45 protein-coding genes, 1 tRNA gene, 3 pseudogenes and 1 riboswitch (1 of these 50 only partly in view) are annotated in these 57,492 nt (G+C 70.2%); of the genes and pseudogenes, 28 read left to right on the top strand and 21 right to left on the bottom strand.

Annotation, left to right across the window (positions count from 1 at the left end; translation table 11 throughout):
* From ACFXDJ_RS03730 to ACFXDJ_RS03705, 6 genes and pseudogenes are all read left to right on the top strand, one after another.
* On the top strand, window positions 1–1,881 hold the 3' portion of the coding sequence (locus tag ACFXDJ_RS03730) for a hypothetical protein (protein ID WP_384847683.1). The gene continues 144 nt to the left of window position 1, outside the view; 1,881 of the gene's 2,025 nt are visible here — the last part of the coding sequence; its start codon lies off the left edge, out of view; the stop codon is at window positions 1,879–1,881.
* 14 nt (window positions 1,882–1,895) lie between these two features.
* Entirely contained in the window at window positions 1,896–2,618 is a 723-nt protein-coding gene (locus ACFXDJ_RS03725) for a hypothetical protein (RefSeq protein WP_350914222.1), read from the top strand.
* Complete coding sequence (locus ACFXDJ_RS03720; RefSeq protein ID WP_384663756.1) at window positions 2,615–2,887, top strand: DNA-binding protein; 273 nt, start codon at window positions 2,615–2,617, stop codon at window positions 2,885–2,887. The genes ACFXDJ_RS03725 and ACFXDJ_RS03720 overlap by 4 nt, the downstream gene beginning before the upstream one ends.
* 76 nt (window positions 2,888–2,963) lie before the next feature.
* Complete coding sequence (locus tag ACFXDJ_RS03715) at window positions 2,964–4,004, top strand: hypothetical protein (RefSeq protein ID WP_384663754.1); 1,041 nt, start codon at window positions 2,964–2,966, stop codon at window positions 4,002–4,004.
* A 379-nt stretch (window positions 4,005–4,383) separates the two neighbouring features.
* Window positions 4,384–4,848, top strand: a pseudogene (locus ACFXDJ_RS03710) (IS5 family transposase); the annotation flags it as partial.
* Between the two features lie 1,081 nt (window positions 4,849–5,929).
* The gene (locus tag ACFXDJ_RS03705) at window positions 5,930–7,225 is read left to right on the top strand and encodes a DUF6602 domain-containing protein (RefSeq protein WP_384654556.1); all 1,296 of its coding nucleotides are present in this window, start codon (window positions 5,930–5,932) and stop codon (window positions 7,223–7,225) included.
* Window positions 7,226–7,506: 281 nt separating this feature from the next.
* Here ACFXDJ_RS03705 and ACFXDJ_RS03700 read toward each other — a convergent pair whose 3' ends face one another.
* The 7 genes and pseudogenes from ACFXDJ_RS03700 to ACFXDJ_RS03670 form a co-directional block, all read right to left on the bottom strand.
* Entirely contained in the window at window positions 7,507–8,064 is a 558-nt protein-coding gene (locus ACFXDJ_RS03700; RefSeq protein WP_384654559.1) for a hypothetical protein, read from the bottom strand.
* A 105-nt stretch (window positions 8,065–8,169) separates the two neighbouring features.
* Window positions 8,170–9,222 (bottom strand): serine hydrolase domain-containing protein, encoded by a 1,053-nt coding sequence (locus ACFXDJ_RS03695; protein ID WP_384654562.1) that lies wholly within the window; start codon window positions 9,220–9,222, stop codon window positions 8,170–8,172.
* An 87-nt stretch (window positions 9,223–9,309) separates the two neighbouring features.
* Window positions 9,310–10,407, bottom strand: coding sequence for a glycosyltransferase family 4 protein (locus ACFXDJ_RS03690; protein WP_384654564.1), 1,098 nt, complete (start codon window positions 10,405–10,407; stop codon window positions 9,310–9,312).
* Window positions 10,404–10,940, bottom strand: a pseudogene (locus ACFXDJ_RS03685) (deoxycytidine triphosphate deaminase). The gene ACFXDJ_RS03690 and the pseudogene ACFXDJ_RS03685 overlap by 4 nt, the downstream one beginning before the upstream one ends.
* The gene (gene dcd, locus ACFXDJ_RS03680) at window positions 10,937–11,473 is read right to left on the bottom strand and encodes a dCTP deaminase (RefSeq protein ID WP_384654567.1); all 537 of its coding nucleotides are present in this window, start codon (window positions 11,471–11,473) and stop codon (window positions 10,937–10,939) included. The pseudogene ACFXDJ_RS03685 and the gene dcd overlap by 4 nt, the downstream one beginning before the upstream one ends.
* On the bottom strand, window positions 11,470–12,699 hold the full coding sequence (locus ACFXDJ_RS03675) for a metallophosphoesterase (RefSeq protein ID WP_384654569.1): 1,230 nt from the start codon (window positions 12,697–12,699) through the stop codon (window positions 11,470–11,472). Before ACFXDJ_RS03675 ends, dcd begins: the two co-directional genes overlap by 4 nt.
* On the bottom strand, window positions 12,696–13,976 hold the full coding sequence (locus tag ACFXDJ_RS03670) for a UDP-N-acetylglucosamine 1-carboxyvinyltransferase (RefSeq protein WP_384654601.1): 1,281 nt from the start codon (window positions 13,974–13,976) through the stop codon (window positions 12,696–12,698). Before ACFXDJ_RS03670 ends, ACFXDJ_RS03675 begins: the two co-directional genes overlap by 4 nt.
* Before the next feature lie 214 nt (window positions 13,977–14,190).
* Here ACFXDJ_RS03670 and ACFXDJ_RS03665 point away from each other — a divergent pair, with 214 nt between their 5' ends.
* Together ACFXDJ_RS03665 and ACFXDJ_RS03660 are read left to right on the top strand one after the other, a co-directional pair.
* A complete protein-coding gene (locus ACFXDJ_RS03665) occupies window positions 14,191–15,468 on the top strand; it encodes a helix-turn-helix domain-containing protein (RefSeq protein ID WP_384654572.1) in 1,278 nt (425 codons plus the stop codon).
* Window positions 15,465–16,019, top strand: coding sequence for a flavoprotein (locus ACFXDJ_RS03660; RefSeq protein ID WP_384654574.1), 555 nt, complete (start codon window positions 15,465–15,467; stop codon window positions 16,017–16,019). Before ACFXDJ_RS03665 ends, ACFXDJ_RS03660 begins: the two co-directional genes overlap by 4 nt.
* 50 nt (window positions 16,020–16,069) lie before the next feature.
* On the opposite strand, the gene ACFXDJ_RS03655 is transcribed toward ACFXDJ_RS03660, so the two are convergent.
* The 3 genes from ACFXDJ_RS03655 to ACFXDJ_RS03645 form a co-directional block, all read right to left on the bottom strand.
* Window positions 16,070–16,450: a hypothetical protein gene (locus ACFXDJ_RS03655; protein WP_384654577.1), complete on the bottom strand. Its 381-nt coding sequence runs from the start codon at window positions 16,448–16,450 to the stop codon at window positions 16,070–16,072.
* A 356-nt stretch (window positions 16,451–16,806) separates the two neighbouring features.
* Entirely contained in the window at window positions 16,807–18,507 is a 1,701-nt protein-coding gene (locus ACFXDJ_RS03650) for a relaxase/mobilization nuclease domain-containing protein (RefSeq protein ID WP_384847680.1), read from the bottom strand.
* On the bottom strand, window positions 18,504–18,974 hold the full coding sequence (locus ACFXDJ_RS03645; RefSeq protein WP_384654585.1) for a plasmid mobilization relaxosome protein MobC: 471 nt from the start codon (window positions 18,972–18,974) through the stop codon (window positions 18,504–18,506). The genes ACFXDJ_RS03650 and ACFXDJ_RS03645 overlap by 4 nt, the downstream gene beginning before the upstream one ends.
* 1,548 nt (window positions 18,975–20,522) lie before the next feature.
* Between ACFXDJ_RS03645 and ACFXDJ_RS03640 the strand changes: the two genes are divergently transcribed.
* Window positions 20,523–20,780, top strand: coding sequence for a helix-turn-helix transcriptional regulator (locus tag ACFXDJ_RS03640; RefSeq protein ID WP_384654587.1), 258 nt, complete (start codon window positions 20,523–20,525; stop codon window positions 20,778–20,780).
* A complete protein-coding gene (locus tag ACFXDJ_RS03635) occupies window positions 20,777–22,318 on the top strand; it encodes a tyrosine-type recombinase/integrase (protein ID WP_384847677.1) in 1,542 nt (513 codons plus the stop codon). Before ACFXDJ_RS03640 ends, ACFXDJ_RS03635 begins: the two co-directional genes overlap by 4 nt.
* 51 nt (window positions 22,319–22,369) lie before the next feature.
* Here ACFXDJ_RS03635 and ACFXDJ_RS03630 read toward each other — a convergent pair.
* Together ACFXDJ_RS03630 and ACFXDJ_RS03625 are read right to left on the bottom strand one after the other, a co-directional pair.
* Window positions 22,370–22,459, bottom strand: a tRNA-Ser gene (locus ACFXDJ_RS03630).
* 164 nt (window positions 22,460–22,623) lie between these two features.
* Window positions 22,624–23,253: a hypothetical protein gene (locus ACFXDJ_RS03625; RefSeq protein ID WP_384654592.1), complete on the bottom strand. Its 630-nt coding sequence runs from the start codon at window positions 23,251–23,253 to the stop codon at window positions 22,624–22,626.
* A gap of 793 nt (window positions 23,254–24,046) precedes the next feature.
* Here ACFXDJ_RS03625 and ACFXDJ_RS03620 point away from each other — a divergent pair.
* The 6 genes from ACFXDJ_RS03620 to pcaB all read left to right on the top strand — a co-directional run bounded on the left by ACFXDJ_RS03620 (window position 24,047) and on the right by pcaB (window position 32,976).
* Window positions 24,047–25,810: a M3 family metallopeptidase gene (locus ACFXDJ_RS03620; protein WP_384654594.1), complete on the top strand. Its 1,764-nt coding sequence runs from the start codon at window positions 24,047–24,049 to the stop codon at window positions 25,808–25,810.
* A gap of 378 nt (window positions 25,811–26,188) precedes the next feature.
* Complete coding sequence (locus tag ACFXDJ_RS03615) at window positions 26,189–27,337, top strand: HesA/MoeB/ThiF family protein (protein WP_384654596.1); 1,149 nt, start codon at window positions 26,189–26,191, stop codon at window positions 27,335–27,337.
* 8 nt (window positions 27,338–27,345) lie between these two features.
* Entirely contained in the window at window positions 27,346–28,233 is an 888-nt protein-coding gene (locus ACFXDJ_RS03610; protein WP_384847674.1) for an isocitrate lyase/phosphoenolpyruvate mutase family protein, read from the top strand.
* A gap of 44 nt (window positions 28,234–28,277) precedes the next feature.
* Window positions 28,278–29,540 carry an MFS transporter gene (locus ACFXDJ_RS03605; RefSeq protein ID WP_384656167.1) on the top strand — a complete coding sequence of 421 codons (1,263 nt, stop codon included), beginning with the start codon at window positions 28,278–28,280 and terminating at the stop codon, window positions 29,538–29,540.
* Complete coding sequence (locus ACFXDJ_RS03600; protein WP_384656170.1) at window positions 29,537–31,579, top strand: FAD/NAD(P)-binding protein; 2,043 nt, start codon at window positions 29,537–29,539, stop codon at window positions 31,577–31,579. Before ACFXDJ_RS03605 ends, ACFXDJ_RS03600 begins: the two co-directional genes overlap by 4 nt.
* Window positions 31,576–32,976, top strand: coding sequence for a 3-carboxy-cis,cis-muconate cycloisomerase (gene pcaB / locus ACFXDJ_RS03595; protein ID WP_384656172.1), 1,401 nt, complete (start codon window positions 31,576–31,578; stop codon window positions 32,974–32,976). The genes ACFXDJ_RS03600 and pcaB overlap by 4 nt, the downstream gene beginning before the upstream one ends.
* A 34-nt stretch (window positions 32,977–33,010) precedes the next feature.
* Here pcaB and ACFXDJ_RS03590 read toward each other — a convergent pair whose 3' ends face one another.
* Complete coding sequence (locus ACFXDJ_RS03590; protein WP_384656174.1) at window positions 33,011–34,150, bottom strand: PucR family transcriptional regulator; 1,140 nt, start codon at window positions 34,148–34,150, stop codon at window positions 33,011–33,013.
* A gap of 86 nt (window positions 34,151–34,236) precedes the next feature.
* Here ACFXDJ_RS03590 and ACFXDJ_RS03585 point away from each other — a divergent pair, with 86 nt between their 5' ends.
* Window positions 34,237–35,292 (top strand): ferredoxin reductase, encoded by a 1,056-nt coding sequence (locus tag ACFXDJ_RS03585; protein WP_384656177.1) that lies wholly within the window; start codon window positions 34,237–34,239, stop codon window positions 35,290–35,292.
* A 7-nt stretch (window positions 35,293–35,299) separates the two neighbouring features.
* Entirely contained in the window at window positions 35,300–36,418 is a 1,119-nt protein-coding gene (locus ACFXDJ_RS03580; protein WP_384656180.1) for a fatty acid desaturase family protein, read from the top strand.
* 54 nt (window positions 36,419–36,472) lie between these two features.
* Here ACFXDJ_RS03580 and ACFXDJ_RS03575 read toward each other — a convergent pair whose 3' ends face one another.
* Window positions 36,473–37,873: a short-chain fatty acyl-CoA regulator family protein gene (locus ACFXDJ_RS03575; protein WP_384656181.1), complete on the bottom strand. Its 1,401-nt coding sequence runs from the start codon at window positions 37,871–37,873 to the stop codon at window positions 36,473–36,475.
* A 396-nt stretch (window positions 37,874–38,269) separates the two neighbouring features.
* On the opposite strand from ACFXDJ_RS03575, the gene aceA reads away from it, so the two are divergent.
* From aceA to ACFXDJ_RS03550, 5 genes and pseudogenes are all read left to right on the top strand, one after another.
* The gene (aceA, locus tag ACFXDJ_RS03570) at window positions 38,270–39,562 is read left to right on the top strand and encodes an isocitrate lyase (protein ID WP_384656184.1); all 1,293 of its coding nucleotides are present in this window, start codon (window positions 38,270–38,272) and stop codon (window positions 39,560–39,562) included.
* A gap of 159 nt (window positions 39,563–39,721) precedes the next feature.
* Window positions 39,722–39,871 (top strand): annotated as a pseudogene (locus ACFXDJ_RS03565) (hypothetical protein); the annotation flags it as partial.
* 14 nt (window positions 39,872–39,885) lie between these two features.
* Complete coding sequence (locus ACFXDJ_RS03560; protein WP_384656187.1) at window positions 39,886–40,770, top strand: 3-hydroxybutyryl-CoA dehydrogenase; 885 nt, start codon at window positions 39,886–39,888, stop codon at window positions 40,768–40,770.
* Window positions 40,771–40,919: 149 nt separating this feature from the next.
* Window positions 40,920–41,146, top strand: a riboswitch (cobalamin riboswitch).
* A 154-nt stretch (window positions 41,147–41,300) separates the two neighbouring features.
* Complete coding sequence (gene metE, locus ACFXDJ_RS03555) at window positions 41,301–43,637, top strand: 5-methyltetrahydropteroyltriglutamate--homocysteine S-methyltransferase (protein ID WP_384656189.1); 2,337 nt, start codon at window positions 41,301–41,303, stop codon at window positions 43,635–43,637.
* Between the two features lie 330 nt (window positions 43,638–43,967).
* Complete coding sequence (locus tag ACFXDJ_RS03550; RefSeq protein WP_384656191.1) at window positions 43,968–44,618, top strand: hypothetical protein; 651 nt, start codon at window positions 43,968–43,970, stop codon at window positions 44,616–44,618.
* Between the two features lie 230 nt (window positions 44,619–44,848).
* On the opposite strand, the gene ACFXDJ_RS03545 is transcribed toward ACFXDJ_RS03550, so the two are convergent.
* Entirely contained in the window at window positions 44,849–46,249 is a 1,401-nt protein-coding gene (locus ACFXDJ_RS03545) for a S8 family serine peptidase (RefSeq protein WP_384656194.1), read from the bottom strand.
* Window positions 46,250–46,698: 449 nt separating this feature from the next.
* Here ACFXDJ_RS03545 and ACFXDJ_RS03540 point away from each other — a divergent pair, with 449 nt between their 5' ends.
* Window positions 46,699–48,741 carry a M4 family metallopeptidase gene (locus tag ACFXDJ_RS03540; protein ID WP_384847671.1) on the top strand — a complete coding sequence of 681 codons (2,043 nt, stop codon included), beginning with the start codon at window positions 46,699–46,701 and terminating at the stop codon, window positions 48,739–48,741.
* Between the two features lie 82 nt (window positions 48,742–48,823).
* On the opposite strand, the gene ACFXDJ_RS03535 is transcribed toward ACFXDJ_RS03540, so the two are convergent.
* Window positions 48,824–49,150 (bottom strand): ArsR/SmtB family transcription factor, encoded by a 327-nt coding sequence (locus ACFXDJ_RS03535; RefSeq protein WP_384664055.1) that lies wholly within the window; start codon window positions 49,148–49,150, stop codon window positions 48,824–48,826.
* A gap of 116 nt (window positions 49,151–49,266) precedes the next feature.
* Here ACFXDJ_RS03535 and ACFXDJ_RS03530 point away from each other — a divergent pair, with 116 nt between their 5' ends.
* Window positions 49,267–50,262, top strand: a complete 996-nt coding sequence (locus ACFXDJ_RS03530; RefSeq protein ID WP_384847668.1) for a zinc-binding alcohol dehydrogenase family protein — start codon at window positions 49,267–49,269, stop codon at window positions 50,260–50,262.
* Between the two features lie 13 nt (window positions 50,263–50,275).
* Here ACFXDJ_RS03530 and ACFXDJ_RS03525 read toward each other — a convergent pair whose 3' ends face one another.
* Complete coding sequence (locus tag ACFXDJ_RS03525; RefSeq protein WP_384847665.1) at window positions 50,276–51,007, bottom strand: DUF4232 domain-containing protein; 732 nt, start codon at window positions 51,005–51,007, stop codon at window positions 50,276–50,278.
* A gap of 177 nt (window positions 51,008–51,184) precedes the next feature.
* Here ACFXDJ_RS03525 and ACFXDJ_RS03520 point away from each other — a divergent pair, with 177 nt between their 5' ends.
* The 3 genes from ACFXDJ_RS03520 (at window position 51,185) to ACFXDJ_RS03510 (ending at window position 53,794) form a co-directional block, all read left to right on the top strand.
* A complete protein-coding gene (locus tag ACFXDJ_RS03520; RefSeq protein ID WP_384663667.1) occupies window positions 51,185–51,814 on the top strand; it encodes a 2'-5' RNA ligase family protein in 630 nt (209 codons plus the stop codon).
* A gap of 97 nt (window positions 51,815–51,911) precedes the next feature.
* Window positions 51,912–53,144 carry an FAD-dependent oxidoreductase gene (locus ACFXDJ_RS03515; protein WP_384663665.1) on the top strand — a complete coding sequence of 411 codons (1,233 nt, stop codon included), beginning with the start codon at window positions 51,912–51,914 and terminating at the stop codon, window positions 53,142–53,144.
* A gap of 65 nt (window positions 53,145–53,209) precedes the next feature.
* Complete coding sequence (locus ACFXDJ_RS03510; RefSeq protein WP_384663663.1) at window positions 53,210–53,794, top strand: DinB family protein; 585 nt, start codon at window positions 53,210–53,212, stop codon at window positions 53,792–53,794.
* Between the two features lie 43 nt (window positions 53,795–53,837).
* Here the strand turns inward: ACFXDJ_RS03510 and ACFXDJ_RS03505 are convergent, their stop codons facing one another.
* From ACFXDJ_RS03505 to dhaK, 4 genes are all read right to left on the bottom strand, one after another.
* Complete coding sequence (locus ACFXDJ_RS03505) at window positions 53,838–54,953, bottom strand: PP2C family protein-serine/threonine phosphatase (RefSeq protein WP_384847662.1); 1,116 nt, start codon at window positions 54,951–54,953, stop codon at window positions 53,838–53,840.
* Window positions 54,954–55,123: 170 nt separating this feature from the next.
* On the bottom strand, window positions 55,124–55,552 hold the full coding sequence (locus ACFXDJ_RS03500; protein ID WP_384663277.1) for a PTS-dependent dihydroxyacetone kinase phosphotransferase subunit DhaM: 429 nt from the start codon (window positions 55,550–55,552) through the stop codon (window positions 55,124–55,126).
* Entirely contained in the window at window positions 55,549–56,154 is a 606-nt protein-coding gene (dhaL, locus tag ACFXDJ_RS03495) for a dihydroxyacetone kinase subunit DhaL (RefSeq protein WP_384663279.1), read from the bottom strand. Before dhaL ends, ACFXDJ_RS03500 begins: the two co-directional genes overlap by 4 nt.
* A gap of 52 nt (window positions 56,155–56,206) precedes the next feature.
* A complete protein-coding gene (dhaK, locus tag ACFXDJ_RS03490; RefSeq protein ID WP_384663280.1) occupies window positions 56,207–57,211 on the bottom strand; it encodes a dihydroxyacetone kinase subunit DhaK in 1,005 nt (334 codons plus the stop codon).
* Between the last annotated feature and the right edge of the window lie 281 nt (window positions 57,212–57,492).

The following is a 57,492-nucleotide window of genomic DNA, read 5'->3' as shown; positions in this document are numbered from 1 at the left end:
GCACCTTCGGTGGAGGGCGGCGCGGTTCCGGGGCCGATGCGGCAAGGCCCCGTACGGACGAAACACGTGCAGGCTGCGCGGCGGTGCTTCGTGGCGCCGCCCGGCTTCGAGGAAGCCCTCGCGGTGCGCGAATCCGGCATCGTGGTGCTCGTCGGCGAGGCCGGGACGGGGCGGGAGACACACGCGCTCAACCTGCTCGCGCACGGCCACGAGGCCCCCGTGCTTGTCCAGGTCGACGGAACGGCCAACCTCTCCCGGTGGTCGCCGCGCGCCCAGGGCGTGGACGGATACCTGGTGACGGAGCTCGCGGATCCCTTCGCGCTCCGGGCGTGGGACCTGGCCCGCCTCGAAGGGCTCCTGACCGAGGCGGGCGCCCGCCTCGTCATCGTCCTGGTGGAGGCCCCCGGCCTGGTGGGCGCACTGGAGGACCAGCTCGGCGTGCCGGTCCTGCGCCACCGGCCGCCGGATCCCCGGAAGGTCTTCACCACCCACCTCGCGGACGGCTGCCCCGACGAGGCAGTACCCGCCCGGTTGCTGCGGGCCCTGGAACCCGGCGATCTCGACGAGCTGTTGCCCGACGGCCTGCCGCCACGCCACGCCGCACAGGCCGCGGCCACCCTGCGGCGCCTGGGGGCGGCGGGCGGCCCGGCCCCGGGGGAGCTCATGCGCATCCTGGCCGGCGCCGAGGGTCCCGAGATCCTGGCCCGGGCCCAGCGCGATCCCGCCCTCCTGGCCTGTCTGCTCTCCCTCGGCGTCTACGGAGGACTGCACCGTGCCGTGATGATGGAACGGGCGCGAGAACTGCTGCGGCTGGCGGGCCCGGACAGGATGCGGGGTCCCAGCTCCTACGGTCATCCGGGCGAGGAGCCTCCGACGAGGCCGCCAGCCGAAGTCCTGCGGATCCTCGGAGCCCATCGTGTGAGCCGCGCCGATGACGAGGCCACCGACAGGGTGTCCTTCTTCTGGCCCGCCGTGAGCGGGGCCGTGTGGGACAGCCTGTGCCGGGACCGTGCGGACCTCGTGCCGGTGGTACACGCCTGGCTCGCCGACCCCGGCCCGGAGGAGGACCAGATCGAGCGGGCCGGCCGGGCCGTCGCCGCTCTGGCGGAGGCCACGAGCGGCAAGTCCCTGGAACTGCTGCCCGCGCTGGCCTCCACTCCGGTCTTCCCCGCCCCGCGGGTGGCTGGGCGATGCCTGGCGACACGTTTCCGGGACCGGGAGGTGGCACAGACGGCGGCCGACCTGCTGGACCTGTGGAGCGTCACGCCCGAAGCCTCCTTGAAGCACGCTGTGGCGTACGCCTGCCAGGAGCCCGAGGGGCTCGGGGACGAGCAGGCGTTGCGACTGCTGGAACAGCTCGTCGAGACCCTGGGCGCCGGGCCGGACGACCTCTCCGTCTTCGAGGCTGCCAAGGGGGCACTCGTACGACGCTTCGAAAGAGGCGACCACACCACCAGGGTGACCGTCCTGCACCGGATGCGGGACTGGGCGCGGACCGACGGCACGGCCGGCCTGCTGACCGCCTGTGCCTTTCCCGTCATGGCCCGCACCGACTCCCTGTGGTGGAGCGGACGGGCTCTGGCCCGCGCCGGCTCGGCGGCGGTCGCCGTCCACCTCGTCGGACACTCCCTGAACGAGTCGGTCGCCTTCTCCGGCATGGGAGATGCCCTGCTCACCTGGTGCGCCGGGGCGGTCGGCGCCAAGGGCCGGTCCCGGGCGGTCGCCCGGCTCCTCGACGGGCTGGTGACCGCTCGGGAGCCCGGCGTCCTCCGCTGGCTCCTGGCCGTGGAAAGAGGCCCGGACGCGATGCCCGGCAAGGCACCCGCCGCCCGCGCGCTGAAGACCTGGCGAGACAACACCCCGGCCTCGCAGGCCGGTTGAACAGGAGGCGACCCATGACTTTCTTTTCTCGCCCCGGCATCCTCACCACCGTCGAGCGCCGGTGCGCCGGAAACGAACCGACGCCCCCGCTGCGTTTGTTCGACGGCACAGAACCGGCGGGCGTACCCCTTTCCCTGGACCGGGCCCGTGTATTGCTCTACGACCGCACCGCGTGCTCCCTGGCACGGGCTTCCCTGTGGCACCAAGTCGCGGAGCGCTTCCGGACCGGAGGGCCCGACTGGCGGGAGGCGGTGGTGTGGCTGGGGCTCCCGGGACTGCGCGGCAACGCATCCCGGATCACCCGGTCCCGCCGTGCCGACCGCGAGGACGTCGAGGCGGAGCTCGTCACTTGCTACCTCGAAGAACTGGCGAAGCTGGACCCGCGGGACCCGGAACCCGGGAGTGCGGTGCTGCGGTCGGCCTGCTCCCGCGCCTGGGAGGTCTGGCGCGACACGCACCGCGAGAACGCGGTGGAGGACGTGGAACGCGCGGGCGGTACTCCCCCCGGCGCGGGCAGGGACGACGTCTGGCGGGCGGACTACGACCCGGCCCCGCGCCGTTCGGGGCTCTCCGCGAGCCTGCGGATCTCCGTACCCGCGCACCGTGTCGAAGGCGTACGGATCGGCGCTCTCGCCAGTGCATGGGGCGTGGCCGGTACGGCCACGAGCGTCGGGTACTCCGGACGGGGCCGCCAGGTCGCCGCCCTCTCCCTGCGCCGGGTCGGGAGGGAGGGATGAGCGGCTGCCACGACACACCCCTCACCTTCCGCGAGATCTTCGACCTGCCGGTGAGCGTCGACCTGCGCACGGCGGCCCGGGCGTTCGGTATATGCATGGGCACCGCCTACCGGTTGGTCGCCCGAGACGAGTTCCCCTGTCCCACGGTGTCCGTCGGCCGCCGCCACCGGGTGCGGACCGTGGAGCTGCTGGCCGCGCTGGGCATCGAGGAGCGTCCCGTCTTCGCCGACGAGGTCGCCGACGGCGTGGCACTCACGCTCTTCGACTGATTCCTCTCCCGCCCTGCCGGCGGTCGAGGCCGCCGGCAGGGCCCCACTCCCGGACCGCCACCGAAAGGAAACCACCATGCCCACCTGCCTCGTCATCGACGGGACCGCGACCACCGCCTACTCCGCCACCCCCTGCCTCCCGGAGGAGCGGCACCGGTCCGCCGTCCTCCACGAGGAGATCGTGCGCCCGGTGTGCGAACAGCTCGGCCTCACCCTGTTGAGGGCGGGCAGCCTCGCCGAGGCCGGCCTGCCCCTGGACCAGCTGCTGCACCTGCTCACTGAGGCGGACGTCGTCGTCGCGGACCTCGGCGGTTCCGACCCGGACCTGGCCTTTGCCCTCGGCGCGCGCCACGCCCTCGGCCGGCGCACCGTCCACGTCACCCAGGACGCCGAGTGCCGTCCCACCCCCCGGACGGTGCTCCGCCTGGCCTTCCTGTCCCATCCGGACGGCACAGCGACTGCCCGGAAGCAACTGCTGGATGTGCTGGCGGCGGACCCGGTGCGGACGGACGGCCCGATCGAGACGGGCTCCGCGACCGGAGCGGAAAGCGGCCCCGACGACAACCTCCCCGGCCTGTTCGATCTGATCGTGGAGGCCGAGGCCCAGATGGAGGCGCTCGCCGACGACATGGCCGACGTGGAAGCGGCCATGTCGGACCTCGCTGAGCTCATGATGCTCCTCGGGGAGGAAATGACCCGGGTCAACCACTCCGGGGCCACGGCGAACAAGATGATGGCCGTGGTGAACCGCCTGGCCAAGGCCATCGAGGGACCGACCGGAGAACTGGAGGCTGCGGCGGACCGCTTTGCCGAACGCATGCGCACCTCCTGCACCGCCTTCCAGGTGTTCCTGGACTGGCTGGCCACCACTCCTCGCGCCGAATGGTCGGAGGACGCGGAGGGAGTGCTGGAGCAAATCGCCCTGACGGACTGGGGCGCCGAGATCGAATCGGCTTCTGTCCAGGAGGGCATGGCCATGATCAACATGATCGGTGCCGCCAGTCGCCTCATGCGCCGCCCTGTACGCAGGATCACATCGGCCTTCCGGAAAATGCTCCACAGCATCGCCATGATGAAGGAACTGCAGTCCAAGGCAGTGGAGTTGCGCCGCTCCTGAATAGTGCCCCGCCGCGGCGGGGCCCCTGGAGTTGTCGAACTCGCCAACCATCACGGCGCTGTCCGACGTCGAACCGAAAGGGTCGGGTGCGCTTCCCCCCTCCTGCTCAACACCATGCGGCAGGTGGTGGGTTCGCTCGCCCTGTCGACCCTGGGTAACGGTCTTCGGCACCTTGAGCCGCAACGGGGGAGGCGGAGACCCTGGTCTCCGCCTCCCCCGCCCGGGTGGCCCCGTGCGGCAGGCCGACTCTCCCGGGCCGGCCAACTTCCCTCCCCACTGGGGCGGCCAGACCCTCGTCGCCGTCGTCGCGGCCGAACTGTGGTCGCCGGCCGCCGGTCGTGCCGTTGTTCCCGGTTCCGGTTCCGGCGTCGAAGCTGCTGGCGGGCGGCCTCGGGTGCCGGACCGGCAGGCTCTGTGCGGGATCCTGTTCGTGCTCCATGCCGGGATCCAGTGGGAGTACCTGCCGCAGGAGCTCGGCTTCGGCTCGGGGATGACGTGCTGGCGGCGGTTTGCCGCGTGGAGCGAGGCCGGTGTGTGGGACCGGCTCCGCCTGGTCCTGCTGAAGAAGCTGCTGTCGGCCAGGCAGCTCGACTGGTCGCGGGCGGGGAAACGACTCAAGCCATGTCCGGGCCGCTCGACGCGGCCCAGAAGCGGGCCCAGCCCGGTCGACCGAGTACGGCCGGGCAGCAAGCACCACGTCCTCGTCGACGGACAGGGCATCCCGCTCGCCGTGTCGCTGACCGGCGGAAACCGCAACGACGTCACCCAGCTGATGCCCCTGATCGCCAAGGTTCCCTCCGTCGCGGGTCTGGTCGGCCGGCCCAGGCGATGGCCGACGGTGCTGGCGGACGCCTGGGCCGGGGCGCTCCCGGTGGTAGACGAGCCGCGCCCTTGGCACTGAGGCCAGTACGGTCAAGGCGTGACTGCGGCCGGATCTCCGAAGCACGGCTCATGAGTTCCGAGAACCAGTCCGCCCGGGTGTCTCCTCTGTACCGGCTTTCCCTCGTGGGGCCCCAGCCGGAATGTTGAGTCTCGACTCCCTGAGAGTCCGTCACGGCTGTCGATCCGACCAGGGCCTTCGTCAGGAGCACTCCACGTGTTCTTCCCGCGAGGGCTGGGAGCCCTTGGTCCTCAGGACCCGTTCCCCTTACGACACGAACAGCGATATCGGCCACACCAGCTCGTAGTTGCTCAGATCCACGATCACTGCGTCATCACCCAATCGCACGTACGGCGGGGTGGGCTTCGGATCATGCTGCCTGCCACCCAGCGCCCTGACCTCATGCGAGGTCTCCTATGGCACGCGAGTGGCACGCCGACCCCAAGAGGTCTAGACAACGAAGAAAGGCCCAGGTCGCTTACCTGGGCCCTCTCGCAAGAGCGGATGACGAGAATCGAACTCGCTTTATAAGCTTGGGAATCTACTGCGCGGAACGCACCCACATGAGTCCTGACCTGCGTAAACGCACCCTACTGGGCACCTTCCGGGGTCCGTTCCTGGATCCGTCCTGACCGCTGTTGACCGCCCTTAAGGGCACGGTTGGGGCACGCCTTTGCTGTTGGTGCCCGGCAGGCGGTGTAAGTCGCCCGGATCGTCCTCGAGTTGTTGCCGAGGGTAGACCGCAGATACCCGAGATTGCGCCCGCGAGCGGCCAGTCGGACGAGGCGGGGGTGATCTCCGTGATCAGTCCCTCGACAGGCTTCTTGATGTCGTTGCAGATGGGGCGGACGGTCTCGACAACCTGGGCTCGGGTTCTTGCCTCAACCATGGCTTGGTTCAACGAGCCGGCCGGGTGGATCCGGCGGAGCGGACCCTGACGCGGTCGTGTGCCGGTGGTTTATCTTGGTGAGTCACTGGCTACAAACGAATTCCTTCGTTAATGCTCTCGGGCGCATAAATCGGGTCAACTTGTAGATGAGGTCTAGTGATTCGCACAGTTTCCGACCTTCTGTCGGCCATTATCCGAGACGAGCTCCCTAAGCTTGACGATGCCCCTGTAAAGCATGCTCCGACAATTGGAGACATGTATGAAGGGTTGTCTTCGGATGTGTTGAATCGAGCCCTTCCGGACGGATTGGGGTTGCGAGTGGTATCCGGATTTGCTCGCGATGGCCGCAGTCGCGTATCTGGTCAACTTGATTGCATGGTGGTTCGTGGTGAGGGGGAGAGGCTACCGTATACAGACTCTTACGTGTGGCACGTTAAAGATATTATTGCCGTCGTCGAAGTTAAGAAGAACCTCTACTCGGCCGAGCTTCGCGATGCGTTTGCCCAACTTAATGCAGTTAGCGATATCGAGCAAGCCTACTATCAGGGTGATGACGAGGTGACGGACGAGCCAGATCGAAATATGGCCCCGTCGGTCAGAACGTTTGCAGAGATGACTGGGAAGTTGGCGTGGGATGGGGAGAGGGCTGTCGCGCTCTCTTACGAGGAGGATGCTCTACTGCAAACCCTTCTTATGGAGCAGATTTCTTCGGTTCGAGTAATCCTTGGGATGCATGGCTTCAAGAGCGAGCGGGCGTTTCGAAAGTCGATGGCGAGCTACCTGGAGCAGAATGCCGGGAATGCTGGATTCGGTCCGGTGAATTTCCCTCAGTTGGTCGTTTCGGGTGGATACTCCCTTGTTAAGGCCAATGGTCGACCGTTCATGACGCCTCCGATCGATGGATGGTGGCCGTTTTATTTCTCGACGCCGGAAAATCCGCTCAGGCTGTTGCTGGAGTTCATTTGGACACGACTGGATGAGGTGTATGGACTCGGGGGCAGTGTTTGGGGAGAGGATCTTGAGACTGAGATCGCCAGGACTCTGCTGACCTGTCGTGCTGCCCGCATCGATGGAAGAGGTGTCTGGCAAGTTCAAGTGATTGACGCTGATAGCAAGGCGCTTGATGCTGCTTCGGCGACGGAGCAGTGGAGCCCGAATTTTATCGGAGAGGAGGAATTTGTTCTGCTTACGCGGCTGTGTCAAGGAGGGGAGGTTCGTTCTGATGACCCCGAGATGATCGAATGGCTAAAGTCGCGAGGTGTATCGTTTGGTGATGTACGCAACCGCCTGCTGGAAACCCGCCTTGTCGCTTCGTCTGGAAAAGATCTGAAGCTAATCGCAAAGAAATGCCAGCTGGCCATTCTTCCAACAGGTGAATGTGTCGCTGCGGAGAATAGTACTGGCCGATTGGATCGTTGGATTTCTCGCCGGATTGAGAATTTACGTAACTGAGCTCCCGGATGCTTTCCTTGTTGCTTCTCGGGTCATGTCATAGCTCACCGTGTTTGCGTCGACGACTCATCTATCGGTGGCCGGATATGGGCAGATTGTCCGCTAGCCCTCTACGGATAGGGCCACGTTTCCTGCTCTGTGAGCAGCGGTATTGATTGACGGTGCGGATGGCTCCGCGTAGACGAACAGCACGACTTTGGGGGCAGGCCGCGTGAGGCTCGCCCTCTGAGATGGTGTGAGGCAAGATCATCGGGTTACGTAGATATGGCGGCCGGACTGGGTTACACCCCGAGACGGGCTGCTCGCTCGCGCAGTTCTTGGGCCTCCTGGACTCCGCTGTACCTCCGCAGTCGGACGCGTATGTCTTGGAGGGCAGCCTGGACCTTGACGGATCGGATGCCGTCGGAGCAGTCGAGTAAGTCGCGCCAATTGGCCATGGCGCCGTCGACGTCGCCTTGGCGTAGGCGTACGCCGCCGAGGTCGGCGAGGACGATGGTGCGGGTGCGGGTGCGGGTGCGGGTGCGGTGGCGGTCGGGGCCATGGATGTCCAGGGCGAGGTGGAGGTGTTCTTCGGCGGCGTCGAGGTCGACGAGGCGGGAGAGGATCATGCCGGACTCGTGGGCCCAGCGGCCGGGGGCGTAGTGCGCGGCCCAGGAGTCTCCGCCCGCGGCTGTCGGCTTGCCGATGGCTGCCTCGGACATGGCAAGGTGCTTGGTGGCCATGCGGCGGTCGTCGTCCTGGGCGGCGGCGCGCGGGCTGTCGAGGTTGCGGCCGTACTCCACGCAGGCTTCGCCGAGCCGTACGGCCTCGGCCCGGTAGCCGAGGTCGACGCACTGCACCGTGAAGCCGCGGAGCGCGGTCGCCGACAGCTCCGGGTCGCCGGCTTCGGCGGCCAGGCGGAAGCTCCGCCAGGCGAGGGATCGAGCTGGCCGCCTTCGACCCGCCTACCTCTTCTGCGGATCGTTTGTGTCGAAGGCGGTTGCCCGGAAGGCGTTGCGGACAGCCGTCAGGGGCTCGCGGTCGCGGTTGAGGCGGAGCTTGTTGGTTAGAAGGACGGCCCAGCGGTTCTGGGCCGGGCTGATCCACATGCCTGTGCCTGTGAAGCCGTAGTGGACCCAGATGTCCTGGGTGGGGTCGGTGCCGGGGGCGCGGTGCCAGAAGAGGCCGCGGGCGGGGGTGAGGTCGCCGGTGTGGAGGCGGAGGGAGTCCTTGATCCAGGTGGGACCGAAGGCGGCCTGGGTGGGGGCGAGCATGTGGCGGAGGAAGAGGGCGAGGTCGTCGAGGACGGAGAAGGTGCCGGCGATGCCGCAGACGCCGCCGAGGAGACGGGCGGAGAAGTCGTGGGCGGTGCCCTTGAGGTGGGTGCCGGTGGTGTCGTCGTACTCGGTGGGGGCGCAGCGGGCCGCCTCGGCGTCGGGGAGGGGGCCGAAGCGGGTCCCGGTCATGCCCAGTGGGCGCCAGATCCGGTCGGTGGCGAGCTGGTTCAGGGGTTGGCCGGCGAGGTGCTCGGCGAGGTAGCCGAGGATGAGGGCGGCTCGGTCGGTGTACTCGACGGCCTCGCCGGGCGGGCGGTGGAGGGCCTCGTGGAGGACCCCGTCGCGGATGTCCTGGGGGTCGGTGCCGTAGAGGTTCTTGAGGTTGGCACGCAGGGGCAGCCCGGCGGTGTGGGTGAGCAGGTGATGGGTCGTGGCCTCGGCCAGGGGGTGACCCACGACTTCGTCCCAGAAGGCGCCGAGGGGGGCGTGGAGCTGCAGTTTCCCCTCTTCCACGAGGGTGCCGATCGTTGACCAGACGGCAAGGACCTTGGTGAGGCTGGCCACGTCGAAGACGGTGTCCAGCCGCATCGGCTCGTCCGGCCGGGTGGGGTCGAGGAGGCCGACGGCTCCGCTGGCCTGGATGCCGTCGGCGTCCCCGACCGCCCACACCGCGCCGGGGTAGACCTCGTCGCGTACGCCGGTCTGGAGGAGGTCTTCGATCCGGTCGGTGGTGTGGGTCATGGTCTCCCGATCGTCGTGGGTCGCGGGTGGTCCACTGGCCAGGTTAGTGACGCGGCGAGGGCAGTGCCCGCTGCGCCACAGGCGGGGTCAGGCGAGCCGTCGGCCGAGGTCGGAGATGGCTGCGACGGTGGTGCTGAGAGGGAAGCGGGCGGCGTTGGTGCGGCCGGATGCCCGGAGCATCTCCAGGAGGCCGGGGGTCGTGCGCAGGCGGTGGAGATCGTGGGCTGCGGTGGTGGCGTTGGTGAAGTCGGTGGCCAGGCCGCTGCCGGAGAGGGCTTCGCTGAGTCCGGGGACCGGTTGGTAGAGGACAGGGAGTCCGCAGGCCTGGGCTTCGAGCGCGACGAGCCCCATGGCCTCCAGGGTGGTGGAGGGTACGGCAAGGACGTCGTGGTCGGCGAAGACCTTCCAGAGCTGTTGCCGGCGGAACCAGCCGAGGTAGCGGACGTGGACGCCATGCTGGCGGATGACCGGCGTGAGGTCGTGGAACTGGGCGCGCGGGGCGGCGATGCTCAGTTCGACCGAGGGGGTGGCCGAGATGGCTTGCAGGAGGGGTTCGAGCCCCTTCTCGGAGCTGAGGCGCCCGGCGAAGAGCACTCGCAGATGGCTGGCGGGGCGCCGGGCGGGTCGGGGTGGTGGGCTGGTGAGGAGGTGGTCGGGGACGCCCCAGGGGATCTTCTCGATCTTGCGCCTGTCCGTCTTGGGAGTGAGCTTGAGGAGGCGGTCGGCCATGGCACCGGTGGGGACGACGATCGCGTCGGCTTCGGAGGCGGCCTCGCGCAGGACGCGGAGCTGGGTGCTGTGGTTCTCGGCATACAGCAGGTCGGTTCCGTGGACGAACGCGATCCGCGGGTGGGCGGGCAGCGCCCGCAGGAGAGCGGGGGTGGCGCCGAAGGCGAGGTGGTGCAGGTGCAGGATGCCGATCTGACGTGGGTCGATGGCTGTCGCCATGGCGTGGCGCAGGTTCGTGATGTACCGGCTGAAGGCGGGTCCGGTGATGGACTTGCCCGAAGCGTGGAGGAGGTCGAGGCCGGCGGGCGTGCGGGGTCGGGGACCGTCGGGAGCGAGCATGAAGGCACGGGCGGGGATGGCGGGTTGTGCGCCGGTGTAGAGGTCGAGGAAGAGTTCGACGCTGCCGCCGGGGCTGGGGTACAGCAGGTCGAGGGCGGTGGCGACGAGGGCATTCATCGACGGCCTCCGGGGTTCTCCTCGTAGAGGCGTGACGTCTCGATGCCTTCGCTGGTGCGGTACTTGAGGCCGTGTTGCTGGTAGCTGGCGGGGGAGCCGTGGGCGCGGAGGAAGACGAGCTTGCCGAAGGTCATGCCGGGCCGGACGCGTACGGGGCGGGTGGCTCGGATCTCTAGGGTCCAGCGGATCGCGTGGCCCTGGTGCCCGAGCGGCGCGGAGACGTGGACTCAGATGCCGAGGGATCCGGTAGTCCGGTCGCCGTTGAGGAGCTGGGCGTAGGTCTCGGAGCCTGTGCGCTCCAGGGTGTGGCCGAGGTAGAGGTGGCCGGGCTCCAGGACGTATCCGTCGTCGGGGAGGGCAAGCTCGCGGAAGGCGGTGGGAGCGGCGGCGTCGAGGTCCCCCTCGCAGACGCGGAGGGTGCTTCCCAGTCGCCAGTCGTACGCGTTGGGGGAGAGGCGCCTCGGGTCGTACGGGTCGATGGCGAGGTGGCCCGCGGCGTGGGCCGCGGCGATGGCACGTCCGGTCAGGATCACGACGCCGCCTCCGACGCGTCGAGGTCGCGCCAGTAGGCGGAGGACTGGGGACCGGAGGCCGCCTGGTACTTGCCCGCGTACAAGTCCACCGCGCCTTCGGAGACGAAGAACATGATCTGCCCGATCCTCATCCCGGCGTAGACACGGACGGGGCGGGTCGGGGTGAGCATCAGCGTCCACTGGCCGTGGAACCCGATGTCCCCGATCGGTGCGGTGATCTCGACGAAAAGGCCGAGGCGGCCCACGGAGGAACGGCCGAACAGCAGCGGGACGAAGCAGTCGGAGCCCACCTCCTCCTGGGTGTGCCCCAGGTAGAGCTCGCCGGGCTGCAGCGTGTAACCGTCGTCACCGATCTGGATGCGGCGCGTGGGATTGGGGCGATGGGAGTCCAGGACCTCCTCCGTGTACGTGAGAAGGAGCGGTCCGAGGCGGACGTTGTAGCTGTTCGGGTTGACCTGGGTGGGCAGGAACGGATTGATGCGCAACCGCCCGTCCTGCGACGCGGACGTGATCTCGGGGCCGGTCAGGATCACTGGTCGTCTCCGTTCGTCAGCATGCTCCGGATCGCCGAACCGAGGCCGAGGCCGGCGGGGTGGGTGCGGCCGCCGAGGCAGATGTCGGCCAGGTAGTCGGTGGTCAGCACGCTCGTCAGCCCGGCCGGAAGGGGGTCGGGAGAGGTGACGAGTGGGCCGACCCGTTCGGCGAGGTGCCCGATGAGGGCCTCGGGATCGTGGCGGTGGGCCGGCGCGACGCGGGCCTCGACCAGGGTGTTCGCGAACGGCTCGATGGTCAGCAGGTCACCCGTGGTCAGGACCTCGCCGAGCAGGGTCGTGCGAACGGTGGTCTCGTTCAGGACGACCGCCGCCCTGCCCAGTCCGCTGCGGAGCCGGTCGGCGACGGCCTGGAGGAGGGCCCGGCGATCGAGCTGGTGGTTCCGGTAGGGCTTCGCGATCCGTCCGAGGGGTTCTGCCAGCTGGGCCTCGACCGTGGCCATGCGGTCCCGCAAGGAGGCCAGCTCAAGCGGCAGGTCCGGTGCTACGGCCTCGGCGGAGTCTGGGAACAGGGCCGTACGTCCGACCCAGCCGGCGGAACCGGGCGCCGCGATGGCGTAGCCGACGGCGAGTTCGCGGCCCTTGAGGACGACCGTGTTGCCGACGCGGGCAGGGCCCGTGTGCCGGCTGTGGCAGTGGCCCGCGAAGATGACGTCCAGGAAGGGGCAGGCTTCGGCGAGCTTGAGGTCTTCCTCGAAGCCGGAGTGGCTGAGGAGCACCCAGGAGTCGACCTCGTGGTGGTGCGCGAGCATCAGTTCGCGCAGCGCTTGCACCGGGTCGGTTGCCCGGTGTCCGGACCCCTGGCCGACGGGGATCGAGTCGAACGCCTGGAGACCGATCACCCCGGTGACGGCTGTACGCCGACCTGCGACCTCCACGATGCGCAGGCGCTGGAAGAGGGAGTTGCCGCTCGCAGTGTCGACCGTGTTCGCGCACACGGTCCGCCGGTGGAGCACCGGCTCGAAGTAGTGCGGCCAGCCGTGGTTTCCCGGCGCGATGACGTCGTACAGGCTGAGCAGGATTTCCCGTTCCAGGGCGCCCTGGCCAAGTGGGTAGTAGCCGGTGCCCTCGAAGAAGTCACCGCAGTCGACCAGGAGATTGTCCGCTCGCGACTGGTGAAGGTGGCCGAGCAGCAGGTCGCCCGCGCCGAGGGCGGAGTGGACGTCGGTGGTGGCCATGATCTGGCGCACCGAACGGCTCGCGGTCATGGGGTGACCTCACAGATGTCGGCGCCGAGGTGGAGGAGCTTGCCGGGCAGGTCGGCGTGGCCTCGGCGGAGCTGGTCGACGCCGCCGAGGGTGGTGACCCCGCGGGCGGTCAGAGCGGCCACCATCAGGGCGGATCCGGTGCGGATGTCCGTGGCCTCGACACCGGCGCCGGTCAGGTGCTGCGGCCCGGTCAGCCGGCACTCGGTGGGCGAGATCTCCTCGATCTTGGCGCCGAGCCTGGCCAGCTGAGGAAGCAGGTTGCCGTGGCGGCCCGGGTTGATCGAATCGGCGAACAGGTGCGTGCCGGGCTGGCTCAGGGCGAGGGCCATCAGCGGGGGCTCGAAGTCCGCGTCCAGGCCGCCCGGCGACAGGGTGGCGATGGCCCGCAAGGGCTGACCTGTCGGCCGGGCGTTTCCGCCGTCAACGAGGAGGGCCTCGTCTCGGACCGAGGTAGGGATGCCCAGACGCTGGAGCGCGGCCTGCAACGGCACGAGGTCGCGCCCGCGGATGCCCTCGATCCGAGCGTTGCCCCCGGTGGCGGCCACGGCACAGGCCAGGGTCCCCGCCTCGATCTTGTCGCCCGGTACGCGCCAGGCGGGGAGCTCGGCGGGGATCGCTCCTGCCCTGAAGTCGAGGACCTGCTCACTGACCCGGGCCTCCCAACCCGGCGAGCCGAGGGCGTCCAGCACAGCGAGGACTTCCGGCGACAGGTTCGGCAGACCTAGGCGCAAGGCCCGGCCGGAGACGACCGCACGGAGCACGGCGGCGATCGTCGCGCCGCGCGACCGGAAGGGCAGTTCGAGGGAGACCACGCCGGTACGCCGTTCACCGGCCTCGACGATGTAACCGGAGTCCTGGACGGTCACGCGGTCGCCGAACGCCTCGTAGACCTTGAAGTGCAGGTCCATCCCGCGCTCCCCGATCCGGCAGCCACCGGGCCAGGGCAGCCGGGCGCTGCCCTGTACGGCGAGAAGGGCGGGCACCAGGTAGTAGGAGGCCCGGATACCCGCGGCACGGCCCAGATCGGGAGCAGTGGGTGCGGTCTCCGGTGCCATGACCAGCAGGCTGCCCTGCTGCCCGACGGCCTGAGCGACATGCCAGCCGGCTCCCTGGAGCAGTGCCAGCATGGACTGGACGTCGGCGCTGGCCGGGACGTTGTCCAGCTGAACCGTCCGTCGCACGGCCGCCGCTGCGGCCAGCATCGGCAGGGCGGCGTTCTTGGAACCGTCGACGCTGACGGAGCCGGACAGCGGGCTCCCAGGGCGTACGGCGATCACCTCAGGGTTCGATGCAGAGGCCTGGGTGAGTGCCACGATCAACTCCTCCTGGAGGGGTGCGGTTCCACCAGGCAACCGGTTCGTGGACGGGCTCCGCGATGTCCTGTGCGGGCGCTGCATCGCTTATGCAGGTTGTGCATGGCGGGCAAGTTCCCGGCCGCTAGGCTTGGTTGAGCAGGCAGGATCGGTCTCGGCAGAGGGGGCCGTGGCGCAGATGGCCGACACACAGGGCGAGGCACACCGCATCGGTGAGCTGCTCCGCCAAGCGCGGGTCTTACGGGGCCGCTCACAAGCGGACGTGGCCGCCGATCTGGGCTACCACCAGTCGAAGATCAGCCGCCTGGAGGGCGGGCGCGGAACCGAGGACATCCGAGTCCTCCGAGAAGTCGCCCGCGTCCTGCGGATCCCGCCGGCCCACCTCGGGCTGGCAGAGACCGCCCTGGAAGCCGAGCCCGACGATCCGGAGACAGAGGACATGCTGCGCCGCCGTACCCTGCTTGCCGCCAGTGTCACCATGCTCGCTAACCCCGCACCCGTGGCGGAGGCGCATCCGGCCCTGGTCCAGGCCCTGCTTCCCGGCGCACTGCCGTCTTCGACGAGCGAGTCGCCCTCCGCGGAACAGCTTCGGCAGCGAGCCATGAACGTGAGGCAGCTTCTGACCACATGCGACTACGCGGAGCTGGAGCGAACGCTTCCCGGCCTGATCACGGATCTGCGCCAAGCGGCCCGCAGTTCAGGGCAGCCGGAGGAGGTGTCCCGCTTCCTGGCCACTGCCTACCAGACCTCGGCCAGCCTCTTCCTCAAGCGGGGAGACGCGGGTACGGCGTGGCTCGCCGTCGGCCGGGCCATGGCCGAGGCAGAACGCTTCGGTGACCCGCTCGTCCTCGCTGCCAGCGTCCGGCTCCAGGCGCACGTCCTGGTGCGCGAGCAGCACGCTCGCCAGGCGGTCACGCTGATCCAGCACACCGCTTCCCAGCTCACCGGCTCGTACGACCGCCGCTCTCCGCACCATCTCGCCGTCCTCGGCCTGCTCCTGCTTCGCGGAGTCACGGCCGCGAGCCGCGCCGGCGACCGAGCCGCGACCAGCGAGTTCGTCGCCGAAGCCAAAGAGGTGGCCCAGTACGTCGCCCTGGACGAGCCGGACGTCTGGGCCAACTTCAGCCCGACCAATGTCACGCTGCACCAGATCAGCGCCGCCGTGTCCTTCGGTGACGCCGGCATCGCCCTCGACGCGGCCCGCCCGCTCATGCGCCGCCACATTCCGGTCCCCGAGCGCCGAGCTGCCCTCTGGATCGAGACAGCCCGTGCCTACGCACAGCAGGGTCGTCTCGCCGACGGCTATCAGGCCTTGCGGATCGCGGAGACCTGCGCCGCCCAGGACGTACGCCGACCCGCTGTCCGCGAACTGGTCGCCGACATGGCCGCCCGGGACCGCCGTCGTACGCTGCCAGAGCTCCACCACTTCAGCCGCCGACTGGGAGTACCCGCGTGACCGAGCCGCAGCGCAAGCCCTTCCTGTACGTCGTCGTGTGCGCGGCCGGGGTGGCTGACGATGTCGGCAGATTGATCAGCGCCGCACAGGAGCGGGGCTGGGACGTGGGTGTGGTCGCAACACCCCAGGGGCTCGGCTTCCTGGATGCCGAGGCTGTCGAGGCCCAGACCGGGTACCCGATCCGCTCGGCGTGGCGCTCACCCGGCGAGGCAAGGCCGTTCCCGCCGGCCGAGGCCATCGCCGTCGCACCGGCCACCTTCAACACGGTCAACAAGTGGGCGGCCGGGTTCGCGGACAACCTCGCCCTCGGCATCCTGTGCGAGGCCACCGGCATGGGAGTCCCGACCGTGGTCCTCCCGTACGTGAACAGCGCCCTCGCCGCTCACCGGGCGTACCAGAGAAGCTTGGCCGAGCTCCGCGAGATGGGCGTCCTGGTCAGCAGTTACCAGCCCCACCCTCCCAAGTCCGGCGGAGGTGCCGACCGCTTCCCCTGGCTGGAGGCGGTCGAACTCCTGGCCCCAGCAATCCGCACCGAGGCCGAACGCCCGTGAGACATGCCACCGGGGCCAATGCTGAGTCGCGTTGGCCCCGGTGGCGTTGCTCAGAAGGTGTATGCGGTGAAGGGCCGAGGGGCCTCGGTCATGAGGCCAAGCAGCCGTTCGAGCTCGGCCCTCTCGTCTTCGCTCATGAGCTCGACGGCATTGCCGAGGGTCTTGCTCGTCAGCCGCTCCATGAACGGGGCGAGGAACCGCTGGAGTGCGTCTGGGGCTTCCTCCAGGGTCCGCAGGTACTCCATGTACCGAGTGTGCTGGCCGGCGAACTCTTCGAACTCGTAGCGGGTGGCGCTCCAGGCGGCGGCCTGCTCCTCCTTGGTGAAGGGGCGGCCGTCTATGTGGGACCAGGTCTTGGTGTCGCGCCGGTATTTGAAGTTCGAGTCGCAGAGGAGGGCGACGACGGTGGGTCGGATATCGGTTTCAGGCATGCGAGTGCTCCTCGAAAGTGTGCGGGAAGGGGTGTTGTTTCAAGTGTCTGGAGATTCCCCGGTTTGGCTGACCGGGGATCGTCGGCTATATTCCGCCGCTCGCTCCGACCGCTGGGGGCAGGCAAGGCGCAGTTGGGCGGTCGGGCGCCCTGGGCCGAGGGGTCAGTCGGGGGCGGCGGGTCAGGCCTGGAGGCTCGTGCCGCCCATGGGGCGCGACGACTCCGGTGCGGAATTCGGTCTGGGCATGGGGGGATTCCTTGCGGGGTGATTGCTGGTCGTGCCTTCAATGCTCCGCAGGATCCGGGAATTCGATAATCCCGGATCGTCGGATATAAGAGGTGCTGCTGTCGGTTGTCTCAGCGGCGGCGGGCGTTGTCACTGGCGGACTTGACGGTCGTCTGCGCGATGTACGCCGGGGCCTGGATGCTGCCGGTGCGCACCGTGCCGACAGGCGCGCTACTGGGGTCGGCGGGTAGCTGCGCGAGGTGCCGGAGCCGCCAGACGAGGACGTCGCTGATGGAGGCGGCGCTGCCCAACTCCCGGCGCTGGGTGGCTTCGGCGACCAGGTCGGCGGGGCTGTGGCCTGCGGCCTGGGCGTCGGCGAGGGTGGCCGCCAGGGCGGGCCAGCCGGGTTCGGCCAGGATCTGTTCCGCCAGGTCGGGGACGGCGTGGTGCAGGGCTGCCGCTTGCTGGTGCTGCAGGGGTCGGGGCATGCGTCGGCCCCGCTGCTGGAGGAGGGCCATGGGCTGTGCCGCGGCGGCTTCGTAGGCAGCCCGGAGATGGTCGGCTGCCTGGAGGGCGGAGACGGCCTGCTGGGCGTGGTTCTTCTTGGCGTGCCAGGCGGATGCAGCCACGGCGAGGAAGAACGCCATGTCGATCAGCATCGCGGCCGTGGCACCGTCTTCGCCCCGCCCCAGGGCCGGACCGCTGTGCACGAGATCGTGGGCAGCCTGGCGCAGGGCCTGGTCCTGGCCGCGTTCGGCCCGGATGTGGGAGCGGGCCGCCCGCTCGAAGGCTGTGGCTGCCTGCCGTAGCTGGGTGCGGGTGTGGGCGGCGGAGGTCTTGGTGAGGGCGTCGAGGACTTCGCCGGCGGCGGCGAGCTGGGCGGCTACGGTCCCGTCGTCACCGTGATCGATGAGGAGAACGGCCTGCCAGACGGCTCCCGTGGCGTGGCGGCGAGCGGTTGCGGGACGGCTTGCCTGGGCGGGCGTCGGCCGGGTGGGTGCGCCCGTCCAGCGTTCGCGGAGGCGGGGCAGGGAGAGGTCGGGCGCGAGTTTGGACCCCGAGTAGTGGACGGGTGCTCCGTCCTTGTTGCGGTCCTCGGGCAGGGCGACGGTGTAGCCGAGGGTGTCACCGGAGGGGGCGATCCGGCGCTTGACGAGGAGGCCGGCTGAAGCGAGGTGATCGAAGAACTCCGCCTCCGAGCCGGTACCCGCGGCGACGCGGCGGACGGTCTCGCGCAGTTCCTCGCGGGCCGTACGGTCCCGGCCCTGGCGCTGGGCTTTGTGGCGTTCGGCGCTGGTGGGGCGCTTGGCCGCGGTCCCGTCTCCGGGCGCCACGCGGTGCAGGTCGTAGGCGGCCTCGATGCGACGGCATTCCGCCTGGGCGCGTTTGCCGGAGCGGTGGTGGTCGGGCTTGTGGCCGTCTTCGCGTACGAGGGTGGCGATGAGGTGGATGTGGTCGTCGGCGTGGCGGACGGCCGCCCAACGGCAGCCCTCCCCGTCGCCGGGGTCGATGCCGGTGGCGGCGATGACGCGGCGGGAGATGTCCGCCCACTCAGCGTCGGTGAGCATGCGGTCGCCGGGGGCGGCACGGACCGAGGCATGCCAGACGTGGTTGTCCGGTCGTGTGTCCTCGGGGAGGAGGTGGAGGGGTTCGTCGAGGAGCTGCTGGAGGCCTTGCTCGGTGGCACCGGGGTCGCGGCCGGGGTCGGGGGCGAGGCCGTCGAAGGAGGCGACCAGGTGGGGGTCGACGTGCTCTTCGGCGCGGCCGGGGCCGTAGAGGTAGGCGATCAGACCGGCGGTGCTGGCGCCCTGTTTGTGGATGGAGGGGATCAAGCGGTCTGGGTTCCTTCGGGGTTGGTCATGCGGGCGGTGACGCGGTGGATGTTCTCGGCGGCGCGGTGGACGGCGGCGATGGTGTCGTCGAGTCCTTCGGGGGTGATGCCCAGGTGCAGGACCTTGGCCGCCTGGTTGAGGTTGTTGTTGGCGAAGCCGAGTTGGCGGCGCAGGGTGAACAGGGTGATGAGGACGTCCTGCTCGGTGGCGATGACGGCAGCGGTGCGGTTCAGGTCGCGGGCCGCGGCGAGTGCGCTGTGCGCGACGAAGCCGGCCTCGGTCATCTCGACGGCATCGGCGCCGGCGGAGACGAGTGCGCGCTCGGCTTCGCTCAGACGGACGCTGAGTGCGGGGCGCTGCTTCTTGGCGCGGGCACGGGGCTTGCCCCGGCGCTTCGCAGGCTGCGGTCCGCCCTCGGCCGCAGCCTTCCCGTCCCGTGCCCCCTGGCGTGGGACGGAGCCCGCCACCCCCGGGGCGGGCTCCTGTTCGGACGCGCCCCCGACGGGGGAGTGTCCGAACCTCCAACTTGCTGCGTCTGAAGCTGGGGTGGAGTTCTTCGACTGCGGGTTGGTGGTGGCTTCGGGGCCGTGCGGGTCTGGCATGCGGATCTCCTCTTGTGATGGCGTTGTGTGAGCGGGTCGGATGGCAGAAGGGGCGAAGCCTCCTTCTGGCCACCCTCATGCTGGTCAGGGCAGGTGAGGGTGGTTTGGTGACGCCTGGTCGACGGCCGCAGTCCCCAGACTCCGCCGGGCATGGCGTGGGTCTGGTTGGCGTCGGCCTGAGAGGTGGCCGGGAGGCGTTAGGAGCCTCCGGGACCCGGATGGGGACCGAGCCTCCAAACAGGTGCCCGGTCCTTGGACGGTCCCGTGTTGAACGGTCCCCAGCACTCTGGGCCGCGAGTCGCCGCTATGGACGCCATTCATGAACGGCTTGTTGGCTGTTCGGTTACCGGAGTTGATCCCGGTCGCCTGGTCCCCGCTAGGTCCCCGGTTCCCCCGTAGTTCTAGGGTGCCGCTGACTTGAGCTGCGGGAACGTCGATTTCCAGGCTGACTAGCGGGGGGCCCGTTCCGGTCCCGGTCCCCGTTCCGGTCCCGGTCCCCGTTCCCGTGCGGTCATCCAGGCATCCCGACACTCGGTCCCCGATGCACTGTGGACGGTCCCCGTCAGCAGCGGGACTGCTTGGGGACCGAGCCTCGACCCCTTGGGACCCGGGGGTGTCGGCAGTGGACTTGATCGGCGGTGAGCCGGTACTGGGGACCGGACCCTTCATGGAAACCGGGACGGCCTGCGTGTGGCCCGCGCGGAATGACTTCCACCTGATCCGTCGGCGGGGCCCGTTCCTGGTGGAATCCCTCAGCGTCGATCTGGGGCCCGATCGAGGTGCGCGGGCCTCCTGCCCTCGGGGGAGGGGAGAAAGGTCGGTACGCGCCCGACGGGGCTGCCGCAAAGTGCCATAGCGGCTATGAGGTGTGGTGGATGTTCATAACCGTAAGGCCGGATCCCCGGTTGGCCAAATAGTCCAGCTCCCACAAGGGGCGGATGCATTTGCTCATTCAGGGGCGATGGACCGCGCTGGCGCTCGCGCCCCGTAAGGAATGATCCAGGATCCAAGATCCTAGATCCAGACGCATATTCCTCGCGAACCCTCGACGAGGGCTCGTCGAATGCCTACTGACCTGCGAGTTCTCGGTATGTGTCCGGAGCTGGCCGTCTGCGGGGGCGCGATGGGTACGACCGGCCCGGTACTCCAACGGGCAGTGGATCCGCGAATGTCGAATTGCGGATCAATGGGACGATCGAGCCCTCGATGCATCCTCGCGAGGCCTCGTCGAGGAACTCGCCAGTGGGGTGTGCGGCGCCTGCACCGGGTCTTATAGCAGGGGATCCCCGGTCAGCCAAACCGGGGATTCTCCGGATCGTTGTGGGAGTACCCCGCGGCTGCCTGTGGTGGAGCAGCCGCGTCATCTCTCCCCGCATGTGCGTCCTCGTGCGCCATGCCGAAAGGAATTCCCTGTTGCGCCCTCCCTTGATACCCCCTGCCCTGACGCACCCGGCCGAGGTCGGTAGCCGTAGGGCTTCCGCCGGCCGGCTCTCCGGAGAAAAGCTGACCGTCGACGAACTCTCCTCCGAGCTGCGTATCGCGCGGTCGACCTTCTACGACTGGCGCCAGAAGGGGCGGGCGCCGCGCTGCATACGTCTCCCCAACGGGGCCCTGCACATCCGCCGCGGCGACCTGGAGAACTGGCTCGCCGACTGCGAGGACCACGCGTGAAGCAGAGGTCATTCAAGGTCCGTATGTACGACATGGAGGTCTACAAGGGAAAGCGCGGCACCACCTACACCGTCCGCTGGTCCGTTGACGGGAAGCGGCGCGGTGAGAGCTACAAGACGCGCGCCGCCCTCGCCGACTCCTTTCGCGCATCGCTCCTCACCGCCGCGAACAACGGCGAGCCCTTCGACAGCGAGACCGGTCGGCCCGTGTCCCACGCGGCGCCGGCGGCCGAGGTCAGCTGGTACGAGTTCGCGCTCCAGTACGTCGACATGAAGTGGCCGCGTATCTCGGCGAACAACCGCAAGAGCACGGCGAGGGCCCTGACGAAGGTCACCCTCGCACTTCTGCGTGCCCAGTTGCCCGAGCGGTTCGATCCGGTGGAGGTCCGTACGGCGCTGCGTGAGTACGCCTTCAACGCGGGGCGCCGCGAGGCGGCCCCGCCGGAGGTGGCGTCTGTCCTTTCCTGGGTCCGGCGCAACTCCCTTCCCGTGCAGTCCTTGGAAGACACTCAGTACGTCGACCGCGTCATGCTCGCGCTGGGCACGCTGCTCGACGGGTCGCCGACGGCTGCCAGTTCGGTCAACCGCGACCGGCGGATCATGAATGTGGTCGTGAAGTACGCGATCCGCCAGAAGGTGCTTCAGGTCAACCTGCTGCCCAAGGGCAGGCAGGAGGGTGCCGCGACCAAGACCGCAGTGGCGATCGACAAGCGTTCTCTGCTCAGCCCTGACCAGGTGGCCCGGCTCCTCTCCTGGATCGGAGGCCGCCCCCGTACCGGATATCGGCTCCGCGCCTTCTTCGCCACGCTCTACTACGCAGGTCTCCGCCCGGAGGAGGCCGTAGCCCTGCGGGTTGCCGACGCAACCCTCCCCGAGGCCGGCTGGGGGGAGCTTCTCGCTCACGCGGCCGAGCCCGAGGTCGGCAGCCAGTGGACGGACGACGGTGAGGTTCACGAGAGCCGTCACCTGAAGGGCCGGGCCGTGGGTGACACCTGTCCGGTGCCCGCGCATCCAGCGCTCGTCGTGGTCCTGCGTGAGCTGGTGGAGAGTGACGGGCTCGGACCCGGGGATCTGCTGTTCCCCGGGGAGAAGGGCGGTCTGCTCGCCGGCTCTGTGTTCCGGAGGGTCTGGGGCAAGGCCCGCGAGGCAGTGCTGGACGAGCATGAGTACGCCTCGCCCGTCGGCAAGCGCGTGTACGACCTGCGGCACACCTGCCTGACGACCTGGCTGAACAACGGTGTCCCCCCCCGGCTCAGGTCGCCGCATGGGCGGGCAACAGCGTCCCCGTCCTGCTGTCGACCTATGCCCGATGTGTCACCGGACAGTTGGCCGACCTCCAGAAGCGCGTCGAGGGCCCGCAGGAGCTGCCCACCGTGGTCTCGCCGGCCGATCGGTCGGGGCAGAACTTCGGGAAGTTTTCGGGAAGAACAGCCGTCACGGGCCGTCCGAAGCCGGTTTCAGCCGGACTGCCGCCGTCGTTGCCAGGGGCCGCGGCCGGGCTTACGCCGCCGCTACGGCATCCGCGCTAATGTGCCCTGACCTGCACGAAAGCCCTCCGCGAGGGAGGGCTTCGGGGTGGTGCTGAAAGAGTGCCCCCGGCAGGACTCGAACCTGCGGCCAAGTGCTTAGAAGGCACCTGATGCGTGCTGAGACGATGCGCCCCTGACCTGTGCGAACGGCCGAGGCCCGCGACTGGGTAGACAGGCTTCCGCCGTTTACGGGAAACCTGTACGGGCCTTGCTACTCCCACCGGAGTTGTCAGTGGCTCCGGCTAGCGTCCATTCACCTCCCCGGAGCAGAGGGGCAGGGATGCGCGTGGGAGCCAAGACAGCCGGTGCAGAGAGTTAGGGGCAGGACTCCTCGGTCTTGGCGACGGTAAAGATCAAGGGCTGTCCTGTGAGCGAGGTGTTGGCCTTCGGGACCTGCGTGCAGACCTTCCAGTTCGACTCCTGGAGGATCATGCGGCTCTGTACCGCGTCTTTCACGGTGATGCTCGCATTGGCCGGGAGCGCGGAGCGGACGGCCTTCATGCCCTGGCCGACGAAGTTCGGCATGACGTCGCCCGCGGGCTTCGGGGCGGGCGCGTCCGTGGCGGGACAGGTTTCTTCGAGCTTGACCGCGCCGAAGTCCACAGCGGTCTTGGTGTCGATGCCCGCCCCCGGCCCCGGGGTCTGGCTGCACACCTTCCAGTTCCGGTCGAGAGCCTGGAGCCGCTCGCGGCCGAGGGCGTCGTGCGACGTGAGGACGAAGAAGCCGGCCCGCTGTGCTTCGTCCTGGGCCGTCTGGAGGCCCTTGCCGACCAGGTCGGGCAGTGTAGCCGTCTTGGCAGCGGGGGTGGGGCTGGACACAGCCGGGGTGGCAGCCGGGGTGCCGGACGTTGCGGGCTTCCCGCCGTTGGCGACCTGAGGATTGCACGCGGTGAGGGCGAGGGCGCTCGCGACAGCCAGGAAGGCGATGGTGCGGTGTGTGCGCATCGCGCCATGTTGGCGGGGTTCGGGGTGGCTGTGTGGGCGGTGCGACCGGTCTGTGACGTAGGAAGGCCCGCGTCGTGGTGGATCCGTCTCGGCAAGGGGACGGGCTCCGGGGTGGCCGGTCGGCTGCCAGGTGGCGGTCGACAGCCTGATCAACGACCCCGCCACCACCATCCCGGCCGACTGGGAGAAGACGCCTGCTCTCAGGGCAGGACCGTTACCTTCGCGGGCCGGGGGATGAACTGCGGACTGTCCCGAGGAGGTCCGGCAGTCAAGACCGGCGCGAGCGGACGGTGTCGGAGTGCGGAGGCTCAGAGCTTTCCACCCAGAACAGAAGATGCCGCCTATGCGGAAGCTCCTCGGTCTTTGTGTACAGAGCGTGATGGACACTGGGTTGGCGACGTGCAGGGGTGGAGACGTCGTTGTGGTGTGGGGATGGAGGAGGAGCGGACTCCTTCGGATTCCCGTGGTGGTTTGGTGCTGGTTCGCTGTCACCTGAAACCCCACGTCAGCACCCTCGCCACCCACCCCGTGCTGGTTCGGTGCTGGTTACGCGGCGTTGAGCATGATGCTTTTGTGGTCGAGGTGACGCAAAGCGGAAACGGAAGAGAGCATGGTTAGATTTTGCCTCTAGGTGACCACTCTGCGCCGATGGTGGAACAGGGAGGGCCGAAACCGCTACCCCGGGGCGACGAAGCTGTTGACTACCGCGCGACCCCTCGCCTAGTGTCCCGTGCAGAAGCGTATCCCGATATCGGACACCTGGGCCTCGGCGAAGAAAACGAAGGGGGGGTAAGTGTCGATCCGCGGAGATCTCCCTTCTGATTTACCCGTTCCGCACTGGGAGATTTCCTCCATCCTCCCGGAGCCGCGCGCGGGATTAGTCGAAGAGTTACTGAACGAGGCATTACGCGAGACCCGGGAAATAGCCGAAGAGTACACCGGCAGGCTGACGGACCTGGATCCGCTTTCCCTGGCGGCCGCCATCCGGCGCTACGAACACTGCATCGCGCGAACCCAGGAAGCTTCCTGCTACGCCGACCTCCTCCAGTCGGACCCCTTGGTGGCCCGCTGCGACCGGGCCTGGGCCGAACTCGCCTCGACGCTCGCCTTCTTCGAACCCGAGCTCGGCGCACGCAAGCCGGACGCGCTGGATCCTGACGCGAAGGCCGGCCTAGGCCCCTACGTGAACTTCCTCGGCAAGGTGCGGGCCGGCAGCGCGCGGCAACTGCCCGAAGTGCAGGAATCCGTACTCGCCCGGCTGCTGCCGACCGGCCGCGAGGGCTGGGAACGGCTGGCCCAGCAGTTGCTGGGCGGTATTTCGGTCGGCCCGGACGGAGCTTCGCGCAGTATCGGCCAGGTCCTCCCGGGCCTGTACGAGGCGGACCGCGACGCTCGGCGGGAAGCCCATGCGGCGGTCAGCCGGGCACTGGCTGGCCAAGCCGGACTGCGCGCCTTCGCCCTGGCGATGGCGGTGACGGACGGGGAGACCCGCGCCGAGCTCCGGGGCGCGGACTGGTTGTACGAGCGGCGCGTTTTGGACCAGGTCACGCAGGCAGAGCTCGACGAACTCCTGGCGGCCTCCGACGCCTGCCTGCCGCTCATCCACTCGTACTATCACCTCAAGCGAGAGCTGCTGGAGATAGACGATTTCGTCGACTACGACAGGTACGCACCCGTCGGCTCCCCTTCGCCCCGAATTTCCTGGACCGAAGCGCTGGACACCGCCTTGGCGGTGATGGAATCAATTTCCCCGACATTTGCCGAACTGGCTCTGAGGGTGATTGAAAACGGCAGGATCGACGCGGCCCCTCGTCCCGGAAAACGTCAGAGTGCCTTCACTCAATCCATTCCCGGGCAGCTCCCCTGTATTTCCATGATCTTCTCCGGGATGCCCCGCGACGTACTGACCCTCACCCATGAACTCGGGCATGCCGTACATATCCAGCTGGCCGCCGACCAGCCTTATCTCGCGGCCACTCCGGCTCCGGTAATGGCCGAGACCCTCGCGCTGTTCTGTGAGGCGGTGGCGGTACGCCGGCTGCTGGCCGGGGCGTCCGATCCCGCGGTGCGGCTGGCCTGGCTGGCGCGCTGGTTGGAAGACCAGATGGTCGCGATCGGACGGCACGCGGCGCTGCACGCGTTCGAGGTGACGCTGCACCAGCGGGCGCGAGACGGGGAAGCCCTGGACCTGGAACACATCGACGAGGTGTGGACCGAGGGGCAGCGCCGACTCTACGGTCCCGCGGTGCGGCTGACCGAGGAGTACCGCCAGTGGTGGAGCTACCTGGGCTCGCTGTTCACCGCACCCGGTTCGAACTACGCCTACGTCTACGGCCAGTTGTCCGCACTCACCCTGCTGAGCCACTTCGAGGCCGATCCCCGGGGCTTCGGCTCGCGGCTGACGGAGATGCTCCGGCTGGGTGATACCCGGAAACCCGCGGACCTGCTCGCCATGGTCGCCGGACGGCACGGCGACGCGTGGCGGGGAGCCGTCTCGCATCTGGCGCTCTCGCTGGACGAGCTGCGCTCCCTCACAGACTTCCATGTCCCGCGCTGAGCGGAACGTGGGATATCCGAGATCTAGAAGGACCGAAAGGAGGTGATCCCCATGTCCGTTGCCATGACCACCCGCAAGGCCAGCGTTGCCGGCCAGTCGCACGAGGGCTGAACCCCCTCGCTCGAGGGGCCCCGGCCCCTCCAGTCCGCACGAAACGAAGAGGAGGTGTCCACTATGTCCGTTGCCATGACCACCCGCAAGGCCAGCGTTGCCGGCCAGTCGCACGAGGGCTGACCCCCCTCCTCCGAGGGGCTCTGACCCCTCGCTCTTCACAACCCCGCGGGGGGGGGGGGCCCCACCCCCCCCCCGCGGAGGTCATCGGACGGGACGGACTCCGGCCCGTCTCACGGTTCAGTATCGCGGAAGGAAAATACGACGATGCCCCCCGCCGGAACACGCAGGCCCCAGCTCAAGCACACCTCGCCCACCTTCGGCTCGGGCGAGACGATCTTCATCGGCGGCTACGGCGAGGTCACCGAGATCGCCGACCCGACCGGGGCCATCCGCCGCCTGCTCGCGCTGCTGGACGGCACTCGCACCACCGACGAGGTGCACAAGGAACTGAGCGCCGATTTCCCCGAGGTGACCCGTCAGGACGTGGACGAGGCCCTGGCCCAGTTCGACGAGGCCAGGTTTCTTCTGGACGACCAGCAGACGGCCGACGGCATCCTCGAAGCGCACGAACTGAAGCGCTGGGAACGCAACATCAACTTCTTCGGCTCGTTCGCCCGCATGGACGACAACAAGTACGAGCTGCAGCGCAGGCTCCGCGACTGCCGTGTCACCCTCCTCGGCCTGGGCGGTCTCGGCTCGCACATCCTGCTCGACATGGCAGCGATGGGCGTGGGCCACGTGCGGGCGGTGGAGTTCGACCGTGTGGAGCTGTCCAATCTCAACCGGCAGATCCTGTACCGGGAGGGAGACATCGGCAAGGAGAAGCTACACTTGGCGGTCGAGCGGGTGAAGCAGTTCAACCCGCACATCGACATCGAGCCGGTCGACTTGAGGATCTCCTCCGTCGAGGACGTGGCCCGTGTGCTGGAGGGCTCGGACGTGTGCATCTCCGTGGCGGACCGGCCCAAGATGGAGATCGCGAACTGGGTCAATGAGGCCTGCGTACGCGCCGGAGTGCCGCTGATCACCGGCGGGCTGGAGACACAACGCGCCGTGTACTACACCATGCTGCCCGGCAAGACCGGCTGCATCGAGTGCTGGCGGCGTCAGACCTTCGCCTCCGACGAGGTCTCCGGACAGTTGCTGCAGGAGAAGCGGGACCGCCAGATCGGCGGCGACAACGCCGCGTTCTGCCCGCTGGTGACCATGACCACCGGTTTCCTCATCGGCGAACTGGCCAGGATCGTGACCGGCATCGCTCCGCCGGTCGCGGCCGGCCGGCTGATGGAACTGCGGTTCGCGGACTACGCCATGGGCGAGAGCGAGCGCTGGGAGCGGCAGGGCGACTGCCCGGTGTGCGGCACCACGGCCGGCGCGGACGCCTCGTCGGCCCCGCTGGTCGCGGCGACCTGAGCCACCCGATGCCTTCCGCCGCACCCGCCCCGTCGCCCTTCCACGCCCTCCACCGCGCAGGCGAGTTGCTGTTCCTGCCCTGTGTGTGGGACGTGGCGAGCGCGCGGCTGTTCTCGGCCCTGCCCACGGTGAAGGCCCTGGGCACCACGAGCGCCGGCCTCGCGGCCGCGCACGGGGTGGGTGACGGGCAGCAGTTGGCTCCGGCCGATCTGCTGCGCGCGGTGGAGGGGATCCGTTCGGCGACCGCGCTGCCGGTCTCGGTGGACCTGGAGCGCGGGTACGCCGAGGACGCCGACGGTGTCCACCGTTTCGTCGGCGAGCTGCTGGACCTAGGGGTCAGCGGCATCAACCTGGAGGACGGCCTGTCCGATCCCGGCCGGGGTGACGGCGGCGCCCTGGCCGATCCGGCCGAGCACGCCGAAAGGCTGGCCGCGGCCCGGTCCGCCGCGGCGGACCGGGGGCTGCCGCTGTTCGTCAACGCACGGACGGACGTGTGGTGGAATCCGGCGGCGACGCCTCCGCACCGGCACTTCGAAGCGGGGACGGCCCGGCTGCGCCGGTACTTGGCGGCTGGGGCTGACGGGGTCTTCGCCCCCGGCTACCCGGCCCGGGCCGAGCCGGAGGCTCCGGCGGCCATCCGTCGGCTCGTGGAGGCGGTCGACGGTGCCCCGCTCAATCTGCTGCTCAGCCCGGGACTCCCGGCGCTGGGCGAACTGGCCCGGCTCGGAGTGCGCAGGGTCTCCACCGGATCCGGGCTGTACCGGCTGGCACTGGCCCAGGCCCGCCGGGCGTACGCGGCCATCGCCGACGGAGGCCCGTCGGCGGCCATCTCGGGCGAGTCCCGGCTCCCGTACGCGGAACTCGCCCGGCTCCTGCGCGCCGACGCCGAATCCTGACCGGTGGACGAACGGCCGGCGAACGACTATCTGGAGAAGCGCCCGTGGGAAGCCGCTATTACACCCTGCTGATCGCCTACCTCACGTCCTCACTGGGCAACTGGCTCTACCGGCTCGCCCTGCCCCTGCTGGTGCTCCAGCTCACCGGATCCGCGTTGAGCACGGGCGCCGTCTACGCGGTGGAGTTCATTCCGTTCCTGCTGCTGTCCCTGCCCGGCGGGGTGTTCGCCGACCGCTTCGACCGCCGCAAGCTGCTCGTCTTCGGCGACCTCACCGCCGCCGTCATCGCCACCGCGCTCGCCGTGCTGGTGTCCACCGGCAGCACGGCGCTGTGGCCGATCTATCTGACGGCCTTCCTACTGGCCTGCGTGGAGCCCGTCTACCACCCGGCGTTCCAGAGCTTCCTGCCCGAGGTGGTCCCGGCTGACCGGCTCGGCCCGGCCAACAGCTGGATGCACTCCGGGGACAACGTCATGAGCATGATCGGCCCCGCGGCGGCGGGCGGTCTGGTGATGTTCCTCGGCTACCAGACCACCATCTACGTCAACGCGGCCACGTTCGCCGTCTCCGCGATCGCCATCCTGCTGATCAGGCCCACCGCGAAGAAGGGCGAGCGGACCCCGCCGCCCAAGGCGACCTTCGTCCAGGACGTCCGCGTGGCCCTGCGGTACGTCTTCCGCCGGAACCCGGTTCTCGCGGCCGGTTCGCTGATGTTCACCGGCACCAACTTCGCGATCTGGCTGATCCAGGCGAACTTCATCTTCTACCTGACCACCTACCGGCACATGAGCCCCCAGGTGATCGGCGTGGTACTGGCCGCCCAGGGTGTCGGCGCGGTGCTCGGCGCGGCGGTCGCCGGCCGGCTGGTGCAGAAGTACGCGCCCGGCCGGATCCTGATCACCACCACGGCGGTGGCCGGTCTGGGCACCCTGCTGCTGATCCCGATGCGCAGCCCGCTGGCCATCGGCGCCATCTGGGGCGTGCTCTACGGGCTCGGTTCCATCAACCCCGTCGCCTGGTTCACCCTCCGCCAGGAGATCGTCCCCCGGGAACTGCTCGGCCGGGTCGTCGCCAGCACCCGCATGCTGGCCTTCGCCTCCATTCCGGTCTCCGCCCTCCTGGCCGGCGCCCTGGAATCGGCCTTCCACAACATGTACTTGATCATCGCGGTCGGCGGTCTGCTTCGCCTGGTCATCGCCGGGGTCGCCTGGCTCTCCCCGCTGCGCACCCCGGTCGAGGGCGTGATCGAGGACGTCGCCGCCTCGCGTACGGAAGTCCGTACCGCGGGCGCTGAGAAGGCCTCATGACCTCGGCGCCCCGTCAGATAGCCATCGTCGGCGCGGGCCCCCGCGGGCTGTCCGTTCTGGAGCGGCTGTGCGCCAACTCCCGTACCGAGTCCACCGTCCCGCTCATCGTGCACGTCGTGGACCCGGCCGAGCCCGGCGCGGGCGCCGTCTGGCGCACCGGCCAGTCCCGCCACCTGCTGATGAACACGGTCGCCTCGCAGGTCACCGTCTTCACTGACCGCAGCGTCACGATCGACGGGCCGATCGAACCCGGCCCCAGCCTGTACGACTGGGCCCACGGGGCGGCGAGCAGCAGCGGTAGGGACACGGGCTCGGGCACGGGAGCAGACCACGACGAGGAAACGGTCACCGAGGCGCGCGCCCTCGGCCCGGACTCGTACCCGACCCGCGCCCTGTATGGCAGGTACCTGTGCGACGCCTTCCAGCACACGGTGAACACCGCTCCCACCCACATCACGGTGCGCGTCCACCGCTCGCGCGCGCTGTCCCTCACCGAGGACGGGCCGAGCACCGGCGGTCTGCAGTCGCTCCGCCTGGAGGACGGCACCCGCCTGACCCGGCTGGACGCCGTGATCCTCGCCCAGGGCCACGTCCCCGCCTTCCTCACCCCCGCCCAGCAGCAGCTCGCCGACCAGGCCGCCGAACACGGCCTGTCCTACCTACCCCCGGCCAACCCCGCCGACGTGGACCTCAGCCGCATCGAGCCGGGCCAGCCCGTTCTGCTGCGCGGTCTCGGGCTGAACTTCTTTGACCATGTGGCACTGCTCACCGCCGGTCGGGGCGGCACCTTCCACCGCCGGGACGGCCGCCTGGTCTACGAGTCCTGCGGCCGCGAGCCCCTTCTCTACGCGACCTCCCGGCGCGGGATCCCGTACCAGGCCCGCGGGGCGAACGAGAAGGGCGCGTACGGCCGCCACACCCCACGCTTGCTCACGGCCGAGGTGATCGCGGGGCTGCGCGCCCGAGGCCGGCACGGCGCACGCGTCCACTTCGGCACCGATCTGTGGCCGCTGATCTCCAAAGAGGTCCGCAGCGTGTACTACGAGGCCCTGCTGACCGCCCGGGGCCGGGAGGCCGACCGGCCCGCCTTCACCGAGAAGTTCCTGTCGGCCGGCGAGGACGCCGAGGCCTCCCTGCTGGACTCCCTGGACATCGAGTCCACCGTGCGCTGGGACTGGGAGAAGGTGGCTCGCCCCTACGTGGGCCGCACCTTCGCCGATCGCGCGGACTTCCGCGACTGGCTCCTGGAATACCTGGCCTGGGACATCCGCGAAGCCAGGGACGGAAACGTCACCAGCCCGCTCAAGGCGGCCCTGGACGTACTGCGCGATCTGCGCAACGAGATCCGCCTCGCCGTCGACCACGGCGGCCTGGACGGAACCTCCCACCGCGACGAACTCGCCGGCTGGTACACCCCGTTGAACGCGTACCTGTCCATCGGCCCGCCGCTGTCGCGCGTCGAGGAGATGAAGGCGCTGATGGAGGCAGGGACCCTGCACCTGATCGGTCCCGGCACGCGCATCCGCGTCGACGAGGGCGAGGGCTCCGCGGCCTTCCCGGCTTCCTCCGCCGACCCCGCGCATCTTGCGGCCCCCGCCTTCGTCGCCGAATCCGAGACCGTCCCCGGACCGCCCGTCCGGGCACGGGTGCTGATCGAGGCCCGCCTGCCGGAGCCGGACCTGCTCCGTACCGCCGACCCGCTCTTGCGGCAACTATTGAGCGTCGGCCAGTGCGTTCCCTACCGGATCGAAGGAGGCTGCGGCCACGTCCACCAGACCGGCGGACTCGCCGTCGCCGAGCGCCCGTACCGGCTGCTCGACGCCCAGGGTCGGGCCCATCCCCGCCGGTTCGCCTACGGGGTCCCCACGGAGTCGGTGCACTGGGTCACGGCGGCCGGCATCCGCCCGGGCGTGGACTCCGTGACCCTCGGCGACTCCGACGCCATCGCCCGCACCGTCCTCGCCCTCCTGCCACTGGCCGCGTCGGCCGTCGAACCCGCGGCACCGGTGGTGCCCCTCCCCACCAAGGTGGACGCATGACGATCACCCCTTTCGATACGGGCCTGCTCTCCCCGGTCCGCGCCGGGACTCCCGTCGAGGCCGCCGTCAGCGACCACGCCTACCTCCAGGCCATGCTGGACGCCGAAGCGGCGCTGGCCCGCGCGCAGGCGAGGCTGGGCACCGTTGCCCCGGAGGCGGCCATCGCCATCGGCGCCGCGGCCCGCGCCGACCGTTTCGACCTGCGGAGCCTCGCCGTCGAAGCGCGCGAGACGGCCAATCCCGTCGTGGGGCTGGTCGCCGCCCTCGGCCGGGCCGTGGCCGAGACCGACCCGGCCGCGGCGGAGTACGTGCACCGCGGCTCCACCAGCCAGGACATCTTCGACACCGGAGCCATGCTGGTCTCCGCGCGGGCCCTGGGAATCGTCCGGGTCGATCTCGCCCGAGCCTGCCGGGCGCTGACCCGGCTGGCCGCCGAACACCGCGACACCCCCATGGCGGGCCGCACCCTGGCCCTGCACGCCGTCCCCGTCACCTTCGGGCTCAAGGCGGTCGGGTGGCGGCAACTGCTGCTCGACGCCGTCCACCGCCTCGACGTCCTGCTGGCCACCGGCCTGCCCGTCTCCCTCGGCGGCGCCGCCGGCACCCTGGCCGGGTACCTCGAGTACGCGCGCATCGACGGACACGAAGAGGCCGCGGCCTACCCCGGCGCACTGGTCGCCGCGTTCGCCGAGGAGACCGGGCTGGCCGCCCCGATCCTGCCCTGGCACTCGCTGCGTACGCCCGTCGCCGACCTCGCAGCCGTACTGGCCTTCATCACCGGAGCGCTCGGCAAGATCGCCGTCGACATCCAGTCCCTCACCCGGACCGAGGTCCGCGAGGTCACCGAGCCCGGCGCCGTCGGTCGCGGCAGCTCCTCGGCGATGCCCCACAAACGCAATCCGGTCCTCGCCACCCTGATCCGCAGCGCCGCCCTGCAAGTACCCGCCCTCGCGGGCGCCCTCACCCAGTGCATGCTCGCCGAGGACGAGCGCTCGGCCGGCGCCTGGCACGCGGAGTGGCTCCTGCTCCGCGAATGCCTCCGGCTGGCCGGCGGTGCCGCCCACACCGCCGTCGAGCTCGTCGAGGGCCTGGACGTCCACCCCGGCCGGATGCGCGCCAACCTGGCCGTGACCGGCAGTCTGACGGCCTCCGAACGCATCGCGGCCGCACTCGCCCCGCGGATCGGCAGGACCGCCGCAAAACTGGCCCTGAGCCGTGCGTCCGAGACCGCGGATCTGAGCGGACGGCCGCTGTATCAAGTGCTCTGGGAGGATCCGGAGTTCAAGGCGCACTTCACGGCGGACGAGCTGACCGCGCTGTGCGACCCCCTCACCTACACGGGCGCGGCCGGACTCCTCGTCGACGAGGCCCTCCGCTCCCAGCACCCCGCCCCGTAGGGCCCCGGCCTCCCAGGGCCCCAATGCATACGCGTCAGCTGACCCGAAGACCGACGGCCAGCGTCAGTTCGAGGACCCGCTGTGGCGATGCGAGATCCGGGAACAGCTCCCGCAGCTGCGACATCCGGTACCGGACCGTCTGGGGATGGACGAACAACGCCGCCGCCACCTCGTCCCGCCTGCCCTGGTGCAGCAGCCACGCCCGCAACGTCTCCTCCAGCCGCCGTGCGGTCGCGGCGGGCAAGGTCCGCAACGGCGCGAGGGCTCGGGCGCGCAGGTCTGCGAACGCGTCCGCGTCAGCGCTCAGCACCAGCTCGGGCAGGTGGTCCTCGGTGTCGCGAATATCAGGGGAGAGGGAGCGCGCGCGTACGGCTCGTGCGTACGAGGCGGACGCGCGGGTCCACGGCCGGGGCGGGCCGACCACGGCGGTGCGGTCGGTCAGCTGCCGCAAGAGATGTGATCGGTCGGCATCGGGGACGAGCAGCACACCGGTGACGTCCGGCAGATCGTCGAGGACCAGGGTGCTCGGGTCGAGCGTGCGGTAGGCGGGCCGGGCCTGGGCGGCGGGCAGCAGGACCGCGGTCAGCGAAGCCGGAGGCTGCCACCCGGCGCGTTGAACGGAGGCGAGCAGCACGTCCGGGCTCGCGTCGGCGAGGAGATCGCGGGCGAGGTGTTCCAGGTGGCGCTCGTGGGCCCTGCCCCGGGCGGCCAGTTCGTCGGCGTGGCCCGCGGCGCTCGCGGCGGAGAGCTCGTCGATGTAGGCGAAGGTCAGCTCGGCGAACTTGGCGACATCGGCGGCGGGCAGACCTACGGGTACGGCACCCGCTGCCAGGCATCGCCAGGCCACGCGGGCGCCGACGCGGTAGGCGCTGAGGAGGGCGTCCATCGAGCGGCCGTCGCGCACCTCGCCGCGGCCCAGCTCGTAGGCTGCGTCACCGGCGTCGCCGCCCGTGGCGTTCCCGCTCGCGAGGTCCAGGTAGTGCCCCAGGGCGGTACGGACGGATCGGCGGATGGTGGCGCCCATGCGGCCCGAGAGGGCGTTGGCGTAGGGAGGGACCTCGTCGATGATCGCCTGGACGACCTCGTCGGCGGTCGTCTTCAGCGCGGCCCGAAGTACGGTGACCGTCGTCTCATCCAGGGCCAGCTCGCCGGCCCTCCTGATTGCATGACTCACGTTTTGTTCCCTGCGAACAATTCAGTCGACCAGATTTACGTCCTGTGGTCAGGACTTTACGCCTTGAGGCGCAGCAAGCTGGGGTCATGACGAGTACAGCCCTCCGCAGCAGGGCGTGGAAACTGCTGGAGATGGTCACGACGCCGCTGTTGCCGTCGGACTACCTCGACCTGGTCAGCCCGCTGCGTGCGGGCGCCGACCTGCGGGGGCGCATCGAGGCCGTGCACCCCGAGACGGGTGACGCCGCGACCATCGTGATCAGGCCGGGACGGGGCTGGCGCGGCCACACAGCCGGTCAGTACATGCGGATCGGGGTCGATGTCGACGGGGTGCGCCTGTGGCGTGCCTACTCCCTCACCTCGCCGACGAACCGCCAGGACGGCCGCGTCACGATCACCGTGAAGGCGATCCCGGACGGCAAGGTCAGCAACCACCTGGTCCGCAGGGTGAAACCGGGCACGCTGATCCAGCTCGACCAGCCGACCGGTGACTTCGTGCTGCCGCAGGCCAAGCCCGCCAAGGTGCTCTACCTGACGGCCGGCAGCGGCATCACGCCCGTGATGGGCATGCTGCGCGACGTCGAGTTCGACGACGCCGTCATGGTCCACTGCGCGCCACAGCCGCAAGACGTGATCTTCCGCAGCGAGCTGCACGAGCTGGTCGCGGACAAGAAGCTGCGGCTCACCGAGGTGCACACCGATACGGACGGCATGCTCGACATCGCCCGTCTCCACGAACTCGTGCCCGACTGGGCGGAGCGCGAGACCTGGGCCTGCGGGCCCGCGGGCCTGCTCGACGCCGCCGAAGAGCACTGGACCGAGCACGGCGTACGAGAGCGCCTGCACACCGAACGCTTCCGGGCCAGCGTCGTCGTCGCCGGCGACGGCGGCGAGGTCACGTTCAGCGCCACGGGCAAGACCGTCGGCGCTGACGGCGCCACGCCGTTGCTGGACATCGGCGAGGAGGCCGGCGTGCTCATGCCCTCCGGGTGCCGCATGGGCATCTGCTTCGGCTGCGTCACGCCGCTCAAGGCGGGCGCCGTCCGCGACCTGCGCACCGGCGAGATCACCGAGGCCGAGCCGGGCGTCCTCATCCAGACCTGCGTGTCCGCCGCGGCGGGCCCCTGCGACATCGAACGGTAGGAGCACCTTGACCGCCATCGACCCCACCGCCCACCTGACCGCGGAGCAGATCGAGGAGCTCGGCCGCGAGCTGGACGCGATCCGCGACGAGGTGATCGCCGGCCGCGGCGAGAAGGACGCCGCCTACATCCGCAAGGTCATCTCGGCGCAGCGCAAGCTCGAGCTGGTCAGCAGGGGAGTGCTGCTGTTCTCGATCTTCCCGCCCGCGTGGCTGATCGGCACCGCCGGTCTGTCCGTGGCCAAGATCATGGACAACATGGAGATCGGCCACAACATCCTGCACGGCCAGTGGGACTGGATGCGGGACCCGAAGATCCACTCCACCACCTGGGAGTGGGATCACGTCTCGCCGTCCGAGCAGTGGAAGCACTCGCACAACGAGCTGCACCACACGTACACCAACGTGATCGGCAAGGACAACGACCTCGGCTACGGCATCATGCGCGTCGACGAGGACCAGAGGTGGCACCCGTTCCACCTCGGTCAGCCGTTGTGGAACTTCCTCAACGCCTGCTTCTTCGAGTACGGCATCGCGGCGTACGACCTGGAGCTCGGCAAGAACCTGAGCAAGCGCCGCCGCAAGGACCCGGAGTTCCGCGCGCGGGCCAAGGCCGTGGGCCGCAAGATCCGCAAGCAGGTGCTCAAGGACTACGTGATCCACCCGCTGCTGTCGGGACCGTCGTTCCTCCCGACGCTCGCCGCCACGTTCACCGCGAACCTGGTCCGCAACATCTGGACCCACTCGGTGATCATGTGCGGGCACTTCCCCGAGGGCGTGAAGGTCTTCGAGCGCCGGTCGATCAAGGGCGAGACGCGCGGCCAGTGGTACCTGCGCCAGATGATGGGCTCGGCGAACATCAGCGGCAGCAGGGCCATGCACTTCATGACCGGCAACCTGTCGCACCAGATCGAGCACCACCTGTTCCCGGACCTGCCGAGCAACCGGTACGCCGAGGTCGCGGTGAAGGTGCGCGCGCTGTTCGAGAAGTACGAGCTGGAGTACGTCACCGGGCCGCTGCCCAAGCAGGTGTTCTCCGCGTGGCACAAGGTCTTCCGGCTGTCGCTGCCGAACAAGAAGCCCAAGGTCAACGCGCCGGACCGCCAGCAGGAGCTCGTCGCGGTCTGATGCGCAGCGCCGCCGCTCCCTGCCGGTCCGAGGCGCGCCGACTGGAGCAAATGGTCAGCTCCGGCTGACCGGGTAGGGGATGAAGGTGCTGCTGTTCTCGTCGACGGCCAGGGTCCGGCCGAGGGGCGGGACGGCTCGCTGGGGGCAGTCGAGCCGTTCGCAGAGGCGGCAGCCCATGCCGATGGGGGTGGCGGCAGCGGTGTTGTCGAGGTCGAGGCCGTCGGAGTAGACGAGGCGGGAGGCGTGGCGGATCTCGCAGCCGAGGCCGATGGCGAAGGTCTTGCCGGGTTCGCCCCAGCCGCCGCGGTGCCGGGTGATCGCGCGGGCCGTCCACAGGTAGCGCTGCCCGTCGGGCATGGCGGCGACCTGGACGTGGATGCGGCCGGGCGCGGCGAAGGCCTCGTACACGTTCCACAGCGGGCAGGTGCCGCCCGCGCGGGAGAAGTGGAATCCGGTGGCGGACTGCCGCTTGGACATGTTCCCGGCCCGGTCGACCCGGACGAAGGAGAACGGCACTCCGCGCAGCCTGGGCCGTTGGAGTGTGCTGAGCCGGTGGCAGACGGTCTCGTAGCCGAGGCCGAAGTGGTCGGTGAGCCGCTCGATGTCGTAGCGGAACTCCTCCGCGGCGCCGTGGAAGGCGGTGTACGGGAGGATCAGCGCGGCGGCGAAGTAGTTGGCGATGCCGATCCGAGCCAGGGCGTGGGCGGGGGCAGTCGGCGGGAAGTCCTGCGCCGCCAGCCGGTCGAGCTCGTCGCCGTACTCCAGCAGCGCGAGCTGGGTGGCCATCCGGAACGCCTGCTGGCCCGGCCGCAGCCGGTTCGACAGGTGCAGGACCCGGCTCGCGGCGTCGTAGTGGTGCAACCGGTCGGAGTCCGCGGCCAGCCGTACCCGGTGGCGATCGGCGAGCCGTCGGGTGAGGGCGCGTAGGACGTCCCCGGGGCGGATCCCGATGTCGCCGGCGAGTTCCTCCGCGGCCAGGTCGGCTTCGTGGAGGTAGTTCTGGCGGCGGTAGAAGAACTCGCGGATCTCCTCGTGGGGCGAGCGAGGCGCGTCGATCAGGCCCCCGTCCCTGCCGTCGGCCGCCTCGGCGAGCCGCTCGGTCAGCAGCTGGCCGCGCCGCCCGAGGTCCAGTAGGACCGAGGCCACGGCGGGCATGCGGGTGGCGAGTTCGGCCAGGTCCGAGGGGGAGACCCGGGCCTCGGCGACCTCCCCGGCCAGCGCCTCGCGCAGGTCGGCCACGAGACGGCTGGTGTCCCGTTCCGAGAAGAAGCAGGGATCGACGCCGAAGGCCTCGGTCAGTCTCAGTAGGACGGGGACGGTCAGTGGGCGGGAGTCGTGCTCCATCTGGTTGAGGTAGCTCGGCGATATCCCCAGGACGCGGGCCAGCTCGGCCTGGCTCATCCGCCGTTCCTCGCGCAGCCGCCGCAGCCTGGATCCCGCGTACGTCTTGCTCACCGTATTTCCTCCCCCGTGGGACACACGCTCCGGCGAGCCTACGCGCATCGCGTCGTCGCCAACCTTCGCAAGCTTGGCAAAACGGCTGTCGAAGATGCGCAGAAATTAGCAATCATCCCTTCTTGAGGGCACTGAGTGCCACTGCCAAAGTCTGTGGTGCGGCCCGCCGAACCCGGTGGCCGAGGCAGACGCTCCGGGCCCGATTCATGCCCTGATTCCGGAGAACCCGGCCGTCTTGTCCCGGCAACCCGGCAACATTGCTCAGCTCGGCCCACGGGCGGGGTCGGCGGCCGCGATCCACTACTTAGGCACAGGGTGCCAATGCGCTGAGCGATTGATCAGAGCATTCGCAGACCCGGCGATCAGCGATCAGCGATCACGGAAACGGTGACGGTCATGGCAGAGGCGAACACGACGACGGCGGCGGCGGCCCAGCGGCTGGAGCAGCGCTGGGCGTCCGACCCCCGCTGGGCGGGCATCGAGCGGACCTACAGCGCCGAGGACGTGGTGCGGCTCTCCGGCAGCGTCCGCGAGGAGCACACCCTCGCCCGCCGCGGCGCCGAGCGGCTCTGGCGCCAGCTGCACGAGCAGGACTACATCCACGCCCTGGGCGCGCTGACCGGCGGCCAGGCGGTCCAGCAGGTACGGGCCGGACTCCAGGCGATCTACCTCTCCGGCTGGCAGGTGGCCGCCGATGCCAACCAGGCGGGCCACACCTACCCGGACCAGAGCCTGTACCCGGTCAACTCCGTTCCCCAGGTGGTCCGTCGGATCAACAACGCGCTGCTGCGCGCCGACCAGATCGCCACCGCCGAGGGCGGCGCCGACACCACCGACTGGCTGGCGCCGATCGTCGCGGACGCCGAGGCCGGATTCGGCGGCCCGCTCAACGCCTTCGAGCTCACCAAGGCGATGATCGCGGCGGGTGCGGCCGGCATCCACTACGAGGACCAGCTGGCCTCCGAGAAGAAGTGCGGCCACCTCGGCGGCAAGGTCCTCGTCCCCACCTCGCAGCACATCCGCACCCTGAACGCGGCCCGCCTCGCGGCGGACATCGCCGACACCCCGACCCTGATCATCGCCCGCACCGACGCCCTCGCAGCGAACCTCATCACCAGCGACGTCGACGAGCGCGACGCACGGTTCGTCACCGGCGAGCGCACTGCCGAGGGCTTCTACCGCGTGCGGAACGGCATGGCCCCCGTCATCTCGCGCGGCCTCGCCTACGCCCCGTACGCCGACCTCATCTGGGTGGAGACCGGAACCCCGGACCTGGCCCAGGCCCGCGAGTTCGCCGAGGCGATCCACGCGCAGTACCCGGACCAGATGCTCGCCTACAACTGCTCGCCGTCCTTCAACTGGAAGGCGGCGCTGGACGACGACCAGATAGCCAAGTTCCAGCGCGAGCTCGGCGCGATGGGCTACCGCTTCCAGTTCATCACCCTGGCCGGATTCCACTCCCTCAACCACGGCATGTTCGACCTGGCCCGCGGCTACGCCGAACACGGCATGACCGCCTACGTGGACCTCCAGGAGCGCGAATTCGCCGCCCAGGCACAGGGGTTCACCGCGGTGAAGCACCAGCGCGAGGTGGGGACAGGGTACTTCGACCTGGTCTCCACCGCCGTCAACCCGGCCTCCTCCACCACCGCGCTCGCAGGTTCCACCGAGGAAGAGCAGTTCCACTAAACCCTCTTCTTCGACCGTCCCCCGCCGGCCAGATTCCGCGTGGGTGCCCGACCGCCGTTCGTGTCGGGCACCCACCGCCCCGCTGAGGAGAACCACATGTCCCTGAAGCCCCCGACCAGCAGTGTCCGGGTTCTCGGCGCACCGGGCGAGCGCCACGAGGAGGTCAAGGAGTACCGCCTCGGCGAGCAGGTCGCGACCCTCATGGTCCGCCCGCGCGGGTGGCACCTCACCGAGGAACACCTGGAGACCGACGGACGCCCGGTGTCCGCCTCCCTCGTCGACTTCGGCCACCTCGTCCGCCACTCCGCCGCGCAGGTGAACGCGTGAACGCCCCCGCGCGGGCGTCCCGCATCCAGCGCGTCGGAGTCGTCGGTGGAGGCCAGATGGGTGCCGGAATCGCCGAGGTGTGCGCCCGAGCCGGCCTCGACACCGTCGTAGCCGAGTCGGACGCCACCGCCGGCCGCGCCGCCCGCGAGCGCGTCGCCGTCTCACTGGAGCGCGCCGTCCAGCGGGGCAAGCTGGACCGGATCTCCGCCGAAGACGCCCTGGCCCGGCTCGTGTTCACGGGGGACCTGGAGGACCTCGCCGACCGGCAGCTGGTCATCGAGGCCGTGACCGAGAACCCGGACGCCAAGACGGAGATCTTCACCGCCCTAGACAAGATCGTCGAGGATCGGGAGGCCATCCTCGCCACGAACACCTCGGCCATCCCGATCATGCGGCTGGGCATGGCCACCGGCCGCGCCGACCGGGTCGTGGGCTTGCATTTCTTCAACCCCGTCCCCGTCCTGCCGCTGGTCGAGGTCGTCTCCTCCCTCCACACATCGGCGGACACCCTCGTCGCAGTCGAGGCCTTCGCCCGCGAAGCTCTGGGCAAGACCACGGTCCGCTCCCAGGACCGGGCCGGCTTCGTCGTCAACGCCCTGCTCGTCCCCTACCTCCTCTCGGCCATTCGCATGGCCGAATCCGGGTACGCCAGTGCCGCCGACGTGGACGCCGGAATGGAACTGGGCTGCGCCCACCCCATGGGGCCGCTCAAGCTCGCGGACCTGATCGGCCTGGACACGGTCGCGGCCATCGCCGAGTCCCTCTACGAGGAGTTCAAGGAACCCCTGTATGCCCCGCCCCCGCTGCTCCAGCGGATGGTGCAGGCGGGTTTGCTGGGCCGCAAGAGCGGCCGCGGGTTCCACACGTACGGCCGGGGCTGAGGGTCCCGGCAGGTCTCCGGGCCTGAGGGTGCGCCGGAGGCGCGCGAGAACGGTGGGGGTGTGGCGCGTGGTGTCGCCGCACCCCCACCGTGTCTCATTTCCCCGTCCGACATGTGGAAAGTCGTGTCCCTTCCCCGGTCGGTCGACCTACTGTGGGCCTCGCAGCTGGTTCGCCCCCGCCCTCCAGGCGGGAAGCGTCGTAAGAGGGAACCCGGTGGGAATCCGGGACTGCCCCGCAGCGGTGAGCGGGAACGACCGCCGTCATACGCACTGGGACCTGAACCGGTCCTGGGAAGCGACGGCCATTAGGTGCCCGCCGGGAGACCGGCAGGCGTGCCCGCGAGTCCGAAGACCTGCCCGTTGCCCGTGCGCGATCGACCGCGCACGGTTTCCCGGTGACCTCGTGGGCGGGTCGGCGTGCATCTCGGGCGGATCCTCCCCGTCGCGTACCTCGGTCGTACGCGATCACGGCGGGCCGCCCGTTGCGGCACCCCTTCGCATCCTCGGCCCGTCACCGGGTCCATGGAGACATGCTCGCGAAGGAGAGTTCCGTGACCACCTCGAACCCCGCCGTACGCGCCACCGTGTACGGCTACCCCCGCCAGGGTCAGAACCGTGAACTGAAGAAGGCCGTCGAGGGCTACTGGAAGGGCCGCGTCACCGCCGAAGCCCTCCGGGACACCGCCCGCGACCTGCGCCGCACCAACTGGCAGCAACTGGCCGAGGCGGGCATCACCGAGATTCCGACCGGTGACTTCTCGTACTACGACCACGTCCTGGACACCACGGTCATGGTCGGCGCGGTCCCCGAGCGCCACCGGGCCGCCGTGGACGCGGATCCCCTGGACGGGTACTTCGCCATGGCGCGCGGCACCCAGGACGTGGCCCCTCTTGAGATGACCAAGTGGTTCGACACCAACTACCACTACCTGGTCCCCGAGCTCGGCCCCGACACCGTCTTCACCGCCGACTCCGCCAAGCAGGTGGCCGAACTGAAGGAGGCCCTGGCCCTCGGCCACACCGCCCGCCCGGTCCTGGTCGGCCCGGTGACCTACCTGCTCCTCGCCAAGCCCGCGCCCGGCGCGGCCGCCGACTTCGAGCCGCTGACCCTGCTCGACCGGCTGCTGCCCGTCTACGCCCAGGTCCTCGCCGACCTGCGCGCCGCGGGCGCCGCATGGGTCCAACTGGACGAGCCGGCTCTGGTCCAGGACCGCACCCCGGCCGAACTGAACGCCGCCGCCCGCACCTACCGGGAACTCGGCACCCTGACCGAGCGCCCCAAGCTTCTCGTCGCCTCCTACTTCGACCGTCTCGGCGAGGCCCTGCCCGTGCTGGCGAAGGCGCCCGTGGAGGGACTCGCCCTCGACTTCACCGACCGGGCCGCCGCCAATCTCGACGACCTCGCCGCGGCGGGCGGCCTCCCCGGCAAGCGGCTGGTCGCCGGCGTGGTCAACGGCCGCAACATCTGGATCAACGACCACCAGAAGTCGCTGACCACCCTCGGCACCCTCCTCGGCCTCGCCGAGCGGGTCGACGTCGCCGCTTCCTGCTCCCTGCTGCACGTCCCGCTGGACGCCGAGACCGAGCGCGACATCGACCCGCAGATCCGGCGCTGGCTCGCCTTCGCCCGCCAGAAGACGACCGAGATCACCACCCTGGCCCGCGGACTCGCCCTGGGCACCGACGCGATCACCGCCGAACTCGCGGCGAACCGGGCCGACCTGGCCTCCCGGGCGACCTCCGCGATCACCCACGACCCCGCCGTCCGGGCGCGGACCGAGGCGATCACGGACGCGGACGGCCGCCGAGCCCAGCCCTACACCGAACGGGCCGCCGCCCAGCACGCCCACCTGGGCCTGCCGCTGCTGCCCACCACGACCATCGGGTCCTTCCCGCAGACCGCCGAACTGCGCGTGGCCCGGGCGGACCTGCGCGCCGGACGCATCGACACCGCCGGGTACGAGGAGCGGATCGAGGCCGAGATCCGCGAGGTGCTCTCCTTCCAGGAGAAGACCGGGATCGACGTCCTGGTGCACGGCGAGCCCGAACGCAACGACATGGTCCAGTACTTCGCCGAGCAGCTCACCGGCTACCTCGCCACCCAGCACGGATGGGTCCAGTCCTACGGCACCCGCTACGTGCGCCCGCCGGTCCTGGCCGGGGACATCTCCCGTCCCGACCCGATGACCGTCCGCTGGACCACGTACGCCCAGTCGCAGACCGCCAAGCCGGTCAAGGGCATGCTGACCGGCCCGGTCACCATGCTCGCCTGGTCCTTCGTACGGGACGACCAGCCCCTGGGCGAGACGGCCCGCCAGGTCGCCCTTGCCCTGCGGGACGAGGTGACCGACCTGGAGGCGGCCGGTACCTCCGTCATCCAGGTGGACGAGCCCGCCCTGCGCGAAACGCTCCCGCTGCGCGCCGCCGACCACACCGGCTACCTGGCCTGGGCCACGGAGTCCTTCCGCCTCACCACCAGCGGCGTCCGCCCGGACACCCAGATCCACACGCACATGTGCTATGCGGAGTTCGGCGACATCGTCGAAGCCATCGAGAACCTCGACGCCGACGTCATCAGCCTGGAAGCCGCCCGCTCCCACATGCAGGTGGCCGACGAGCTCGCCGGCGCCGGCTACCCCCGCGAGGTCGGACCGGGCGTCTGGGACATCCACTCGCCCCGCATCCCCTCCGCCGATGAGGCAGCGGCCCTCCTGCGCAAGGGGCTGGAGGCGATCCCCGCCGAACGGCTCTGGGTCAATCCCGACTGCGGCCTGAAGACCCGTGGCTGGCCCGAGACCCGGGCCTCCCTGGAGAACCTCGTCGAAGCGGCCCGCCTGGTGCGCTCGGAGGTCTCGACCGACGCCTGATGCCCCTTCGGGCCGGAACGGCGCGTACATCCCGTTCCGGCCCGAAGGAGGCCGGCCAGCCCTGTTCCCCGTCTCTGGCCCCTCCCTCCGTGAGGTCCCCCGGAAGCTCCCCGAGGGCGAGTCGCGAGCTGCCATCCGGTTCGCCACGACCTTCGTCCTTTCGGCCGATTGAGGGCTGGGACCTGCCAGGGCTTTGGTCCTGGTGATCAAGGCCCTGCGCCGGACCAGGCGGCGCCGGGCTCAGGGAAGGCTTATCCGTGTCGTACCGCGCCGTTCCGTGAGCGGCGTCCGGCCAGTGCTTTGCCGTTCATCGAAAGGCTTCCTCACTTCATGTTCTCCTCGCTGCCCCGTTCCGTGCGCCGTGGCGCCGCCGCCCTCATCGTGACGACCGCCGTCGCGGGCGGCTCCCTCGCCGCAGCCGCCCCGGCGTCCGCCGCTTACGGCGGTGGTTACGGCGATGCCTGGGTCAAGGGGTACGGCCCCGACTACGGGCAGCGCTGGGTGGACAACTACGGCGGCCGCTACCCCGACAATTGGACCGACGCCTACGACAAGAACCACGGCGCGCCCTGGGGCGGCGGCGTACCCGTTGCGCCCGTGGCCAAGGCCGACGTCCGCATCACGGCCACCGGGCCCGCATACCTCGACCACGACGAGGAGCAGTTGTGGACCGTGGAGATCACCAACACCGGGAAGGCCGCGGCCCAGAACGTGCGCTCCAGCACGACCATGCCGGGCGGCATCGAGTACCGCGCCCACCGCATCCAGCAGGGCAGCGCCTCCGAGGAACTCACCAGCGACGGCCGCATCGTCCTGACCATCGGCACCCTCATGCCCGGTGAGACCGTCCGCCTCCAGATCGCCGGCAACGCCCCTTCCTACGGCGGCGGCACCGTCCAGCTCACCAGTACGGTCAACACGACCAGCCCCGAGTCGGACACCACCAACAACACCGCCACCGTCCACACCCGCATCGCCTGACCGCACGAGCGCACGTCCGCTCGCAGGCCCAGCGGCTGCCGCCGGCCGACCGGGAGGTCCAGGAAGGACGGGGCGTCAGGCAGGTGAACGGCGCGTGCGTGGCGATGTGCGCGTTCCCGTCCGGGGCCACGTCGAAGAGGTGCGCGATGAAGGTGGTCGCGGCCAGGATGGCCCCGGGTGCGCCGCCCCCTGCGGCAGCGCACCCGGGCCGGAGTGTCGGTGTCGGACCGTCAGCCGCGCCGTCCCTCGCGGGCGAGGGCGGGCACGAAGCGGGCCGCGTCCAGGGTGCCGACGCCGGTGGCCATGTCGTAGCCGTTCACCGCGGTGTAGCCGGTGACGCCCGCGTAGCTGTTGTTCGTACCGTCGTTGACGTCGACGATGCCGGTGGAGCGGTCGTGGGCGGAGCGCCCGTAGAGGCAGTACAGCGCCTCGTTGATGTTGCCCAGGCGCTTGCCCGCGGCCTGGTCGGCCAGGGCCACGATGCCGGAGAACAGCGGGCTGGACTCGCTGGTGCCGCCGGAGACGTCCCAGCCGGTGGTGGCCGGGTCGTAGCTGGTGTAGATCCACGCGCCGCCGTCGACCGCGGCGGCCATCGAGATGTCCGGGGTGCCGCGCTGCGCGCCGACGATGTTCTTGACGCCGTTCTGGAACGCCGGACGGGTGAAGACGTGCGACTGGCCGCCGCCGCCCGCGCCGTTGTCGTTGTAGACGCTCTCGGGGGCGGTCCGCTTGCCCGCGTCGTTCAGGTGCAGCTGGGTGCCGCCGACGGAGGTCACCAGCGGGTCGGAGGAGGGCCAGGAGTTGACGGGGTGGTCGTAGAGGGCGCTGCCGTCGGCGTTGTAGTCGGTGGCTCCGCCGTCGCCCGAGGAGGCGAGCACGGTGACGTGGTTGCGCGCCGCGGCCTCGAAGGCGTAGCGCAGGTTCTTGATGCTGGAGAAGTCACCCTTGTCGAAGCCGGGGAAGGTGTTCTCGGTCGCGCCGAAGCTCTGCGTGATCACATCGCCGATGCCGCGGTCGATCAGGGACTTCTCGGCGTCCATCATCTCCGGCAGGCCGGTGGTGCCTTCGGTCTCCGCGACCGCCGTCTCGACCAGGACGATCTTCGCGTCCGGCGCCACCGCGTGCGCCATCTCCACGTCGAGGGTCGTCTCGCCGGCCCAGCCCAGCATGTCGGCGTTCTTCGGGTCCCACGCGGGGACGTTGCCCCACTTGACCACCTGCACCTTGGTGCTGGGTATCCCGAACTGCTTGCTGTAGACGTCCAGGTCGTGCTGGACGGTCGGCGAGCCGAAGGAGTCCACGATGACGATCGTGCGGCCCTTGCCGGTGATGCCCGCCTGGTACAGCGGGTTCAGGTCGTACGCCTCGCGGTACTGCAGCGGGGTGTAGCAGGAGATCTTCCACTTGGTCCGGCACTCCTCGATGGAGAGCGGACTGCCTACGGCGCGCACCAGTTGGTGGCCCGCGACGGCCGGACGGGCCACGGTGCGCGGGATCGCGGAGGTGTGCGCGGAAGCGGCTACGGTCCCGGTCGCGGTCAGCGGGGCTGCCGCCACCGCGGTGAGTGCGAGGCCGGCGGCGGCGGCCGTGGTGGCTGCGGCACGCGGCCACGTACGACGGACTGGATGCATTACAGACTCCTTGGGGGGTGGCGCCGCTCGGAGGCTCCTCGGAGCGGCTTCCGTGATCTCACCCGCCAAGTCATGTGCAGGACAAGAGTGTTTGACGCTTGATGTCGAACGCTTTACCTGAATGCGCCCTACGCCGCCTCAGCCACGGTCGGTCACCGACGCGCGGCGGCGTTCGCGCCCGGGGTGGCCGGGCGATCGAGGCAAGTACCGCCCGATATCGGCCTGTTGGGCACTCCATGACGTGACCGAGGCCACTCCGATGTGTCCGATCAGTGAACGTCAGGCATCGAAATCCGGACTCGATTCGGCTAATTTATGACGCGGTCCTGACAACGATCGAGATCGCTGGCAATCTCTCCCCATCCCCAGCACGGACCAGCTCCGCACGCTCTGCCCGGCCGGCGTCATCCCCGCCGCCCGGTAACCCCCCACATGCAGAAGGAGTCCGCGTGAAGTCCACGCATCGCCGTCACGCCACCGCCACCGGTGCCCTGCTCGCCGCCGCCGCCCTGCTCACCGTAGGTGTCCAGGCCGGCAGCGCCAGCGCGCAGCCCGACGGATCCGCGAACGCCGCCACCCTCAAGGGTCAGCCGGTACGCAACCCGGGCGCACTGCCCGCGCAGCTCTCCCCGTCCCAGCGCGCCGAGCTCATAGCCAAGGCCCAGGCCACCACGGCCGCCACGGCCAAGGAGCTCGGCCTCTCCTCCCAGGAGAAGCTCCTTGTCCACGATGTGGTCAAGGACCAGGACGGCACCACCCACACCCGGTACGAGCGCACGTACGAGGGACTCCCGGTCCTCGGCGGCGACTTGGTCGTCAACCGTACGGCGGCCAACGCGACACAGAGCGTGAGCAAGGCGTCCGGCGCCCAGCTGCAGGGCGTCTCCACCGCCGCTCCGGCCGACGCTCCGGCGGCCGCCTCGGTCCAGGCCCTCGACGCCGCGAAGGCCGTCGGCTCCAAGGCCTCCAAGGCCGACGCCGCGCCCCGCAAGGTCGTGTGGATGGCCAAGGGCGTTCCGACCCTCGCCTACGAGACCGTCATCGGCGGGCTCCAGGACGACGGCACCCCCAACCAGCTCCACGTCATCACCGACGCCAAGACGGGCGCCAAGCTCCACCAGTGGCAGGGCATCGAGACCGGTGTCGGCAACACCCACTACAGCGGCCAGGTCACCCTCGGCACCTCGAAGTCCGGCTCGAACTTCACCCTGAACGACACGGGCCGCGGCAGCCACAAGACGTACAACCTGAACCACGGTACGTCCGGCACGGGCTCGCTCTTCTCCCAGTCCACCGACACCTGGGGCAACGGAGCCAACTCCAACGCCGCCACCGCGGGCGCCGATGCCGCCTACGGCGCCGGGGTCACCTGGGACTTCTACAAGAACGTGCTCGGCCGCTCCGGCATCCGCGGCGACGGCGTCGCCGCCTACTCCCGGGTCCACTACGGAAACGCGTACGTCAACGCGTTCTGGGACGACACCTGCTTCTGCATGACCTACGGCGACGGAACGGGCAACAACGACCCGCTGACCTCGCTGGACGTCGCCGGCCACGAGATGACGCACGGCGTCACCGCCGCCACGGCCGGCCTCAACTACAGCGACGAGTCGGGCGGCCTGAACGAGGCCACCTCCGACATCATGGGCACCTCGGTCGAGTTCTACGCCAACAACCCCAGCGCGCCGGGCAACTACCTCATCGGCGAGCAGATCAACATCAACGGCGACGGCACCCCGCTGCGCTACATGGACAAGCCGAGCAAGGACGGCGGGTCCGCGGACAGCTGGTACTCCGGCGTCGGCAGCCTCGACGTCCACTACTCCTCCGGCCCGGCGAACCACTGGTTCTACCTGGCCTCCGAGGGCTCCGGCGCCAAGACGGTCAACGGCTTCAACTACAACTCGCCGACCTCCGACGGCCTGCCCGTCACCGGCATCGGCCGGGACAAGGCGCAGCTGATCTGGTACAAGGCGCTGACCACCAAGTTCAACTCCAGCACGGACTACGCGGGTGCCCGTGACGGCACGATCGCCGCGGCGACCGAGCTGTACGGGGCCGGCAGCCCCGAGGTCAACGGCGTCACTGACGCCTGGGCGGCGGTCAACGTGGGCGCCCGTTCGGGCGGCGGCACCCCCACCCCGGGGAAGGTCTTCGAGAGCACCACGCGGGTCGCCATCCCGGACTCGCCCGGCCCCGCGGTCACTTCGTCGGTCGGCGTCACCGGAATCACCGGCAACGCGCCGAGCGCCCTCAAGGTCGGCGTGAAGATCACCCACACCTACATCGGTGACCTCCAGATCGACCTCGTGGCGCCCAACGGGACCTCGTACCGCCTGCAGAACTCCTCCGGGGACTCGACGGCGAACCTCGACAAGACGTTCACCGTCAACGCCTCGGCCGTGGCGGCCAACGGCACCTGGAAGCTGAAGGTCCAGGACCTGGGCGCCGCGGACGTCGGCACCATCACGGACTTCAAGCTCACCTTCTGAGCAGCCGTCCGGGAATGACCCGCGTGATCTGCATGCCCGCATGACCTAAAAGTGCCCGGAGCCCCCCAAGGCTCCGGGCACTTCAGTTCGCGGCGGCGGCGAGGATCGCGTCCAGCACGCCCGGGAAGCGGGCCTCCAGGTCGTCGCGGCGCAGTGCGGTGAGGCGGCGGTTGGCCTCCTCGCGCTGGTGGATGAGACCGGCCTCGCGCAGGACCTTGAAGTGGTGGCTGAGGGTGGACGGTGCCACGTCGACCGGGAACGTGCCGCAGGCCCGCTCCGGTTCGGCCCGAAGGATCCGGACGATCGTCATCCGAGTGGGGTCGGAGAGCGCGTGCAGGACATCGAGCAGGTCGATCTCGTCCGCGGCCGGGTGGGCCAGTGGCGCGCGGCGTTGGCGTGAACGGGGCACGTGCGGCTCCATGTTCGACAATCATCGAAGTGCGGTGTACTAATTCATTGTTCGATGTTCGTGGAACATCGAACAATGAGCAACGCACATCGTACCTGTCGGGAGGGGAGCCGGAGATGCGTGCCTTGGTGATGACCGCGCCTGGAGGATCGGAGAACTCGGAGGTCCGGGAGGTCGACGTACCCCACCCCGGTCCGGGAGAGGTGTCGGTCGATGTCGCGTACGCGGGGCTGAACTTCGTCGACGTGATGGCCCGGCGAGGCGATAGCGGCTACGCCGCGCACTGGCCCCACGTGCCCGGCCTGGAGATCTCCGGCACCGTCCGCGAGCTCGGGCCGGGAGTCACCGGCCTCTCCGTCGGGGACAGGGTCGCCGCCGTGCCCACCGGCCGCGGCCTCTCCGAAGTGGCTGTCGCCCGGGCCGAGTTGGTCGTCGCGGTGCCCGACGCAGTGCCGCTGCGGCAGGCCGCCGCCACCCCGCTGGGGCTGGCGACGGCGCTGCTCCTGCTCACCGACGCCGGCCGGTTCAGGCCGGGTGACAGCGTCCTGGTGCACTCGGCCGGCGGAGGCATCGGCAGCGCGATCGCCCAGCTCGTACCACTGCTCGGCGGCGGCCGGCTGATCGGCACCGTGGGGCGGCCGGAGAAGGCCGCCGACGTCGAGAAGGGCGGCTACGACATCGGACTCGCACGCGGCGACGGCCTCGCCGAGGCGATCCGCGCCGCGACCGACGGCCACGGCGTCGACCTCGTCCTGGACCCGCTCGGCACCACGGCCCTCGCCCTCGACCTCGACGTGGCCGCGCCCGGCGGCCGCATCGTCCTCTTCGGCAACGCCGGCGGCGGCACCCTGGACGCCCTGCCGCCCGCCGGACGCCTGCTCGCGGGCAACCTCACGGTGACCGGTTTCAGCCACCGCGGGCTGGTCGCCGCGGCCCCCGCCAGGGTCGCCGCGGCAACCAGCCGCATCCTCGCCTTCCTGGCGGAAGGCCGCCTCACGCTCCCCCTGACCGAATTGCCGTCACTCGCCGAAGTCCCCGCGGCCCACGATCTCCTCGCCGAGGGCCGCGCCACCGGCAAGTACGTCGCCCGCGTCAGCGCCGTCCGGCCTTGACCGTCACCGGTCCTCAGGAGGGCTTGGTCGGGGAGAAGGCGGTGACCGTCACCTTGTTGTCGCACTCGGCGAAGACCCCGTCGTCCATGGCGATCTGGTGCGCGCCCGCGCCGGGGACGCCGATGACGAGCGTGGGGAAGCTGGCGGGCGTGGCGCCGGACACGCAGTAGCCGTCGGCCTCGCCCTGGACGTTGACGAAGGTCAGCTTCGTCCAGGCCCGGGCGCCCGGGGCCAGGGACACCATGGCGGCCGATCCGCTGTGGGTGGTGGCGAGCGGGAGGTTCTTGTCCGGCGAGCCGTTGCCGGCTCCGGCGACCGTCGGGAACCCGAGGAGCGTGCAGGGGTGCTTCGAGGTGTTGGTCACCGAGAGGATGGCGGCTCCCGTTCCCGTACCCGACGGCCGGACGTCGGCCTGGTGGGCATCGGAGGCCTTGAGCTGGTCGATCGTGCAGGCCTTCGCCCCGCCGCCGCCCGCGCCGGGCGCCGAGGGGCTGGGCTTGCCAGTGCCCGTGCCACCCGTGCTCCCCGTACCGCCCGTGCCACCCGTGCTGCTCGTGCCGCCCCCGGAGGAGGAGGTACCGCCCGGGGGAACCGGCTTCGCCGACGCCGAACCCGCGGGCGGCGTCGACGGCTTGGAGACCGCGTCGTCCTCACCGGCCGGCGTGCAGCCCGTCGCCAGAGCGGTGACCGCCACCGCAGCCACCAGCGCCGCCACGGTACGGCCGACACCTGCTGTGTACTGCATGACCACTCCCCGAGGTTCACGGCCGGTCCCACGCCGGCACTCGTGGGGGGACACACCACCACGCCCCACCCCGGTTCTCCACGACGCCGCACCGTGGCAGTTCCGTGACACGGCCATGACGAACGCACGGCCACGCGGCGACCAGCGCCGCCGTACCGCCAAGGGCATCATGGCCGTGTGAACGCGCCCCCGACCGCCGGCGGCGGAGCCGCTGTCCCAGGATCCCTCGACGTCGCTCCCACACCCCGGACGGCCGTCGTATGGCTCCCTCCGGCCGCACTGTGGCCCCCCATCCAGAGCATCCGTGCCGAACACGACCCCCAGATCCGCCGCTGGCCACCGCACGTCAACCTGGTCTTCGGCTTCGTCCCGGAGGCCGACTTCGAGGAGGCGGCCCCGCTGCTGGCAGCCGCGGCCACCGAGATCGAGCCCTTCACCGTCCGACTCAGCGGCGTGCGCAGCTTCCGGCACCGTGCGTACGCCACCGTGTGGCTGGACCCCGCCGCAGCAGGCCTGGCCCCCTGGACAGCGCTCCACGACACCCTGGTGGAGCCGTTTCCCCTGTGCCGCAGCCGATTCCCGCACTTCACACCACACCTGTCACTCGGGCACAGCCGTGACCCGCGGCGCCTGTCCGCGGAATGCGCCGCCCTCCTGGGCAGCATGTCGGCGCAGGTCAACGAGATCGTGCTGCTCTCCCGCCGCGGCGGCGACGAGCCCATGCAACCCCGCGCCACGATCACCCTGGGCACCGGCGGACTGCGCTGGCACCACGACTCGGGAACCTCGCCAGGGCCGGGACGATAACTCGTTCGGGCCGGCCCCGCCGTTACCGGCCACGCCGCCCCCAGTGCGGTATACGTCCCCTGGGGCTCACTCGATCCCCGCGAAGGGAGTGGTTGCCGTGGAGCGCACGACGTGCTGCGTGGTGGGAGGCGGGCCGGCCGGAATGGTGCTGGCGCTGCTGCTGGCCCGGGCCGGTGTGGAGGTGACGGTGCTGGAGAAACACGGCGACTTCCTGCGCGACTTCCGCGGTGACACCGTGCACCCCTCCACCCTGTCCCTGCTGGACGACATCGGCCTCGCCGAACGGTTCGCGCGACTGCCGCAGCGCCGCGTGACCACCGTGCAACTGCCCATCGGGCCGGACCGGTCCCTGATCACGGTCGGGAACATCGGGGCACTGCACGGGAAGTACAACTACATCGCGATGGTGCCCCAGTGGGACCTCCTCGACCTCCTCGCCGACGAAGCGGGCCGGGAACCCTCCTTCCACCTGCGCATGAACACCGAGGCGACCTCCTACCTCATCGAGCGCGGACGGGTCACGGGCGTGCGCTACCGCACCGCGGACGGCACCACCGGCGAGCTCAGGGCCACCCTCACCGTGGCCTGCGACGGCCGCGGGTCACTGGCCAGAGCACTGCCCGAACTCGGCCTGGAACACTTCCCGTGCCCCATGGACGCCTGGTGGTTCCGCCTGCCGCGGCGCGAGGACGACCCCAGCGGACTCGTGGGCGGCCTGGGCGACAGGTTCTTCACCGCGCTCATCGACCGCGGCGACTACTGGCAGTGCGCCACGCTCATCCCCAAGGGAACCGACACCGAGCGCCGCGCCGAGGGCCTGGAGCGCTTCATGTCCCGGTTCACGGCCGCCGCTCCCTGGCTGGCCGACCGGAGCCACGCCGTCACCTCCTGGGACGAGGTGAAACTGCTCGACGTACGGCTCGAACGCCTGCGCCGCTGGCACCGCCCCGGGCTGCTCTGCATCGGCGACGCCGCCCACGCGATGTCACCCGTCTTCGGCATCGGCATCAACCTCGCCGTCCAGGACGCGGTGGCCGCGGCCCGCCACCTCGTACGTCCTCTGCGCGACGGCACCGTAGGCCTCCGCGACGTCCGCCGCGTCCAAACCCGTCGCTGGCCCACCACCGTGGCCACCCAGGGCCTTCAGCGCCTCGCCCACACCCAGGTCATCGAACCACTGCTGGCCGGCCGTGCCGCGTTCGGCGATCCCCGACGGGTCAAGCGGATGACGGAGCTCGTCACGGACTCACGGTGGCTGAACCGGATCCCGGCCTACTTCATCGCCTACGGAGCCCTGCGCGAGCGCCCCCCGAAGGAATCGCTCCGCTGAACGACCATCCGCCACGTGGTACGCGAGCTTGAGGCCGCGAGCAGCACATGGCAGGCTCATGCCGCATGATCGATGATTTCGCGAAGGACAACCTGCACGGGAGACTGCGGCGGGACCGTGAGGCGCTGCTCTGGAAACTCGACGGCTTGTCCGAATACGACGCCCGCCGGCCTTTGACGGCGACCGGGTCCAACCTCCTCGGCCTGGTCAAACACGTGGCCACCGTCGAGGCCAGGTACTTCGGCGAGGTCTTCGACCGCCCTTCCCCGGAACCGCTGACCCGGTGGCAGGACTCCGACGGCAGCGATCTGTGGGCGGCCGAGGACGAGACCCGCGATCAGATCATCGGGTTCTACCGGCGCACGTGGAAACACTCGGACGCGACGATCAACGAGCTTCCCCTCGACGCCCCCGGCCACGTGCCCTGGTGGCCGGAGCCTCATACGAGCACGAACCTGTTCGCCATCATGGTCCATGTCCTCGGCGAGTCCGTCCGGCATGCCGGGCACGCCGACATCCTGCGCGAGGGCCTCGACGGCCGGACCGGGTTGCGCGCCGAACACGAGAAGCAGATCGACGAGGAAGCCCGTGCGGCCCACCGCGCGAAGATCGAGCAGGCCGCCAGGTCGGCCGCACCCATCGAGGCTTAGAGGTCGTCTCACGCGCGGACCAGCGGCTGCACGGACCGCGGTGTCAAGACGGCAGCCGGGGCCGGAGGCGGGCGGCGAGGACGGCCACGTCGTCTTCCGCGTGCTGTGCGTCGAGTCCGGCGCAGACCGCGTCCACCACCTCGGAGACGCCTGCTCCGGTGGTCATGCGGAGCGTGGCGAGCCGGGACAGGGAGGTGTCGATGTCTTCGCCGCGGCGTTCCACCAGGCCGTCCGTATAGAGCAGGATGGTCTGGGCGGCGGTGATGGGCAGGACGACGGATTCGTAGCCGCCGACGCCGGTGCCCAGCGGAGGTCCGACGGGAACCTCCAGCAGTTCGCCCTGGCCGTCCGCGGTGAAGACGGCGGGCGGGAGATGCCCGGCGCTCGCGTACACGGCCAGGCCGCGGGCAGGATCGACGCGGACGATGAGGCAGGTCGCGGGGCGACGGTTGTCGTCCGCCGCGGACAGCGCGTCCAACTGGCGGAGCACTCGGTGCGGGGCGAGATCGGTGGAGGCGACGTCGCGCAGGAGGGAGCGGTAGGCGTTCATGTCGACGGCGGCTTCCAGACCGTGGCCCATGACGTCTCCGACCACCAGCAGGGTGCGGCCGAAGTGCAGCCGCACGGTCTCGAACCAGTCGCCGCCGACGAGGGCGCGAGCTCCGGCCGGCAGGTAGCGGCTGGCGATCTCCAGGTTCGGGTGTGGTCGGCCCGGTTCGGCCACCAGGGCGCGCTGAAGATCGAGTGCGATCTTCTCGGTGGTCGCCAGACGCCTTGCGTGTCCGACGTGTACGCAAGCGAGTCGGGCCGCGAAACGCAGCGTCGCCGTCTCGTGGTCGTTGAAGTCGCCACGCGCCCTGACCGCGAGAAGCCTTCCGTAGAGCTTGCCCCGGCCGATCAGCGGCACCGAGACGAGGTGCCGCGCAGGGGCGATCTCGGTGGCCAGGCCCTCCAAGAGAGCGGTCGCGCCGACCGAGGCCACCCGGTCACTCCTGCGGCCGGGGCCGATCACGTCCACTGCCGCGGCGTCGCACGGGGTTCGGAACGCGAAGCCCGCCAGCTCCCGCCAGGTCGCCCGCTCGTCGACTGACGTCCCGATCCGGTCGAGAGCCTCTTCCATCGCGTGCAGGCGCGTCTTCAGGTCGTCCGGTTCCGGCACTATGCCTCCGTTACCCCTGCTCCGACCCGGGGAGCCCGATGTGGAAGGCATGCCATCAGCCCCATCCGTTTCGTGACCAGCGCGGAGCGTGCCAGCACCCCGATCGAGGCCACTCCACCCCGTCCGGGCGGGCCCCGCCGCCGCCCGTCCGAGGGCCGGGGCTGCCCCGGTCAGGCCTTGCGGTACGCGTACGCCTCCTCGGCGGCCGACACGACCGCGGACAGCGGGGCTCCGGCCGACGCGGCGACCACCGCCGCCGTCGCGCCCTCCACGAACGGAGCGTCCACCAGGCGCGACCCGGCCGGCAGCTCGTCGTCCTCCAGCAGGGCCTTCACCGTCAGCACGGCACTGCCGAGGTCCACCAGCAGGGCGATCCCCGCGCCGTGGTCCACCTCCCGCGCGGCGGCGAGGATCCGTTCCGCGCTCGTGCCCAGCCCGCCGTCGTCACGGCCTCCCGCCGCGGCCACCGGTGCCACGGGGCCGCCGGCCGCGAGCCCACGGACCAGCTCCGCCACGGATTCGGCCACCGCCGCGCTGTGCGAGACCAGGACGATGCCCACCGTGCCGCCGGGCCCCGTGCCGGCTTCCGGCGCCGTCACCGGGACCCCTCCGCGACGTCGGCCAGTGCCGCCACCAGCAACGCCGACGAGGTCGCTCCGGGATCCTGGTGCCCCACGCTCCGTTCGCCCAGGTAGCTGGCCCGGCCCTTGCGCGCCCGCATCGGGACCGTCGCGAGAGCGCCCTCCTCCGCCGCGGCCCGGGCGGTCCCGTACGAGGTGGCGAGGGCGGCCACGCCCGGCACGAGGGCGTCCAGCATCGTCTTGTCGCCCGGGGCGGCCCCGCCGAGCGCGGCCACCGCCCGAACCCCCGCGTCCAGAGCGCGGCACAGGTCCTCGTCGGAGACCTCGACGGCGTCCCCGAGCTCCTTTCCCGTGCGCCGCAGCAGCGTCCCGTAGAGCGGCCCCGAGGCGCCCCCGACGGTGGAGATCAGGGTCCGGCCCACGAGCTGGAGCACCGCCCCCGGCGCGGCCGGGGGATCCGCGTCCAGGGCGGCCCGGACCGCCGTGAAGCCCCGCAGCATGTTGTGCCCGTGGTCGGCGTCACCGATGGGGGAGTCGAGCTCGGTCAGCCGGTCCGCCTCCCGCTCCACGGCGTCCGCGGCGGCCGCCATCCAGCTCCTGAAGAACTCTGCGTCACGCACCGGCTCTCCTCCTCGTCACGGATCTCGTCACGGATCCCGTCACGGACCGCGATCAGCGGCCCCAGCGAAGTGCCGGAGTCTGCACCGGCGCGTCCCACAGCCGCAACAGTTCCTCGTCGGCCCGGCACAGCGTCACCGAGCAGCCGGCCATGTCCAGCGAGGTGACGTAGTTGCCCACCAGGGTCCGGGCCACCGGCACGCCCCTGGCCTCCAGCACCCGCGCCACCTCCGCGTGGAACCCGTACAGCTCCAGCAGCGGCGTCGCGCCCATCCCGTTGACCAGGGCCAGGACCGGGCCGTCGCCCGGAGCCCCCGCCGCCAGGTCGTCCAGTACGGCCCCTACGGAGAACTCCGCGATCTCCCGCGCCGTCATCATGGCGCGACGCTCCCGGCCGGGCTCGCCGTGGATGCCGATCCCCAGCTCCAGCTCGCCCTCCGGCAGGTCGAACGTCGGCGCGCCCTTGGCGGGCGTGGTGCAGGCGCCCAGCGCCACGCCGAAGCTGCGCGAGGCCTCGTTGACCTGCCGCGCGAGCGCGGCCACCCGCTCCAGCGGGGCACCTTCCTCGGCCGCGGCCCCGGCGATCTTCTCGACGAAGAGGGTGGCTCCCGTGCCGCGCCGCCCGGCCGTGTACAGGCTGTCGGTCACCGCGACGTCGTCGTTGACCAGGACACGCTCGACCCGGATCCCTTCCTCCTCGGCGAGCTCGGCGGCCATGTCGAAGTTGAGGACGTCCCCCGTGTAGTTCTTGACCACGAACAGCACGCCCTGTCCGGAGGAGACGGCCCCGGCCGCCCGCAGCATCTGGTCGGGTACGGGAGAGGTGAACACTTCGCCCGGGCACGCGGCCGACAGCATCCCGTACCCCACGAATCCGGCGTGCAGGGGCTCGTGCCCGGAGCCTCCGCCGGACACCAGACCGACCCGGCCGCCCTCGCGCGCGTCCCGCCGTACGACGACCCGTCCCTCCACGTCCACGTCCAGGTCGGGATGGGCGGCGGCCAGCCCGCGCAGGGCGTCGGCGACCACCGTCTGCGGACTGTTGATCAGCATGTTCATCGGGTGCCTCCCGGTGGCGAACAGGCGGGTGCACGCCCCGCACCTGGCACGTCCTGTACCCAGTGTGCCGTCCCTCCACGCCCATCCGCCAAGGGCCTCCACCCCCACCCGTCCCGGGAGAGTTCCCGGGAGCGTTAGAGAAGCGATCCGTTGGGAAGGAGACCATTGCTGGACCGGGGGGGGGGGCCCGCGCCCCCCCCCCCCCCCCCCCCCCCCCCCCCACCCAGCGGGGGGGCGGGACCCGCCCGCCCGCCCGCCGGGCCCCCGGCCCCCCACGAGCG

It is taken from the genome of Streptomyces sp. NPDC059443, from assembly GCF_042750105.1.
In the GTDB taxonomy this organism is placed as follows: Bacteria; Actinomycetota; Actinomycetes; order Streptomycetales; family Streptomycetaceae; genus Streptomyces.
Note: the sequence above shows the minus strand (reverse complement) of the source record. Positions and strands in the feature narration are given on the sequence as shown.

Coding starts and splice junctions, on each gene's coding strand:
- ACFXDJ_RS03725 (WP_350914222.1), top strand. CDS start 1,896: ATGACTTTCTTTTCTCGCCCCGGCATCCTCACCACCGTCGAGCGCCGG.
- ACFXDJ_RS03720 (WP_384663756.1), top strand. CDS start 2,615: ATGAGCGGCTGCCACGACACACCCCTCACCTTCCGCGAGATCTTCGAC.
- ACFXDJ_RS03715 (WP_384663754.1), top strand. CDS start 2,964: ATGCCCACCTGCCTCGTCATCGACGGGACCGCGACCACCGCCTACTCC.
- ACFXDJ_RS03695 (WP_384654562.1), bottom strand. CDS start 9,222: ATGACCCACACCACCGACCGGATCGAAGACCTCCTCCAGACCGGCGTA.
- ACFXDJ_RS03690 (WP_384654564.1), bottom strand. CDS start 10,407: ATGAATGCCCTCGTCGCCACCGCCCTCGACCTGCTGTACCCCAGCCCC.
- ACFXDJ_RS03675 (WP_384654569.1), bottom strand. CDS start 12,699: ATGACCGCGAGCCGTTCGGTGCGCCAGATCATGGCCACCACCGACGTC.
- ACFXDJ_RS03665 (WP_384654572.1), top strand. CDS start 14,191: ATGGCCGACACACAGGGCGAGGCACACCGCATCGGTGAGCTGCTCCGC.
- ACFXDJ_RS03655 (WP_384654577.1), bottom strand. CDS start 16,450: ATGCCTGAAACCGATATCCGACCCACCGTCGTCGCCCTCCTCTGCGAC.
- ACFXDJ_RS03625 (WP_384654592.1), bottom strand. CDS start 23,253: ATGCGCACACACCGCACCATCGCCTTCCTGGCTGTCGCGAGCGCCCTC.
- ACFXDJ_RS03615 (WP_384654596.1), top strand. CDS start 26,189: ATGCCCCCCGCCGGAACACGCAGGCCCCAGCTCAAGCACACCTCGCCC.
- ACFXDJ_RS03610 (WP_384847674.1), top strand. CDS start 27,346: ATGCCTTCCGCCGCACCCGCCCCGTCGCCCTTCCACGCCCTCCACCGC.
- ACFXDJ_RS03600 (WP_384656170.1), top strand. CDS start 29,537: ATGACCTCGGCGCCCCGTCAGATAGCCATCGTCGGCGCGGGCCCCCGC.
- pcaB (WP_384656172.1), top strand. CDS start 31,576: ATGACGATCACCCCTTTCGATACGGGCCTGCTCTCCCCGGTCCGCGCC.
- ACFXDJ_RS03585 (WP_384656177.1), top strand. CDS start 34,237: ATGACGAGTACAGCCCTCCGCAGCAGGGCGTGGAAACTGCTGGAGATG.
- aceA (WP_384656184.1), top strand. CDS start 38,270: ATGGCAGAGGCGAACACGACGACGGCGGCGGCGGCCCAGCGGCTGGAG.
- metE (WP_384656189.1), top strand. CDS start 41,301: ATGCTCGCGAAGGAGAGTTCCGTGACCACCTCGAACCCCGCCGTACGC.
- ACFXDJ_RS03550 (WP_384656191.1), top strand. CDS start 43,968: ATGTTCTCCTCGCTGCCCCGTTCCGTGCGCCGTGGCGCCGCCGCCCTC.
- ACFXDJ_RS03545 (WP_384656194.1), bottom strand. CDS start 46,249: ATGCATCCAGTCCGTCGTACGTGGCCGCGTGCCGCAGCCACCACGGCC.
- ACFXDJ_RS03530 (WP_384847668.1), top strand. CDS start 49,267: ATGCGTGCCTTGGTGATGACCGCGCCTGGAGGATCGGAGAACTCGGAG.
- ACFXDJ_RS03525 (WP_384847665.1), bottom strand. CDS start 51,007: ATGCAGTACACAGCAGGTGTCGGCCGTACCGTGGCGGCGCTGGTGGCT.
- ACFXDJ_RS03510 (WP_384663663.1), top strand. CDS start 53,210: ATGATCGATGATTTCGCGAAGGACAACCTGCACGGGAGACTGCGGCGG.
- dhaK (WP_384663280.1), bottom strand. CDS start 57,211: ATGAACATGCTGATCAACAGTCCGCAGACGGTGGTCGCCGACGCCCTG.